Source organism: Undibacterium sp. GW821-FHT11H02, from assembly GCF_058808015.1.
Map to the genome: position 1 here is coordinate 381,410 of NZ_JBXARG010000001.1, position 55,889 is coordinate 437,298.

The 55,889-nt window shown below is 47.2% G+C and carries 65 protein-coding genes (1 of these 65 cut by a window edge); 28 read left to right on the forward strand and 37 right to left on the reverse strand.

The features are described 5' to 3' along the window. The 18 genes from AC1RR2_RS01675 to AC1RR2_RS01760 all read right to left on the reverse strand — a co-directional run. A partial coding sequence (locus AC1RR2_RS01675) for a tape measure protein (protein WP_493220561.1) occupies positions 1-4,168 on the reverse strand: 4,168 nt, incomplete at its 3' end. Then, entirely contained in the window at positions 4,169-4,435 is a 267-nt protein-coding gene (locus AC1RR2_RS01680; RefSeq protein WP_493220562.1) for a DUF1799 domain-containing protein, read from the reverse strand. Between the two features lie 95 nt (positions 4,436-4,530). Further along, positions 4,531-4,866, reverse strand: a complete 336-nt coding sequence (locus AC1RR2_RS01685; protein WP_493220563.1) for a hypothetical protein — start codon at positions 4,864-4,866, stop codon at positions 4,531-4,533. An 84-nt stretch (positions 4,867-4,950) separates the two neighbouring features. Continuing rightward, positions 4,951-5,913, reverse strand: coding sequence for a phage tail tube protein (locus tag AC1RR2_RS01690; protein ID WP_493220564.1), 963 nt, complete (start codon positions 5,911-5,913; stop codon positions 4,951-4,953). Between the two features lie 76 nt (positions 5,914-5,989). After that, complete coding sequence (locus AC1RR2_RS01695; protein WP_493220565.1) at positions 5,990-6,175, reverse strand: hypothetical protein; 186 nt, start codon at positions 6,173-6,175, stop codon at positions 5,990-5,992. 2 nt (positions 6,176-6,177) lie between these two features. Beyond that, on the reverse strand, positions 6,178-6,609 hold the full coding sequence (locus AC1RR2_RS01700) for a hypothetical protein (protein ID WP_493220566.1): 432 nt from the start codon (positions 6,607-6,609) through the stop codon (positions 6,178-6,180). Next, a complete protein-coding gene (locus AC1RR2_RS01705; protein ID WP_493220567.1) occupies positions 6,606-6,899 on the reverse strand; it encodes a head-tail joining protein in 294 nt (97 codons plus the stop codon). The genes AC1RR2_RS01700 and AC1RR2_RS01705 overlap by 4 nt, the downstream gene beginning before the upstream one ends. 19 nt (positions 6,900-6,918) lie before the next feature. Further along, positions 6,919-7,263 (reverse strand): DUF2190 family protein, encoded by a 345-nt coding sequence (locus AC1RR2_RS01710; protein WP_493220568.1) that lies wholly within the window; start codon positions 7,261-7,263, stop codon positions 6,919-6,921. 61 nt (positions 7,264-7,324) lie between these two features. Beyond that, a complete protein-coding gene (locus AC1RR2_RS01715; RefSeq protein ID WP_493220569.1) occupies positions 7,325-9,334 on the reverse strand; it encodes a prohead protease/major capsid protein fusion protein in 2,010 nt (669 codons plus the stop codon). A 53-nt stretch (positions 9,335-9,387) separates the two neighbouring features. Beyond that, the gene (locus AC1RR2_RS01720; protein ID WP_493220570.1) at positions 9,388-10,875 is read right to left on the reverse strand and encodes a phage portal protein; all 1,488 of its coding nucleotides are present in this window, start codon (positions 10,873-10,875) and stop codon (positions 9,388-9,390) included. After that, a complete protein-coding gene (locus tag AC1RR2_RS01725) occupies positions 10,875-11,087 on the reverse strand; it encodes a phage head-tail joining protein (RefSeq protein WP_493220571.1) in 213 nt (70 codons plus the stop codon). The genes AC1RR2_RS01720 and AC1RR2_RS01725 overlap by 1 nt, the downstream gene beginning before the upstream one ends. 123 nt (positions 11,088-11,210) lie before the next feature. After that, positions 11,211-11,498 carry a Mor transcription activator family protein gene (locus tag AC1RR2_RS01730; protein ID WP_493220572.1) on the reverse strand — a complete coding sequence of 96 codons (288 nt, stop codon included), beginning with the start codon at positions 11,496-11,498 and terminating at the stop codon, positions 11,211-11,213. After that, positions 11,492-13,444 (reverse strand): phage terminase large subunit family protein, encoded by a 1,953-nt coding sequence (locus AC1RR2_RS01735; protein WP_493220573.1) that lies wholly within the window; start codon positions 13,442-13,444, stop codon positions 11,492-11,494. The genes AC1RR2_RS01730 and AC1RR2_RS01735 overlap by 7 nt, the downstream gene beginning before the upstream one ends. Further along, positions 13,441-13,968: a hypothetical protein gene (locus tag AC1RR2_RS01740; protein WP_493220574.1), complete on the reverse strand. Its 528-nt coding sequence runs from the start codon at positions 13,966-13,968 to the stop codon at positions 13,441-13,443. Before AC1RR2_RS01740 ends, AC1RR2_RS01735 begins: the two co-directional genes overlap by 4 nt. A gap of 144 nt (positions 13,969-14,112) precedes the next feature. Then, on the reverse strand, positions 14,113-14,883 hold the full coding sequence (locus AC1RR2_RS01745) for a hypothetical protein (RefSeq protein WP_493220575.1): 771 nt from the start codon (positions 14,881-14,883) through the stop codon (positions 14,113-14,115). Between the two features lies 1 nt (position 14,884). Further along, positions 14,885-15,607: a hypothetical protein gene (locus tag AC1RR2_RS01750; RefSeq protein WP_493220576.1), complete on the reverse strand. Its 723-nt coding sequence runs from the start codon at positions 15,605-15,607 to the stop codon at positions 14,885-14,887. Beyond that, positions 15,561-16,349, reverse strand: a complete 789-nt coding sequence (locus tag AC1RR2_RS01755; protein WP_493220577.1) for a helix-turn-helix domain-containing protein — start codon at positions 16,347-16,349, stop codon at positions 15,561-15,563. The genes AC1RR2_RS01750 and AC1RR2_RS01755 overlap by 47 nt, the downstream gene beginning before the upstream one ends. 298 nt (positions 16,350-16,647) lie before the next feature. After that, positions 16,648-17,250, reverse strand: coding sequence for a toxin YdaT family protein (locus AC1RR2_RS01760; RefSeq protein ID WP_493220578.1), 603 nt, complete (start codon positions 17,248-17,250; stop codon positions 16,648-16,650). 109 nt (positions 17,251-17,359) lie between these two features. Here AC1RR2_RS01760 and AC1RR2_RS01765 point away from each other — a divergent pair, with 109 nt between their 5' ends. Next, complete coding sequence (locus tag AC1RR2_RS01765) at positions 17,360-17,584, forward strand: hypothetical protein (protein WP_493220579.1); 225 nt, start codon at positions 17,360-17,362, stop codon at positions 17,582-17,584. Here AC1RR2_RS01765 and AC1RR2_RS01770 read toward each other — a convergent pair. Beyond that, positions 17,548-18,012, reverse strand: coding sequence for a hypothetical protein (locus AC1RR2_RS01770; protein WP_493220580.1), 465 nt, complete (start codon positions 18,010-18,012; stop codon positions 17,548-17,550). The genes AC1RR2_RS01765 and AC1RR2_RS01770 overlap by 37 nt on opposite strands. A 244-nt stretch (positions 18,013-18,256) precedes the next feature. Beyond that, positions 18,257-18,448 carry a helix-turn-helix domain-containing protein gene (locus AC1RR2_RS01775; RefSeq protein ID WP_493220581.1) on the reverse strand — a complete coding sequence of 64 codons (192 nt, stop codon included), beginning with the start codon at positions 18,446-18,448 and terminating at the stop codon, positions 18,257-18,259. Here AC1RR2_RS01775 and AC1RR2_RS01780 point away from each other — a divergent pair. Together AC1RR2_RS01780 and AC1RR2_RS01785 are read left to right on the forward strand one after the other, a co-directional pair. Continuing rightward, positions 18,438-18,968, forward strand: coding sequence for a helix-turn-helix domain-containing protein (locus AC1RR2_RS01780; protein ID WP_493220582.1), 531 nt, complete (start codon positions 18,438-18,440; stop codon positions 18,966-18,968). The genes AC1RR2_RS01775 and AC1RR2_RS01780 overlap by 11 nt on opposite strands. Before the next feature lie 82 nt (positions 18,969-19,050). Further along, entirely contained in the window at positions 19,051-19,425 is a 375-nt protein-coding gene (locus AC1RR2_RS01785) for a helix-turn-helix domain-containing protein (RefSeq protein WP_493220583.1), read from the forward strand. A gap of 260 nt (positions 19,426-19,685) precedes the next feature. Here AC1RR2_RS01785 and AC1RR2_RS01790 read toward each other — a convergent pair whose 3' ends face one another. Then, positions 19,686-20,048 carry a hypothetical protein gene (locus AC1RR2_RS01790; protein ID WP_493220584.1) on the reverse strand — a complete coding sequence of 121 codons (363 nt, stop codon included), beginning with the start codon at positions 20,046-20,048 and terminating at the stop codon, positions 19,686-19,688. Positions 20,049-20,153: 105 nt separating this feature from the next. Next, a complete protein-coding gene (locus AC1RR2_RS01795) occupies positions 20,154-21,212 on the reverse strand; it encodes a hypothetical protein (protein WP_493220585.1) in 1,059 nt (352 codons plus the stop codon). 207 nt (positions 21,213-21,419) lie between these two features. On the opposite strand from AC1RR2_RS01795, the gene AC1RR2_RS01800 reads away from it, so the two are divergent. The 16 genes from AC1RR2_RS01800 to AC1RR2_RS01875 all read left to right on the forward strand — a co-directional run bounded on the left by AC1RR2_RS01800 (position 21,420) and on the right by AC1RR2_RS01875 (position 29,433). Next, the gene (locus tag AC1RR2_RS01800; RefSeq protein WP_493220586.1) at positions 21,420-21,884 is read left to right on the forward strand and encodes a hypothetical protein; all 465 of its coding nucleotides are present in this window, start codon (positions 21,420-21,422) and stop codon (positions 21,882-21,884) included. 187 nt (positions 21,885-22,071) lie between these two features. Further along, positions 22,072-22,320, forward strand: a complete 249-nt coding sequence (locus AC1RR2_RS01805) for a hypothetical protein (RefSeq protein WP_493220587.1) — start codon at positions 22,072-22,074, stop codon at positions 22,318-22,320. 285 nt (positions 22,321-22,605) lie between these two features. Next, positions 22,606-22,785, forward strand: coding sequence for a hypothetical protein (locus AC1RR2_RS01810; protein WP_493220588.1), 180 nt, complete (start codon positions 22,606-22,608; stop codon positions 22,783-22,785). A gap of 13 nt (positions 22,786-22,798) precedes the next feature. Then, complete coding sequence (locus tag AC1RR2_RS01815; RefSeq protein ID WP_493220589.1) at positions 22,799-22,993, forward strand: hypothetical protein; 195 nt, start codon at positions 22,799-22,801, stop codon at positions 22,991-22,993. 91 nt (positions 22,994-23,084) lie between these two features. Next, the gene (locus tag AC1RR2_RS01820) at positions 23,085-23,438 is read left to right on the forward strand and encodes a hypothetical protein (RefSeq protein WP_493220590.1); all 354 of its coding nucleotides are present in this window, start codon (positions 23,085-23,087) and stop codon (positions 23,436-23,438) included. 2 nt (positions 23,439-23,440) lie between these two features. Further along, positions 23,441-23,971, forward strand: a complete 531-nt coding sequence (locus AC1RR2_RS01825; RefSeq protein ID WP_493220591.1) for a hypothetical protein — start codon at positions 23,441-23,443, stop codon at positions 23,969-23,971. Next, a complete protein-coding gene (locus tag AC1RR2_RS01830) occupies positions 23,968-24,432 on the forward strand; it encodes a hypothetical protein (RefSeq protein WP_493220592.1) in 465 nt (154 codons plus the stop codon). Before AC1RR2_RS01825 ends, AC1RR2_RS01830 begins: the two co-directional genes overlap by 4 nt. Next, positions 24,429-25,103 carry a hypothetical protein gene (locus tag AC1RR2_RS01835; protein ID WP_493220593.1) on the forward strand — a complete coding sequence of 225 codons (675 nt, stop codon included), beginning with the start codon at positions 24,429-24,431 and terminating at the stop codon, positions 25,101-25,103. Before AC1RR2_RS01830 ends, AC1RR2_RS01835 begins: the two co-directional genes overlap by 4 nt. Then, on the forward strand, positions 25,100-25,264 hold the full coding sequence (locus AC1RR2_RS01840; RefSeq protein WP_493220594.1) for a hypothetical protein: 165 nt from the start codon (positions 25,100-25,102) through the stop codon (positions 25,262-25,264). Before AC1RR2_RS01835 ends, AC1RR2_RS01840 begins: the two co-directional genes overlap by 4 nt. A gap of 295 nt (positions 25,265-25,559) precedes the next feature. After that, positions 25,560-26,009, forward strand: coding sequence for an Lcl C-terminal domain-containing protein (locus AC1RR2_RS01845; protein ID WP_493220595.1), 450 nt, complete (start codon positions 25,560-25,562; stop codon positions 26,007-26,009). Between the two features lie 68 nt (positions 26,010-26,077). Further along, positions 26,078-26,542, forward strand: a complete 465-nt coding sequence (locus tag AC1RR2_RS01850) for an Lcl C-terminal domain-containing protein (RefSeq protein ID WP_493220596.1) — start codon at positions 26,078-26,080, stop codon at positions 26,540-26,542. A 58-nt stretch (positions 26,543-26,600) separates the two neighbouring features. Next, complete coding sequence (locus AC1RR2_RS01855; protein ID WP_493220597.1) at positions 26,601-26,975, forward strand: Lcl C-terminal domain-containing protein; 375 nt, start codon at positions 26,601-26,603, stop codon at positions 26,973-26,975. A 51-nt stretch (positions 26,976-27,026) separates the two neighbouring features. Next, positions 27,027-27,425 carry a four helix bundle protein gene (locus tag AC1RR2_RS01860; protein ID WP_493220598.1) on the forward strand — a complete coding sequence of 133 codons (399 nt, stop codon included), beginning with the start codon at positions 27,027-27,029 and terminating at the stop codon, positions 27,423-27,425. Between the two features lie 263 nt (positions 27,426-27,688). Then, positions 27,689-28,795, forward strand: coding sequence for an RNA-directed DNA polymerase (locus AC1RR2_RS01865; protein WP_493220599.1), 1,107 nt, complete (start codon positions 27,689-27,691; stop codon positions 28,793-28,795). Continuing rightward, entirely contained in the window at positions 28,792-29,157 is a 366-nt protein-coding gene (locus AC1RR2_RS01870; protein WP_493220600.1) for a hypothetical protein, read from the forward strand. Before AC1RR2_RS01865 ends, AC1RR2_RS01870 begins: the two co-directional genes overlap by 4 nt. A 3-nt stretch (positions 29,158-29,160) precedes the next feature. Beyond that, complete coding sequence (locus tag AC1RR2_RS01875; RefSeq protein WP_493220601.1) at positions 29,161-29,433, forward strand: helix-turn-helix transcriptional regulator; 273 nt, start codon at positions 29,161-29,163, stop codon at positions 29,431-29,433. On the opposite strand, the gene AC1RR2_RS01880 is transcribed toward AC1RR2_RS01875, so the two are convergent. Next, on the reverse strand, positions 29,387-30,679 hold the full coding sequence (locus tag AC1RR2_RS01880; RefSeq protein ID WP_493220602.1) for a tyrosine-type recombinase/integrase: 1,293 nt from the start codon (positions 30,677-30,679) through the stop codon (positions 29,387-29,389). The two genes, AC1RR2_RS01875 and AC1RR2_RS01880, sit on opposite strands and share 47 nt — an antisense overlap. A gap of 206 nt (positions 30,680-30,885) precedes the next feature. Between AC1RR2_RS01880 and mutS the strand changes: the two genes are divergently transcribed. Then, the gene (gene mutS / locus AC1RR2_RS01885; protein ID WP_493220603.1) at positions 30,886-33,525 is read left to right on the forward strand and encodes a DNA mismatch repair protein MutS; all 2,640 of its coding nucleotides are present in this window, start codon (positions 30,886-30,888) and stop codon (positions 33,523-33,525) included. A 105-nt stretch (positions 33,526-33,630) separates the two neighbouring features. Here mutS and AC1RR2_RS01890 read toward each other — a convergent pair whose 3' ends face one another. After that, positions 33,631-34,161 (reverse strand): FKBP-type peptidyl-prolyl cis-trans isomerase, encoded by a 531-nt coding sequence (locus AC1RR2_RS01890; RefSeq protein WP_493220604.1) that lies wholly within the window; start codon positions 34,159-34,161, stop codon positions 33,631-33,633. A gap of 119 nt (positions 34,162-34,280) precedes the next feature. Between AC1RR2_RS01890 and AC1RR2_RS01895 the strand changes: the two genes are divergently transcribed. Then, positions 34,281-35,417, forward strand: coding sequence for a JmjC domain-containing protein (locus AC1RR2_RS01895; protein ID WP_493220605.1), 1,137 nt, complete (start codon positions 34,281-34,283; stop codon positions 35,415-35,417). A 256-nt stretch (positions 35,418-35,673) separates the two neighbouring features. On the opposite strand, the gene AC1RR2_RS01900 is transcribed toward AC1RR2_RS01895, so the two are convergent. From AC1RR2_RS01900 to AC1RR2_RS01940, 9 genes are all read right to left on the reverse strand, one after another. Continuing rightward, on the reverse strand, positions 35,674-36,012 hold the full coding sequence (locus tag AC1RR2_RS01900) for a hypothetical protein (RefSeq protein ID WP_493220606.1): 339 nt from the start codon (positions 36,010-36,012) through the stop codon (positions 35,674-35,676). Positions 36,013-36,142: 130 nt separating this feature from the next. Beyond that, positions 36,143-37,333: an NlpB/DapX family lipoprotein gene (gene bamC / locus AC1RR2_RS01905; RefSeq protein WP_493220607.1), complete on the reverse strand. Its 1,191-nt coding sequence runs from the start codon at positions 37,331-37,333 to the stop codon at positions 36,143-36,145. A gap of 108 nt (positions 37,334-37,441) precedes the next feature. Further along, positions 37,442-38,353, reverse strand: a complete 912-nt coding sequence (gene dapA, locus AC1RR2_RS01910) for a 4-hydroxy-tetrahydrodipicolinate synthase (RefSeq protein WP_493220608.1) — start codon at positions 38,351-38,353, stop codon at positions 37,442-37,444. Positions 38,354-38,531: 178 nt separating this feature from the next. Further along, positions 38,532-39,074: a class I SAM-dependent methyltransferase gene (locus AC1RR2_RS01915; RefSeq protein WP_493220609.1), complete on the reverse strand. Its 543-nt coding sequence runs from the start codon at positions 39,072-39,074 to the stop codon at positions 38,532-38,534. 6 nt (positions 39,075-39,080) lie between these two features. Next, positions 39,081-39,740 (reverse strand): site-2 protease family protein, encoded by a 660-nt coding sequence (locus tag AC1RR2_RS01920; protein WP_493220610.1) that lies wholly within the window; start codon positions 39,738-39,740, stop codon positions 39,081-39,083. Between the two features lie 53 nt (positions 39,741-39,793). After that, positions 39,794-40,417, reverse strand: a complete 624-nt coding sequence (locus AC1RR2_RS01925; RefSeq protein WP_493220611.1) for an L-threonylcarbamoyladenylate synthase — start codon at positions 40,415-40,417, stop codon at positions 39,794-39,796. 65 nt (positions 40,418-40,482) lie between these two features. Beyond that, the gene (htpX, locus tag AC1RR2_RS01930; RefSeq protein WP_493220612.1) at positions 40,483-41,358 is read right to left on the reverse strand and encodes a protease HtpX; all 876 of its coding nucleotides are present in this window, start codon (positions 41,356-41,358) and stop codon (positions 40,483-40,485) included. A gap of 116 nt (positions 41,359-41,474) precedes the next feature. Continuing rightward, complete coding sequence (locus AC1RR2_RS01935) at positions 41,475-42,347, reverse strand: 3',5'-nucleoside bisphosphate phosphatase (RefSeq protein WP_493220613.1); 873 nt, start codon at positions 42,345-42,347, stop codon at positions 41,475-41,477. 87 nt (positions 42,348-42,434) lie between these two features. After that, positions 42,435-43,346 carry an NAD-dependent epimerase/dehydratase family protein gene (locus AC1RR2_RS01940; protein WP_493220614.1) on the reverse strand — a complete coding sequence of 304 codons (912 nt, stop codon included), beginning with the start codon at positions 43,344-43,346 and terminating at the stop codon, positions 42,435-42,437. Positions 43,347-43,388: 42 nt separating this feature from the next. Between AC1RR2_RS01940 and AC1RR2_RS01945 the strand changes: the two genes are divergently transcribed. The 5 genes from AC1RR2_RS01945 (at position 43,389) to ppnP (ending at position 48,643) form a co-directional block, all read left to right on the forward strand. Next, positions 43,389-44,417 carry a CDP-6-deoxy-delta-3,4-glucoseen reductase gene (locus AC1RR2_RS01945; protein WP_493220615.1) on the forward strand — a complete coding sequence of 343 codons (1,029 nt, stop codon included), beginning with the start codon at positions 43,389-43,391 and terminating at the stop codon, positions 44,415-44,417. A gap of 296 nt (positions 44,418-44,713) precedes the next feature. Beyond that, a complete protein-coding gene (locus tag AC1RR2_RS01950) occupies positions 44,714-45,931 on the forward strand; it encodes an acetylornithine transaminase (RefSeq protein ID WP_493220616.1) in 1,218 nt (405 codons plus the stop codon). Positions 45,932-45,958: 27 nt separating this feature from the next. Beyond that, entirely contained in the window at positions 45,959-46,876 is a 918-nt protein-coding gene (gene argF / locus AC1RR2_RS01955; RefSeq protein ID WP_493220617.1) for an ornithine carbamoyltransferase, read from the forward strand. 67 nt (positions 46,877-46,943) lie between these two features. Beyond that, complete coding sequence (locus AC1RR2_RS01960) at positions 46,944-48,173, forward strand: argininosuccinate synthase (RefSeq protein WP_493220618.1); 1,230 nt, start codon at positions 46,944-46,946, stop codon at positions 48,171-48,173. Between the two features lie 152 nt (positions 48,174-48,325). Beyond that, positions 48,326-48,643: a pyrimidine/purine nucleoside phosphorylase gene (gene ppnP, locus AC1RR2_RS01965; RefSeq protein WP_493220619.1), complete on the forward strand. Its 318-nt coding sequence runs from the start codon at positions 48,326-48,328 to the stop codon at positions 48,641-48,643. Here the strand turns inward: ppnP and AC1RR2_RS01970 are convergent. Genes AC1RR2_RS01970 through murB form a run of 3 tightly spaced genes read right to left on the reverse strand, consistent with a single transcriptional unit; the run spans position 48,585 to position 54,352 of the window. Next, complete coding sequence (locus AC1RR2_RS01970; RefSeq protein WP_493220620.1) at positions 48,585-49,229, reverse strand: 4'-phosphopantetheinyl transferase family protein; 645 nt, start codon at positions 49,227-49,229, stop codon at positions 48,585-48,587. The genes ppnP and AC1RR2_RS01970 overlap by 59 nt on opposite strands. Positions 49,230-49,250: 21 nt before the next feature. Continuing rightward, positions 49,251-53,252 carry a Pls/PosA family non-ribosomal peptide synthetase gene (locus AC1RR2_RS01975; protein ID WP_493220621.1) on the reverse strand — a complete coding sequence of 1,334 codons (4,002 nt, stop codon included), beginning with the start codon at positions 53,250-53,252 and terminating at the stop codon, positions 49,251-49,253. Positions 53,253-53,311: 59 nt separating this feature from the next. After that, complete coding sequence (murB, locus tag AC1RR2_RS01980; RefSeq protein ID WP_493220622.1) at positions 53,312-54,352, reverse strand: UDP-N-acetylmuramate dehydrogenase; 1,041 nt, start codon at positions 54,350-54,352, stop codon at positions 53,312-53,314. Between the two features lie 175 nt (positions 54,353-54,527). Between murB and AC1RR2_RS01985 the strand changes: the two genes are divergently transcribed. Both AC1RR2_RS01985 and AC1RR2_RS01990 read left to right on the forward strand, forming a co-directional pair. After that, on the forward strand, positions 54,528-55,019 hold the full coding sequence (locus AC1RR2_RS01985) for a YajQ family cyclic di-GMP-binding protein (RefSeq protein ID WP_493220623.1): 492 nt from the start codon (positions 54,528-54,530) through the stop codon (positions 55,017-55,019). A 17-nt stretch (positions 55,020-55,036) separates the two neighbouring features. Beyond that, complete coding sequence (locus tag AC1RR2_RS01990; protein ID WP_493220624.1) at positions 55,037-55,690, forward strand: retropepsin-like aspartic protease family protein; 654 nt, start codon at positions 55,037-55,039, stop codon at positions 55,688-55,690. A gap of 68 nt (positions 55,691-55,758) precedes the next feature. Here AC1RR2_RS01990 and aroG read toward each other — a convergent pair whose 3' ends face one another. Beyond that, positions 55,759-55,889, reverse strand: the 3' portion of a protein-coding gene (aroG, locus tag AC1RR2_RS01995; RefSeq protein WP_493220625.1) for a 3-deoxy-7-phosphoheptulonate synthase AroG. 928 nt of this gene lie beyond the right edge of the window; 131 of the gene's 1,059 nt are visible here — the last part of the coding sequence; its start codon lies beyond the right edge, outside the window; the stop codon is at positions 55,759-55,761.

A 55,889-nucleotide genomic window follows, 5' to 3' on the forward strand; every position in this document is an offset into this window, starting at 1 on the left:
CTTGGACTTGTTCAAACAGACCGTACACACTTTCGTCCAGTGCGGCCTTTTGGCGTGCCAGCGCTTGGGATGCCGTGTCAGTCAGTGCATTGAGTTCGTCTTGCAGTGAGGCGCGTTGTTGCGCGGCGGCCTCCTCAGCTGCTTTTTGCGCTTTGAGGGCTTGGATCTGATCAAAGATACCAACATTCAATTGATCGAGCGAGAAACGTTGCAATTGCAAACGCTGCTCATTCGTCATCATTAAATCATTTAATTCATTTTGCAGACTCTTACGCTCTGCGTCTATTGCGTTTTGAATTTCTGCAATTTTTTTATCTGCATCAATCTTCTCTTTGACTGCCGTAATAGAATCTGCCAAACCACGATTAACCTCGTACAGACCATTTTTATACAGCTCGTAAAGCTGCGTACTCGTCATGGTCAATTGGTTATATTCGTCTTGTAGTGACTTACGTTCGCTCTCGATATCTTGAGCGCGTTTTAAAGCTGCTGAATTATCCTCAATCGCGCCGGTGGCTTGATTTGCATAGTCAGCCACAGCTTTGAATTGTGGCGCGATCGCGATCAACTCTGCGTACATCTTGGCGCCAGATTCGCTGGATCGATCGAGCGATTGCACCAAATTTTTAAACTCTGGGATCGTGTCGATGGACGACTGGCCTAGGCGCGCCATTGTGGCTGATACGGAGTCTGCTACCGGCTTGATTTTTTCCGCATCGCTGAAGAAATTTTCGACAAAATATTGTGTGCCACTAGACAGCTTTTCAATACCACCAGCGAGCTCTGCTAAGCGTGCTGCGGCATTCGCACCATCCAATGTTTTGGCAAACGTTGAAAAACCCGCTGCTGTCATTACATCATTAACGCCTGCAAGCCCTGTTGCAAGACGAACCAAAGTAGCTGAGGCCGATTCGCCTTCCTTGCTAAATGTTGCAAGCCCTGGTGCGAGGCGGTTAGCGATGCCATCAAACACAGTGCCTAATGCTGCTTGCATTGCGGCTTTTGTTTCATCAGCAGTTTTTCCAACTGCGAAGCTAATCGTGTCGCTAGTTGATGTCACCGCCTCAGCACTTAGCCCTAAGACCTCAGCAAATCCTTTCGCCGCTGTTTGTATCGCTGTATAACCAGAGTTTAAGGAATCCAACATCGCACGGTCGCTGGACTGGCTTGCGGTATCAGTATATGAACGTCCGTTTGAAGCAATAGCGGCACTGGTAGCTAAGTTGTAATTCCAGACGCCTGAAGTATCAGAATTAAACCAGCCGCCATCCTTGGTCCAGTTGACGTTACGAGAAATATTGTTTGTGCCCAACGTACCGGTGACGTTTTGATCACCGATCACCCGGTCTTTGCCTGCTCCCAATTTTGCGACTACGGCAGCAGCAGCTAGATAAGGCGCGACCGTTGCCAATGCCGATCCAATTGATCCCAAGCTAGTCAAGATAGGCGCTGTCTCTGCCACCATGCCATTCATGACAGTGCCCATTTGTGACAGCCCTAAGGATTGCCCAATTGATCCTGTTGCAAAACTTGAGTACGCAGTCGACAACCCGCCTGTAAAAAGACTACTCAAACTGCCGAGGCTGGACGCGGCGCCCGCCACACCATTTGAGGCCGTGGCGGCTGATCCCATACCTAGCAATGATGCTCCGGTACTCATGGTGGCTTGAATCAAAATCTTAATGGCGTTAGTTTTAAAGAGGTTTTGAACACTGTTCCACAGCGACTTACCAAAACCTTTACCCGCTTCAAAACCGCGATAGAGTGAATCAGTCAATCCGTTGTAAATTTCACCGTAAAACTTAGTCCACTCTTGCTGCTCAGCCTTCAAAGATGCATTTGCCTTGTCAACCAATGCCTGCGAATTGACTTGGTCGATGAGCATATTTCTCTCGCCTTCAGCCATATTCGTTGCGCGTATTTCACGGATCTGTTTTTCTAATGCTAGCTCGATCTTTTTTTGCTCAATCAAAGTCGTGCGTTCGACATTGGAGCGTCCGATCAGGCTAAATTCCAATTCCGAAAGTGAATTAGCATCGTCCATCGCTTGCGCGTGGTCATCAAGGGACTTTTTGAAATTCTTATAGGCTTGGTCTTGCGCTTCAATGCCACTTACGATTTCCTTAGTCACATCACGAGTGCGACCAATTTGATCTTGCGCAAATTGTTTAAAGTCTGACGCGATGTCTTTTTGAATTTCTTTTTCCGCTTTCATTGCGGCACGATTTGCGGCACTGGTTAAGAGGATGGATTGACGTTCCTCATCACTCATTTTCTTATCGGCGAATTTCGCACGAATGAGTTTTTCCATCTCTGGCGTGAGCGCGCCCACTTCTTTGCGAGCTGCTTCAAGCGCTGCGGCCATCTGCTGTGCTTTTGTGCCGTTTTCGCCTAGCCACTTGTTCAACTTGTCATTGATCGTGATTGAATTGGCTTTTTCACCCTTAACTTTTTCTTCATTTATTTTTTGGGTTACTTCTTGAATGCGACGCAGTATCCGCGTACGCTCAATCATTTCACCATCACGGCTCAGTTCAGCTTTTGCATACTCACCACTTTTTGTGTTCAGATCGGATAGCGCTTGCGATAATTTATTAAGTTCTATCACCCCAGCTGCACCAGCACCCTTCGCCTGATCTAGCGTTAATCCTTTTTCCCGCAAAGAGATTAAGGTTTCATGTTTTTTGATTTGCTCATCTAGTCGCTGGACGATCGCATCCGATGACTCTAAGGTGGATGTTTTTGCCTGCTCATTAGTATCCTTGGCTACATTTCCCCAGGCCATCCACGCGGCCACACCGATACCCAAGATGGTTGTAATCAAACCAATTGGACCACCAATGAACCCAAGTGCCCTAGATAGCAAACCAGTACCCGCAGCAGCAGCGGTTGACGCCGCTCCAAGACCGTTTTGTGCTGCGGTTTGAGCTACCGTAGCCGCCGTAGCTTGCGCGGTCACTGCTGCTTGCTGGCGACCCAATACGGCTAATTCTGTCGTGATAGCTGCCCTTGCCTGCATGGCGACGGCAAGACTTACCTCACCTTGCCGAACGGCTGCCAGCGCTGCGCTTAATGCGCCTGCTGATGTCGCCGCTTGAATCTGTGCCTGGGCGGCCGTGATTGATGCGTTAGCGACCGCCAATTTAGCGACGGCATCTTCGCGAGCGCTTAGAATCGCGACCCGCGTCTCTGCGAGCTGTGCTACTTTGGCTGTAGTTTCTGCGACGCTTGCTTCAGCAGCTGCAATTGTCGCCGCTGTCTCCCTTCCTTTGGCTGCAGCCAACTCGGTACTGGCGACAATACTAGCTTTGGTATTGACGACCATATCGATGATCTTTTCGCTGATCTTGACTGCGGTGAAACCAGTTGCGGCGGCTGTGACGTAATTGAGGTTATTGGCTAGCGTGTTGATCGTCGTTGAAAGAATTTTAGCTGTGCCGTTATGCTCAGCTTGTACACCAACCATTTCTAAGACGCTGGTCTTTAAATTGGTCATTGCGCCAGAGATGGTCTGAACGTGTTTTGCTTCCTCGCGCAACTCTCCAAGCGCTTTTGGCAAGACCTCTGCCATTACTTGGCTAGTAATCTTACCTTCACTAGCCATCGTCTTGAGCGCACCAACGGGCACGCCTAAGCCATCTGCCAATGCCTTCATTAGGCGCGGCGAGGCTTCATTGACTGCGTTAAACTCTTCACCACGCAATGCACCAGCGGCAAACGCTTGACTCAACTGCAGTGTCGCTGACGCCGACTCCGCTTGAGTGGCTCCACTGACCCTTAGTGATAGCGTCACCGCTTCTGTAATTTCACCGACTTTTTGCTGAGCTACCCCCAACTCTCGCGTGCCATTGGCAATACGGGCGTAAAGTACCCCAGTACTTGCAAGATCTGATTGGGATGCTTTGGCTATTCGCGAGACATCAGCACGCGCTACAGCGTATTGTGTTTCGCTGCTGGTGGCCAATTTGAGTTGTGCGGTGTATTTGGTATATTCATCCGACAAGCGCGCAATCTCGTTAATACCGAGGCCGACACCTAAGACTGACAATGATTGTTTAGCGCGATCAGCGATAGCGCTTAACGAGCCGATTTTTCCTTCGACGCGCGATAGCTCACCCACCACTTGGGCACTACCATCTACTGACAATCGTATCTTTGCGTCTGCCATTTAGTTATCTTGCTCTCGCTGATCGTTGATCACTGCAATTTCCATTGCGTGGATTTCATTTGATAGTGCTTTGCGTCGCTTTTTCGGGATACCTTCCCAGTCCATGACGACGCTTACCGCTGGATAAGAAAGACCTGTGTAGCGCCCGTTAAAGTCTCTTTTCCACTGCGTTTGGACTTTTAACCAAAAATTAAAAGTCTCTAAACAGTCAGGCCAGAGCGCAAATGTCTCTTCAATGTCTGACTGATTTTCTAAATAGAGACCCAAGGCCGCCAGTGCTTCATCGATTTTTCTCTCAGGCTCTGGCTCATCCGGTGACGGTATGCGCAGCTGGCCTGAAGCGTGAAGCTTGGCGACCTCTGCTAGTTTTTTGTCTTAGCGCCGACTTCTTTTAAGTAACTGACCCACGCCACGTTTTGAATGCCAGGCAAGCTGAGCATCACTTCGAAGTTGTCTTGGCTAAAATCAACCGGTTCATTGTTGTCGTCCACTACGAGTGTTTGGTTTTCCCAGTTTTTTGTGACGCGCTTCATGACGTCAGAGGTCAACGCATTGTCATCTTTCATGATCGCGCTGATCTCTTCTTGGGGGAGGCGATCACAGATCAAGTTGAAGTTGAAGGACTTACCTTTTCCCTTGTTATTGACGTCGAATTTGACAGGGACTTTTACGGTATCTTCGATTACTAGTTTTGCCATTTGAATGCTCCAGCGCCATCGCGGCGTTAAGATTGTTAAAAATGGTGACGGCTGACCGTCACCGAAAATCAGTTTGAAAGAAAATTACTTGAAGACGATGCGCAGTTCGTCATTGCCAGACACTGGCGTTGCGCGCAGATCAAAACTAATCATGCGATTGCCGTTAAGTTCTGATTTTTTGTAGTTGATCAACTGCACCGCTGGCATAAACAGAATCACCGTGTTACCGGCTTCTGTACCGATAGTGAAACCGATACCTTGTGTGGTATTGGCTCTTACAGAGGCAGCCAAAGCGATCTCTTGAGCTGCGGTCAGTTTGAGCATCAATTTGCCAGTCACATCACGGTCTGTAATGTCGACAAATTCTTCATTTAACAATGCATTGAATGCGACCGCATTGCCTAATGAAAGCTCTAAGCCTGTCGACGAATACTCAGTACCGCCAGATAGTGCACCGGCTGCGTAGGTACAGCCCAGGGTAATATCGACCACATTCGTCATGGTCAAGGCTACTGGTTTCTTGAATGCGGTATAGACTGGAGTAATACCCGCCTCGGTCATTCCACCATCTTGAGCAATGAAATCAAACTTCATCGTAGCGCGCTCACCCACTTTTGCGCTAAGGCTCATCGTGCCCATTGAGCCCAATAATTTGTGGAGCACGCCATCATCAGCGTAATCCATCGTCGCTGTTTTGAGACCCGTTGATACTGGCGTATATTCAACACGTGCTGGCGAGGCCAAAACGGCTTCAGCCATAGCACAGGATTGCAGTAGAACACCAAAAGCGGGAGCAGTTCCTGCTGCACCGGAACCTGCCAATTCAACAGTAAATCCTGCTTTAACGTTAGCGGTACCGACTAACTGTTCACTACCACCGAAGTAGCCGCGAATTAGATTTCGATCGATATTTTTTGCATCTAATGGATCGACGCTTAGGTCAGATAGAAGCATGGCGTTATCCGCCCCCGTTGGGGAAGCGTCGGTGCCAGCTGTTGTTTCGATTTTGGCGGTCAACGCCGAATTGCGGATTTTGCGATTTGCCATTTGTATGCTCCAGCGCCGTCACGGCGTTAAGATTGTTAAAGGTTGCCCAGCGCTTCACAGCGTTAAGGCGTAAAACTTAGTCGACTACGGTGTTTTGTACTTGTTGCGGTGCTGCTATTTGTTCTGTAATTACTTTCGGGGCAGTTAGATCGACCCATTGTTGAAGCGGTATATCCCAAGTCCAAGATCCACCGCCCGGTGGCATACCTACGGGCTCGGCTGGGTTGCGCTCCGGATCGCTAATTCTGTTTGTTTTTGCCATGGTTACTCCAAATTAAAACTTGCTGTTGAATGCTCTACGACATAGGTCAAACGCACACCACCGGCTCTTGTTTCCTGTGCATCGAACCCAGGCTCAATTAACGGTTCACCGATATCATCGACTAAGCCATTTAACGTACGATTATTTCCAAGCCGCTCATAGACTGCTAGAAGCAACGGATCAATGGCTACATCACCAGTTTGTGTATCGCTACGCGCATAGCATTCAACAACGATGCGAGACATCCAATCAATCGGCGCACCGGCTATCGTGCTTTTTTCTGGCTTACTGCCTTCCCAAGTCACATTGATTGCCGTCGACTCATCCTCGCTGATCACCGATGTTCTGGAACGACTAATACTTGCGGAAACAGCGACAGGGGCCGATAACACAGATACAAAGGCATCGATAATTTGTGAAAAAGCCGTTGTCATGCCAATTCCAATACCAACTGCGTCAGACCCGATCCATCTGGGTGCGCTTCTGCAATTTTGTACGAAGTATCATTAATCGTGATCTGCTTTCCACGTGGTGACGTAGGCACTTGGCTTGACGCCACTTTCAAAGTCGGATGCACACCCGACATACCAACACCAGTAAGTGACTCGATATATTCTCTTTTAAAAATCCCCGGAATCGTCACACCATTGCAAAGTCCACTCGCATTTGCTAAATGCTTGAGGACGCTGCTATTGACACGTGATTCCAGGGCGGAGAAAATCATATCGTTTTAGATCAATGGATTAAGCTGCTACTGCGGTGCAAGCACCGAGTTTGATCTTGATTGTTGCCGATGGATTTGCAGCGTCTTCGACCGCAATACCTACGCACTGCTGCGACGTAGTCGTTTTGTTGACGCATTTGTTTGTTGCGTCCCAAAACACACGGTCACCAGTTGTGATTGCTAAAGCGCTTGTCTTGGCAATGGTGACCACCCCTTCGGTGATAAATTCACCAGTCACACCAGATGCGACATCGTTTGTCGCAACACCAAATAAGCTAACACCAAATAAGTAGCCAACGCCACTAGCAACCGCAGCCGCTGGGGCAAGAGCCAGCACATTGCCTTTTTGTACAAATGTTTTCATCGTAGTTCCTTCAAAATGATTGGATGTTTTGGGTGGCAATCACCACCCAAATTCCGATTAATTAAGCGCCGTTTGCTTTTAACAAGCCGCGGTAGTCAATCGCTTTTGTGGCGAAATCTAAACGGCACTTGTATGAGATACCGTCGATATCAAAACCAATATCGCTTTCGATGACTGGGCCTTCGGCACCATCTAAGTAGCAGTATTCGACTGTGTCGATTTGCGAACTATTGGCAGCCAAGTACCATGCAGTCGCGCTCACAGCATCGAGGATTGGCTCAACAATCGGCTCCAAAGCTGTACGACCACCGGCACGGAACTCGCTGACGTTACCTTGGGTTGCTGGCACGTAGTTTGCCGATGTGAGTTGGTATGCCGTTTGCTCTAAAGCCGCTGGCACGATCAAAAAGCTCGGTGTTAGATTCAATTCTTCTTGCTGCGCACCTTTTTGCAAGCGCATTGCTGTGCGGGCTGTTGTTAATGCGCTCAATTGCAATGCAGAACCAGCACCAGTGCTTAAATTAGCGTGGTTAGTATGGAATAGCGCGACACTATCGGACAAAGCTGCATTGGCTGTCAGCTGTGCGTAGACAGTGCGGTTTTCCAAGCGGCGTGAGCTATTACCGAAAGATTCGATCAAGCGGTCAAAACTGCGCAAATCATCATTGATGATGGCTTGACGTGACAGGCCAACGATGCGACCATAGGTCAACACTTGGTAAGTCTCAGCACCATCGCTCATGCTGCCGTATTTGAATTCACCATGTTCATTAGTCTTGAGCAAATCAGGTGCACCGGACAATTGCACGACGGAGATGTTTTTGAAATCTGGCGCATTTGGCGCTTTGCGTGCCCACAATTTATAAGTACCCACGTTTTCATCATATGCTGCACGTAGGCGCTTATTGGCAACATTGGCAAACAAGCTGCTGAAATCGCTGGTGCCGTGCATGCCTGCGGAACGGAATTGCAACATTTCGGTCGCGAGACGCAAACGATCCATGCCGCGTACGTTCATGCCGCGTGCTTGCAAATATTCACGACCAATTTCCAAGATGCTCATGCCACGATATTGACGACCATTGTCTGTCAATGCCGCACGTGGATCGACACGGTGCAATACCGCTTCTTCTATGCCACGCAAGCGTGTTTCGTGTTCGTCGGTCACAGTCTGCACTTGCACATTACGGTGACCACCTTGGGCGGCGTCGCGGCGTGCGATATCTTCCAAAATCGCTGCACGTGCTTGGTCAAGCGTATTGCCAGCGCGAATCAACTGTGCTGCCAATTGGGGTGTATTGTGGCGCGTGCACAATTCGGTGATCTCTGCACTGCGCTGCGTCGCTTCTGCCACTGCTGAATTTGCTTGCGCTGTTGCTGCCGCGTTGCTAGCAGCTGCTAGATCGGCGATACGCTGCGCCTCGATTTGTTCTGGTGTCATAGTATTTTCCTCATTTAATGTTTGGGCGGATGCCCGTGAAAACTCGCACGGCATGCCGCTTGAGGGTTGTTCGCGGGTGCTTGCATTTGCATCTGCGGGAACGGTTACAAAACTGATTTCGTGCGGCTGCCAGGCAACAGCGCGATAGAGCGGCATATTGACGCCATCGGTACGGTCAATTGCTCGGGTGATTTCATATCTTTGGACTGAATAGCCGAAGCTAATGGAACGAATAATTCCTGACTTAATATCTTCGACAATGCCTGCAACATCAGCACGTCCACTGAGACGCAGTGTTGCGAGTCCTTGGCCATCAACGATGCTAGCCTTCGTCGCGATACCTAAGATCGCAGACACACCACCGTAAACGCGATGCCCATCCAATACTTGCACTGTGCCAGCATCGAAACGGGACATATCTACCGCCTCTGATGTAACGACCAATTCTTCCTCATAGTTCGTCTCGTTATACCAGTCGTAACGTCTGACTCTCGTGCCAGTAGTCCAGACGACATCAACAGTGTTGTCATCGGCATTAAATGTGGAGGGGATCAATTCCGCAGCGCGGATCTGATCTGGCATGATATGTACCGCAACATTGGTATCTTTGTTTTTGGTTTGCTTTGTCATGATCACATTCTGCAAAAAAAAGTGTCTCATTTCTCGGAAAACTGAGACGATTTTTACGGGGTTGATTTTTTGTCGTTTGTGCTGGTATTTGCCGTTGGCAAATTACCCTTCTGCATAAACAACATCGTTTGTAAGATGCCTAATTCTTCTAAGGTATCGAAATCAGATTTGATCTCTGCGAACACTTCAGCGGGGTTATATCCACGCTGGCGCAGTTTTTCACTCAGGCTAGAAAGCCCAGCGCCAATCTCTGCTAAATCGGCTTTGACATCTTGCTCAGGGTTGACGTAATCCCACTTTGGCGGGCTGTAGTTGACAGTCGAGTCTCTACCTTTAATCGCACCGCTTAAGTGAATTGCTTCGACCATGGCGTTATGAATTGGGTCTAACAGCTTAGGGATAATCACTAGCCATTGCATTTGCTGGATAGCCCGACGCAAATCCAGCAGGCGAACACGGGCACTACTGAAATTGACTTCGTTCATATCACCAGTGAGCATTTCATAAGTGACGCCCATACCAGTAGCGATGATGTGTAATTGGTGTTTGACGTAGTCAACGTAGCCAGGTGCAGCCTTTGGCTCAACTAGTGTGAGATTGGTACCAGGAGGAACTTGCGTAATAGCCCCGCTAGATAACTCACCCAATTCACCTGTTTGGCGTGCATGATCAACGCCGTTGTAGGTATCGCCTAGACCTGCGGGGTTCGCCATCGAGGCAACATCACCGCTGGCAATGACACCGAGTCTGGTTTCTAGATTTTTACGCGCCAATTCGGCGTCTTCGTACAACTGCAGATCGCGAACCCGAGCAATTACTGGTGCAAGGCGGGAAAACCCGCGACCTTGACCTGGGCGAGTCGGTGAAAATAGGTGAATAATGTTTTTCGCGTCAATACGTGAACTTGCATTGCGGCTGCCGATGATATGGTTCATATCTCCGGGGTGTTGGTCCCATAGCCAATACGCGACGATGACGCCAAGCACGTTGTATTCAATGCCGTTGACGATTTGATTGCCTTTGTGCTGCATCGTCTTACTACTATCGAGCCAATCAATTTCCAGTAACTGCAATTGCAATGGAATAGGCAACCCGTCACTGGCATAACGTGGACGTAAGCGAATGAGAACTTCGCCATCTTGTTCCATCGCGCGATAGGCCGCTGCTTGGATACCGTAGTAATCTAAGCGGCCATCTGCATCACAGACTTTTGTCCATGCTGTGAATAATTTGTTGATTGTGTCTGCATCACGCCCAGTAGCGCGTGGTGTAATGCCGGTACCGATTGTTGCGGATACGAGTGCATCTAAACCCGCACTCACATACGGGACGTTTTGAACAAGTGACCGCGCCTTGGCGCGTATTTGTGTCGCATCTGCTGCATGATCAGCATTCGCACTGGCACCAGCACGGCGTGGACGCCAAGAGTCACGAGGGCTTGCAGCTTCATAAGCGCGCTGTAAGTTTTGGCGTGCGAAATGGCGCTTAATTCCTGCTTGCGGATCAATCCAACCGATGAGGCGATCGATGACATTCGCCATTAGCCACCTCTTGATGTCGTGAAGTTGTATTTGAACGACCCCACACGCCGATTAGACGAGGAATTTGCGATGACATTGGCGACATGCTTGCGAGCCGCTAGCAATTCGCTGGTAGAGCGATATTTGACGCGGCGACCGTCGATCTCTACTTCGAGTTCTGAGGTCGCTATTGCGGAGTCAAGGTTGTCGAGATCAGTTTGGGAAAGAGCCATGCAGTCATACTAAGCATTTCACTGTCTCATTTCTCGGAAAAGTGAGACGATTTTTTTGGACTCTAAAATTTATCTAATTTTCTTTATTTATAAACTATTTTTTATGGGGTAAACCCTAGTTATTCATTTACCTGATGTCTTGATTAATCGGTAGACTGTGGCGCGACTAATTCCTAGTCGACGGCCTATTTCGGTAGCGTTGCGCCCGTTAAATAGGCTCATGACCTCTTGCACCTGCTGCTGTCTTTTTGTCTGTGAGCGTTGGGGAATATAGGTTTCCATCCCTGAAAATTCTTTTCTGGTGGCGTCTTTGAGCTTGGCGACCTTGCCTGATATTTCAGGGAACTCGGTTTCGATGTAATCAAAAATCAAATCGACAAGATCGGGGTGTTCGCCGTTGTTATCTACCATGATCTCCCCGCACTTCTGCCCATTGATTTTGGAACTGACTTGCTGTTCATCGGTTTTCGCCATTCATCTCTCTCGGTGTTTTGATCAATTTCCAATGTATCTTCAGTGGATTTCGTTTCTTGGAACAGGTCGCGCGTTTTTGGATCGATGACATCGCGCACCATTTGCCATTGATTTGCTGTTTTTTTATTGAGCCCGAGGTAGTAAGCCGCCGCGAGGTTGTAGACCATCAAATCACCAGCTTCATTGCGATCTGATTTTTTCTTGTCCCAAATACTGACCTTACGTCCGCGCTTGTAGACATTGATGCGGTATTCGGCTGTCAGTTGTTCGTAGTACTCCGGTGGAAGATCCGAGGAAAAGTGGGTTGCACCGGGGCCAGTCGAGTTTTTGTAACGAGCAGCCATGTAGTCTTTTGCCGTATCGGTACCGATCAACCAGAGTTTTGCACCACGAATTTCAGTTTTACCTAACCAGTTCACATCGACCAAGGTAGGTTTGCCGCTGATGATCGGCTTATTTGGTGATGACGCGCCCTTAATCGAAAAAATGTGGCGATGTTGACGCAAGCGGGTGAAGTTATAAACGTCTTGTGTATTGGCACCACCTGAATCGATGAACGCAGCAGAGATACCGATCATGTTGCCAGAGGCGTGACGGTATCTTGTCTTGAGAAATTCATCGGCACGATCCCATGTTGCTTGGTCTGATGGTGAGCCAAAGATGACTTGGTAATCGATTACCCAGTTTTCCATTTCTTCACCCCAGGCGACCGCTTTCATTTCTAGTCGATCTGGTTGCGTATCAAAGGCTGCTGTAACGATGAGGCCACCAGCTGGAATACTTCCCAGCTTGTATGGCTCTGCCCTTGCTTGCAATTCTGACGCTTGCGTTTGTTCTTTTGCCCGTTCCCAACAACGTGCGAGACGTGTGTTGTAAAACGCGATCATTTTTTCTTCGCTGCCTTCGTTAAGTTTTTCTTTGGCTTTTTGGTACTCACGATAAAGCGCAATCCATGGCATCCAGCCGTAAGGCAGGAACATAGCGTTGATAGTAAAACTCTCCGTCTCGCCGTCATTCTCTTGCGGATCGGTCCAAAGACCTGCGGAAAACATGCGGTTTTTGTCGGACTCTGTCATAAAGACGCCACACTCAATACACGGATAAAGAGCGTTTTGCCCATCTTCGGAAACTTGCAAGCGTTCAAACTCTAGTGGCTGAGCATGCCCACAGTGGACGCATTCAGCCAAGGCGACACGCTTAGTGCCTTTGTTGAATAGTGCTTCGATAATCGATTCGCCGACGATAGTAGGTGAACTCGGGTAGTACGATTTTCTATTTCGTTCAAACGTGGTTTGACGAGCCTCTGCCAGCGCCACTGGGTCCCCTTCACCATTGACGTTCGTCACCGCGCGATCAACTTCATCAAACAGAACCCTACGTGCTGGCACCTCTGCCAAGTTGGCAGCTGCACCAGCGGTAACGATGAACAGCGAGCCGCCAATGAAATCTTTGGTATCAAGTGTATTGACTGAATCGCGGGATCTCGGGGCCGATACACGCTCGGTCAACTCCGGTACCGCCGCGATAGTCTTGGCAATACGTGAGCTGGTGCGCTTTGCCAGCTTACCCGTTGGCAAAATCCATAAAAAGTTTGCCGGTGATTGGTGGACACTGCAGGCAAACCAGTTAAGACCGACTTGAGTTTTCAACATCTGCGATGCACCCATCAAAGCGACACGCTTGCACGGGTGATTATCGGATAGCGCCAGCATGACTTCACGCGCATGCGGCGTGCGACTGGTGCGATATTTGCCGTACTCGTTGGCGCCTGAATCTTTTGGGATGATCATGTACTCATCTGACCATTCATGCACAGTCATGTTTGGATCTGGCTGCAATCCTCTGGCAAATGCAGCATCAACGATGATGAATGCTGGCGTCATTCGAAAGTTTCCTCTTCAACGACATCGAGCTTTGCCTTTAGACGTGCCGCCATACTTTCCAACAATGCCCGGTGCTCGCGCTCGATCACTGTTTCACATTCATCAGTTGTGGTCAGTGATGCCACGTCAGCAGCAAGACGCTTTGCGCAGTTTGTTAGCCCATCGCGCAGCGCCCGAGCGACTTCAAAGAAAGCTGCATCGACGTCAGACTTCACCAGATACTTGCCGCGCATCTCAGCTTCTTTCATTTCTGCGATGCTGGCCTCTGCCGACTCCCTACGCGCGCGCGCAGCCATATATTCGCTATTTTCACCCACACCTGACCCGACCAATGGCCCGCAGCTGTCTCCTTTTTTTCCACCAGCTCTTGGCCTCGTGCCCTCACTGTATAAATGTGTGGCGTACTTAGAATCGACTTTGCCATCTGTGACTGGAATTTCACAACGCTTTACCGCCTCATAGCCCTGCTGGCGACTGATACCAATTGATTCAGCCCATTTTGCGATTGTTGTTAAGTTCGACATTGTCAGGATATTTCTCTATGGTTTTCTAATTGTTGTCAGGTAAGTTGTCAGGAAATAGTTTTGCCATCCACTAGCGTTTTGTCAGGGTTCGAATCACCCTTGGTTTGGCTTGCTCTGGAAGTACCTTGATAGGGGGTGGCATGGTCAGAACAGGCTCGATTGTCGTCTCGGGATCGCGGTCTGCAGGGTTTCGCGCAGCGCCTGATCGAATATCGACGGCATGCGTTGGCTTGCGACACGCTCAGCTACCTCGAAAAACTTGAATCGTGGTTCGTAGCTTACTTCGCGTGTGTAGATGAATATTGGCTTGATCGCACTACCCTTCGCAAATTGCTTCTTGAGGTAGATGCCTGGTACTAGCTTGCCGACCTTGCTAACGATTGCAAAGTACGTCACACCTTGTCGCGCTACTGTGCGCTTTGATGCTGCGCTATTTGATCGTTTTGAATCGTAACCACCACCACGCTGCACTTGGAGCTGAGAAAGTATCTGTACGATCTGACTACGCTTGACGTTGCCGTATTGATCCAACTGTGCACCAGCAGCTGGCTGAGCATAGTAACCACGAGGCATCTTGCCTTGCGATTGCAGCGCCTTTTCCATGGATTTCAAGGAACGTGATCCGCCGAAAATTTGCGGTTTGAGATACCGATCGGCTGGTGTACCCTTACTCGTTGCATCCTTCAACCAGACCATGGCTTCGAGGTTCTGCTTAGTCGCTGGCTTCACAAACAAACTATTCAACGTGTATGGCGTTGGACGATCAAAGACACGCGACATCTCAGCCTTCAATTCATCACGAACGACTTTAGCAGTCCTAGTCAAAGCAACAGCAGCAGCAAACTGGGCTTGCGGTCCTATATCTCGGATCGTTGCTTGAACGTCTTTTAAATTAGTGGATAATTGCATTCTCATATCAGTGCAACCTCAAAACTTCTTTTGCCGCTTTCAATGTGTACATCGGCACATTGCGATCACCACGCGCAACACGATCAACTGCATCCTTTGCCCATCGCAAGTGATCGATCTTAGACTCAGGCGTTTTAGCAACAACCGCGATCTGCTTCTCAATTTCAGCCCTACCTTTTGCACAAATCTCAGTCGACTTCATATCCACTCCAATAGCAACACGAACTTCAGGTATAGGTTGCCATTCCCCCAGACTGAATTGATCTGCCAATACACGAGCCCAACGATTCTTCAAAATCGAATAGGATAGCTCACGAAATTGCTTTGGCCCTAACTGACGCCACGCCCAGAACACTGCAGGATGAGACCACTGATTAGGCTTACCACACTCACGCGCCGTGCCTTGCTCCAGTGCTTCATAGAACGCTATTTCAGCATCCAATGATGGTCGACATAATGACTTGAACGTGGGAAGCGTTGGTGGATAGTCTATGTCGCGCTGTAATTCCATACCGCGACGAATCTCTCGTGGCGTGAAGCCAAGCAATCCTTTACACCACATCGTAATCAGCGATTCTGGCTCAGTATCCAACCACAGGTTGATGTACCGCGATCCATGCGTCAAATGCATTTCGTCGTGCAACTTCACCACCAATTCACGCAGACGATCAGGTATTAACGCCTCAGTTAAGGTCGATGATTCGACCACTTCCCATTCGGCCATTTCCATTTTGATTGCTACCAGATGCTGATCCATTTGCTTGCCCTTTCATCTTGCTTACCCACTCTTCACGCTTACTCGCCTTGCTGCTACTAGCCGATTTACTTCGTTGCCCACTCCAATCCCGCTCATTGCGACACCAGTTGCGCCATGTTGCCAACCAATCTGACCTTGCTTCACCCTTACTTCGCCAATGATCAGCAAATCGTTCTGCTAGCAACTTGATACGTTCTTTCTGCCAATCCGGAAACTCATTCAAGGTCCAGTCTTCCCAATCAAGCGGCAAGATCCACTCTTCTGGAAATGTTGTCTTTTTTACTTTCGTTCGCTGTTTTTTTGGATATACCTGATTAAGTGATGATTCAAATGATGATTCATTGATGTTTCTGGGTGCGAAATCTGCGGGGGTGGGGTGCGAATTCTGCGGGGGTGGGGGTGCAGAATCTGCGGGGGTGGGGTGCGAATTCTGCGGGGGTGCAGAATCTGCGGGGGTGCGAAAATTGCAGGGGTTAATACGATAAAGTGTGCTGCGACCATTACGAAATTCACGCGCCAAAATACCAGCCTCTTCCATATCTGAAATATGTGATTGCACTGTCCGCTCGCCCATACTGCATCGCTCAGCGATATTTGAAATTGATGGATAGCACTCACCTTGATCGTTCGCGTTATCGCACAAAGCCAATAACACCATCTTTCGCCCTGTCGGCAATCCTGACTTCCATGCCAATGCCGATAACCCAATGCTCATGCAGACCTCACAATGTCGAGACCATCACTAGTCAGTTGATACATCCCCCTCACCTTCTCCACCAAACCATGCCTAAACAGCGTCACGCACGTATTATGCAAGCGACGATCACTAAGATCATCACCATCAAGACAAGACAAAAGGGAAGATGCGTAAGCGCGATAACCGCGACACTTACTCAGATAAACAAGAATCCGAAAACGAGCGCTTTCGGGATCGATATAGATAATGAGTGGCTTGCTGCCACTCTTGTTGGAAGCCTCGCTTACCTCTGAAAAAGAAGCAATCGTCTGACCAATCATCGCTTACCACTCACCACACGCAAAGCCTGACCAACCCGACTACGCACAGCAATAGCACGCCTCACCAACTTCTGAAAGCGCGTCATCGTATGAATAGCCTCACCCACTTCTTGGTGCGCGTTCAATAGATTTTTTTCGTCCATACCAGAGCTCAACTGCACAACTGCTTGCAGTGCCTCATGCGTCTCTTTCATCATTCCAGGCAAATGACGATTCACTTCCAACTCTTCCTCTATCGACGAATCAGATGCCGACGCCACCACGCCCACGCAACAAAACATCTCGCTAATACAAGCAACCCGCAGATCAAGAGGCAAGGCCGCCAATACACTGTTCATGAAATTAGCAGGCAACAAATTGCGATCAGTCGTCACATCATCCAACCAGCGATAGATGCGGGCGCTATTGACCTTCATTCGCTCATACGCATCTTTGATATGTGGATCAAAGCGGATGCCGGTTGCCATATCAAATCCAAGTGCTTCATGCGCCTCAACGATATAAGCAGCCGCGGTTTCACGGCTGTACTCATTTTGTTTTCGCCATTTCTCGACATAGTTTTTCAAAATCGAAATACTCGTATGTGGACTGTTCTGCATGACTCTTCCTTTATCACAACATATTCTTACAACAAGAAACAAAAAACGGAGATTCCAACCATGTACAATCAAAGTCCCACAACGTCGATTCTCACGAAAGGAATCTCCTATGACTCAACCGAAAAAAACCATCACGCTTGGCGAATTACGCCACGAGCTAAACAGACTACTCAGCTATCCAGACGACACAGAAATCATCTTTGGGCAAGGCGACTTAAGTTTTTACCGCTTCAAAACTTGGCTCTACAGAGCGGACGACAAAACACCAAAAACAATCGATCTAGAATTCAACGAGCTTTACAAAGTGACAGTCGATCCAGACGACAATGCATAAGCACGTTCCGCTTTCACCATCTCTGGCAAGACGCTTCGAATCGTTTTGCCAGCGGCATACGCATCCAACGCCAATCCAAGAGAACCCAATGGGCGAGACATATAGCTAGCGATCCAGCCTTGTGGACCTACTGGAACAAATCCAGGTGCGTACTCGCGCAAAGACCACCCCTTATGCTCAAAGCAAACAACCAAGGTGCAGCCATCACGCGGGTAATCATCGCCTTGGTAAATACGCATATCAGTTGGTTTTTGATGTTTACTGACCGACTGATCACTAACAAAACTACCCTCCGGACAAATCTGCACAGTGGCTTGGCGACTCAATTCAAAACAGCGCAACAAAGTCGCCTCAATGGCATTGGCTTTCGCTGCGAGCGCGTCAATTTCGGAATGATCCATCTTCAAAGTCACGATGTTTTGAGCCATGTTATTCAACCCTTCTATTCAAATTTAATATGGACTACCACCGCCTACTACTTGCCGCAGAAGTCCGACGGCTTGCTTTTCAAATGTTTCATGCTGCTGGGCTCGAGTTTCCAAAAAATGCGGATGAATACCCAAAATATGTTCGTGAAGCACTTGAAGAAATTATTGCTACTGCTGACTGCGTTGATTTCATCTATTCAGAGTTGCATTTCATCAGCAAAAATCATGACCAAAAGAAGCCGAATTAACATTGCGAAGTACAAATTCGCTTATGTAGATCAACAATGTTCATATAAGTCGAACTCAAGCAACGCGTCTGTCCGTTCAAAATGCGGTGCACTGTAGGCTGCGACACGTTGATTTGTTTCGCGAGATCAATTTCACTAAGTTTTGACTTCGCTTTTATTGACTTTAAGAGTTCTGAAATGTTATCCATGACCACAGATTATACGCAATTGAATAATTCATGCAATACGCAAACGGATAATAATTTGCTTGGCTTTTATTCGCGCGCGTATAGTTCGCGAATGGATATCGCCTCACGCCTCGACCAAGCCATGCATAAAGCTGGATACAAAACGCAAAACGCACTTGCTGATGCGTCTGGTGTGCCACAACCAACGATTGCACGCATCTTGAAAGGAAACGGGAAGCGTGGTCCGGAGAGTGAAACAGTCAAGAAGCTTGCTGCAGCCTGTGGCGTCACATTTTCATGGCTCATGGAAGGCAAGGAAGAAGTCAGTTACACCGCACCAATCAACATCAACCCTGCTGCAACAAAACAACAGTTGTCCGATTACGACAAACTAAGTTTGTCCTACATCACATCGACAGAATCAGAGCTACTCACCTACTTCAGGCAGAGCACAAACGAATCGCGTGAGATCATTCTACGAACTGCCGAGAGAAGCCCAAAAGATCAAAAAAAACTCAAGAGCTCAATAAAATCAGTGTAGGATTAAATCTCAAATACGGGATTTTATTGCAAGAACGGAATTTTATTGAGATCGATGACGCGCTTTGATACAGTCAAGCGATATGACAATCGCAAAACGTATCAACATCGCCATGAAATTGGCGGGCATTCGCACCCAGGCAGATTTAACACGCGCCAGCGGGGTGCCAACGTCAACACTAGCCAGAATACTCTCTGGCGAATCACAACCAAATCCCGCCAACCTTGCCGCTATTGCAAACGCATGTGGACGGAGCATCGACTGGATCGTGAACGGTACAAACATTGAAGATATAAGCAAGCCAGAAGTCTCTTTGGTATATGTCACACTAGAAGAGATGAAGGTCCTCACCGAATATCGAGAATCAACCGATATGGGGAAGACCTTTATCAAAATTGCCGCAAAAAATGCAGAAAAACGGTCACTTATCAGTCCGAACACCGACCACGAGTTGTAAGTAAGGATGCTTAGCAGGGAATAGCTCAGCACAATCACGCGCCATACCCATAACCATCTTCCAACCATTTGCATCAATACGCTTACGAAGCTCACGGAGCTCCTGTATTTCTTCTTCTTCGGTTGATTTCATCTGAATCCTCTTTATTACTAAATAAATTGGTTAAGCTTTTACTTACATGTAATTTACACGTAAGCATCACGTAAATTTAGACGTAAAAAAACCCGCATCACGCGGGCTATTACTTCGGCTTCTCAGTTTTAACTTGTTTTTGGCGCGTTACATTTTTTAGCTATCGCCGCCTGCTGGATCGCATCATACTGACCTTTAAGCGTAGCGTATTCAGCTTCTTGCTGCTTTGTTCCACCTAACGCAAACAATGCCGGCCAAAACAAGAGAGCACCAACACCCGCTATCTTCTTGTCATTCGATGCGGCTTCGTCAAGACGACCACCAAGCTGCTCCACACGAGAACGAATGCGCTCCGTTTCCATTTGCAACTGACCGCAATCATAGCTTTGATATGCTAAAGGGGAATGGTAAGTGGAACCAATATCTTTGCTAGCGGTAGCGCAGCCAGAGAGAACAACCACCAATGACACAAAAAGTGCGATTTTACGCATAGAAATTCCTTATAGTTATGAATGTATTTTGAATCTGTTTTGATTCAAGTACTATAAAGCAACTTCTATGCCCCTCTCACTCCATAACCAACAAAAGACACATTTCTAGTTTGATTCGCCTTCCTTCTTAGGCAGTGACTTTGCGCCAATTCCATTGATTGCCAAAATGCGCGACCCATGGAATTTCCCATTTAATTTTCTACCTTCCATTGTTAATTTCAATGGCTCCCTGCTTATTAAGTGCTTTTGCAAGAAGTCGATCGCGCGCAAATCAAATGAGTCGTCAACATAGGTCGCAATTAGTTCTTCTTCGCCTACACGTGCACGAACTTTTGTCGAAGCGTCATCGGTCGTATCAATTGCTAAAATTCTCGCAGTGGCTGTAAATTTTGTTTGGTTTGATCGGCCCCGCTCAGTTGAAATAATTCCTTGGATTTCTTCAGATGTTAGTGTTAGTCCATTAATAGATACCTTTTCGGCGTTCGAAGTCTTTTTCAGCATTTCCGAATGCGTATTATTTGCATCCGTCCGAATGGTTTTTAATTGTGGGTATCTTATGATCGCCTTCTCAATTAGCTCTAAGGATTTTGAATTTGCATCAACAAGCATTTCAATCTGCACTTTATTCAATTCCGCAATTTTTAATTGCGCCTCAGAAGTTATTTCGAGTTTTTCCACGTCTTTTGCCCGCACATCAATTTTCTCGTTTGCCTCGAGATAATGCTGATACGAATAATGCCCTGTAAAGCACAATCCCGCGACTATTAGGGCAATTAAAACTTGACGTCCGCTCATTTTAACAATCGATGCCTGCATGATGTTTTGAAAGATATCTGACCAATCTGATTTTCCATCTGTCGATCCCTCGTGAATCGTTAGAATGTACTCAAATTGCGCGCGCTGTTCGGCAGTTAGTTTTCGAATATTTGAGTCATTATATATTGTAGTTGCAGCGGCCCGATATAACCCAGATTGCAGGTTGAGTAGGGCTTGCATCATGCTGGGCGTAACACTTGTATGGTAACGCCCTCCAACTACATTTAGTGAATATATCGGCCAGCCTTTGAATTCAACGTCTAGTGTATCGTTTTCTTCGCTCTGTAGTAGTAAATCAAGTAGTTCAACAGCTGTTCGCGTATCGGATATAACAATTGGATGATGCATTAAGTTTCCTCTTTGAAAAAAAATTAACCAGAAGGCGATGACTGCATTAAACGTGCCATATGACAAACATCATGAGCCAATTGCCTCCTCTTAGATAAAAGTGCAACCAAACTATAACCAAAAAAAACAACAAAATTATTCATTCGTGTATTGACTTGAATTATTCATTTGCGTATATTTGCACCATCAACCCGATGGAGACAATAAATGCTTTCGGAATACCTACAAATCAGACGGCACGCGATTGCGTCGATCTTAAGCAGCACAACACCAATCGATCCGAAAAGCGACCTTGCAGCACAACACCGCACCCGCACACACAATGCAATCGTCATTGCAGGCGCGATCACCGGCATTATCGGCAACATTGACAGCGACTTATCGCATGGATTTGCTGAGGCACTAGGAATTGGCTTTTCTCCGATGCATTCAACACCTCAAGCCAATGACCAAAATGCGTCTAATCTGCCTATGCATTTGCAATATCGCAAAGCAAAGTTAGAGAGCGCAAAAGCAGAATTAGCTATGCTTGAAGAGCGCCTTTCCAAAAATGCACCAATCGACGAAATCACCAATGCGACAAGAGAAACCCAACAGGCACGCGCTAACTGTCTATCTATACAGATAGCACAAATTAAAAGCCGTCAAACAAATCCACAGGTGTCAGCATGAAAGCACCAACAAAACCAATCTGTGCTAATTGCGCACATTTCCAAGGCAATCTCAAATATCCTCGCTGCCGTGCGATTAAGTTTCAAAACTTAGTGACTGGCGCAAAGAGCGATGCCGACTGCCATCCAGAGCGCACGAGCGGCACTAAATGCGGTCCTGAAGGCAAATTGTTTGTGAGGGCAGCAGCATGAATCAGCCAACCACATCACGCCACTGGCTGATCGCGAGCTGCGCGATAGCAATACTAATAGCCCTCGGATACATGGGCGAAGATTCGTACAACGACCAAGCCATAAGTGCGTCTATCGTTGACGAAATTAAAAATTCGGAACAACCCGCGATGCTAAATCACAAGCGTGAAATGGCAGCGACAGACGCACGCGCTCGCAAAATGACCGGCTACTACAACATCAAATTAGCAGAGGCGCGCCCGTGAGAAACCTACTATCAGCGCGGTTCACTATCGCCCTAGCGCTCTACCGCAAAGAGCGCAAATTCGGCAAACAAAAGTACCAAGCAATGCGATTGGCATTACAGGCATTTATCCCGAAGTAATCAAGCTAGATCAACTAGCAAAAACACGTAATCAGCCTTGGTGCCGGGCGTTATTCACCAGGTGTTTTTGTAGCAGCCAAAGTAAAAAAATCTCGCATGTTTCAAGCAACGAATTGAAAAACTGAGGCTGATTACGTGTTTTACCACCACTTCTAAGGAGAAGACTATGTTTGGAATTTTAGAATCACTCACTAAAGCAGCATGCGTCGTAGTAACAGCACCAGTGTCATTAGTTGCCGACGTTGTGACCATGGGCGGTGCCTTAAATGACCGCGATGAACCATACACCGCAACCGCATTGAAAGACTGCCTCAAGAATCTGCAGGATGCAGCAAAGCCTGACTAGCTGCGAAAACGCCATGAGTAGCAAGCAAATACAACCAGACCAAGCAGCTATCCAGATCGCCTACCAGCTATCTGGCAAGCCAGCCACACTGGAGAAAATGCTAGCCACCCCAGCGCAACGCGCAGCCCTCATGGCGCGAGCAAGAAAACACATGCGGGAACGCATGAAGTTTGATTTAAAAAAGTTACAAGCCAACGATCAGGATTAATGATGCAGCAAGAGCTAAAGCCAGGTGACAAAGTCACGTTTGAGTGCCAAATATTGGGGCATCCAAAAGGAACCATTACACGCCTCAAACGATGCCTAACCAATGGGCAAATGCACGCGGAAATAAAACTCTTGCCGCCCTATCCGGACGAATGTGTAGTACTAGAGCCAACCAACAAGCTGATCGCAATCTGATGAACGCCCTACTCTTATTTGTCAGCACTTTCATTCTGGTATTTGCACTTGGCTTGCAAAGCCTACTAGCAAATAACAAGCACTACGTGGGCGCATTTTTAAATAGCTTTGTGATTGGCATTGCCCAAATCGGCGCACTGCAAGTCATCAAAGCCCAAACGATGACGGATTACGCAGCGTATGTCGTTGGCGGCCCCATCGCCATCATTTGCAGCATGTTTGTCTTTAATCGTTTTATTCGAAGGAATTGATCATGGCACGTTTTGGATCAAGACAAAAACGCAGCGCACGCAAAGCTAAAGTCTGGCGACGCGAGTGCGATAGCAACGTCAGTAATGTGGGCGGTTTATTCCTACTGGATGCCAACTTCAAGCGCGATTCAGAAAAACCGCTAGACGACGAACAATTGCAGAAAATCGCAATATACGCACGAGTCGGGCTAGATCGCATCTTGCAAGCACCAGACGCCAATAGCGACGACTATGCGCAGATTGCGGTCGCTGTGAATACCGGCTTAGTCCTGACCGAAATGAACATCGGCGCAGAAAACAGCGAGCTATTCATCGCAGCACAAGAAGCCATCACCAAACTCTACGAACGCGGCACCCGCACTGGCATCTGGCGCTTTGACGGCACCAGCGCAGAGATCGTGAAAAACGCCACCCATATCTACGAAGCACAGTCAGAAAACGTCTATATCGATGAGATCCGCAAAGCTTATCAGACAGTGGTTGAGCGCGTGAAAGACGGAAATATCTACCAGATCGAAAGGATAACAACATGAAAATGGCAAAAGCATCCGAAAAGGATATTCAAGCAGCTGGACGCGTGATGCAAATTTTTGATCAAATTGATCGTGGGGACTACCCCGCAAATCGTGGCGATGATGACGCGCCAGATGAATTCAACCCAGACAATTTCAACCATCTTCGCCACTTTTATGACTTGATCAAATCGAGCCTAGACAATACCCCAAACTGGCATGGTCGCGTCATAGGTGGCATGTGCTACGTGATCCTTTGGGACAAAAACGAGATCGTCAATCCAGAGGCAGACGTGCTTGAGCTGCACCCGAAAATCGCCAAAGCATTGACAGATACAAAGCGCTACGACTACGTGGTGGAAAACATGGTTGTAATGTCAGAAACTGGAAGCCGCGCTTTTGTTGGACGCGAAGAGATTGAGCCATACATTGATTCCGCGCTAGCAGCACAGGCACCAACAAACGAAGCGGTGACAACATGAAACAGCGCCCTATCCTATTCAACGGCGCTATGGTGCGCGCAGTGTTGGACGGCAGTAAAACTCAGACACGCCGCCTATTCAAGGTGCACGGCTGGACGACGGAACAAATGTCTAAATATGAATTTGTCGATGTTTTGCAGGCTTCTGAGACTGGCGAACTAACACTCAGGCAGCCTGCCGCCGAAGCGTATGCAGGCTTCAAATTGTCGCCCGATGCTGAATACCCCGCATACTTTAAGTGTCCGTTCGGAACGATCGGTGACCAGTTGTGGGTGCGGGAAAACTTCCAGCCAATATTTGCCGATGATGTAGAGCGCCACGAAACGGACTTCGAAACGGGCAAAGGCTTTGCAGTCAAATACCCAGCAACAGATGAAATCATTGAATGGGTTGATGGCAACGACAAAATAACTTCTCGATGCACACCATCGATTCACATGCCCCGCTGGGCAAGCCGCATCACACTTGAAATCACCAATATTCGCGTGGAGCGTCTGCAGGATATCAGCGAGGAAGATGCGAAGGCTGAAGGCTGCGAGGTCTTGCCTGAATGCAAAGAGCCCACAGCAATCAATCTGTATCTCGCCCTATGGGAATCAATCAACGGTATCGGCAGCTGGGATTTAAATCCATGGGTATGGGTAATCGAATTTAAGCGGGTGACGGCATGAAGCAAAAAACGAAGATTGCGCTAAATGCATTTGGTTGTGGCTCATGCTACTCAACACTCATAACTTCAATTTTCCACGGCAATGTTGCAATCGGTTTGGTGGTGTTGGCGCTTTTGATTGTGCAAGTAACATTTTTGATTGAGACATACAGCAATGACTGACTTAGATAAAGAACTGTTGCAGCTTGCGGCAAAGGCGGCAGGACTAGAAATAAGCCGATGGAAAGTGATCGTCAGGGCAGCAGCAGAAATTGGAAAAGCAATGTAATGGAAAGCAAAGAAATCAGCGATGCACTTTATGAACTTATTCAAGCATCCGCTGAGATGCAAAGACAAATTGCTTTACACGTAGTTGATCAACTCAAAACAAGCATCAGGAAGTCTGTTTCACGAATAGTAGTTTCAGAAGTACTTAAGCAAGTTTTTGAATCACACACACAAACATACCGGAGCCATCATGGAAACAATCGAAGCAAAACAAGAAGTCGCAGCAGCACCAGCCACAATCAAATTAGCCGACTTACCAAAAATCGGCACAGCATTTGCAGGCGGCATCTATGCCGGCATTATCGGCGGTACCGATAGCCAGCCCGACTACGCACTGATCCACGCCACAGTCGATTTTGAATTATTCAACATCAAATGGGCTGATGCCATCACACGTGCACAAGAGCCAATCAATGGCCTCGCAGATTGGTCATTACCTGATCGCCGCGAAGCACGTCTATTGACGATCAATACACCTGACAGTTTTGACGTTGACGACTGGTACTGGACTTCAGAGCAGCACGCGGACGACAGCGTCTGTGCATGGATGCAGTTCTTCGACAACGGCGACCAGAACAACTACCACAAGTCGTATGAGTGCAGAGCCCGTGCAGTCCGCAGATTATTAATCATTCAGTAATTCAATCATTTCAACCCACCATCGGGCGCAGCCCGAATGAATTTTTTTGTCATTTTTCGGAGCTAAGCATGTCAATCACCATAGACCAAATCAAAGAAGAACACGACAAAGTCGCACAAATGATTGCGACTTTTGAAGCGAATCAAAAGATCGCATCAGCCTACCCAATCACCCTCAATTTGCCACAGCTTAATGCGGGTGAAAAGTACGTGGGTGCAATCATCAGCGCAGACGGTACCAAGCGTGACCATATCATTCTGCTGCCTGACACCAAGGTTGATATCAACTGGAAAGATGCTATGGCGTGGGCAAAATCTATCGGTGGCGACCTGCCAAACCGCTGCGAATCTGCCTTGCTCTTTGCGACGATGAAAGACCAATTCGAGCCGCAGTGGCACTGGACAAATGAGCAGCACGCGGACGACAGCGACTATGCGTGGATGCAGAGCTTCGACAACGGCTACCAGAACGGCGGCCACAAGTCGAGTGAGTCCAGAGCCCGTGCAGTCCGCAGATTATCAGTTATTGAATAATTTAATCATTTCCTAACCTACCGCGGGCGAAGCCCGATTCGATTTTTTTGGAGTTTTCATGTCAAAAGCACTTTTTATGCAGCAAAACTTGCAGCCAGGTGAAGTCTACGCTGGCATCGTTCTCGGTCAAAACGGCGCAGGCGATCACCACTTGTTTTTACTTCCAGCAAAAACAGAACCACTCACATGGGACAAAGCCGTCGCTTGGGCTGAGAGCGTAGGCGGGTCACTGCCAACACGCCAAGAGCAAGCGATCCTTTACGGCAACCTCAAGCACGAATTCGAGCCACGCTGGCATTGGTCTTGCGAGCAGCACGCGGACTACAGCGACTATGCATGGATGCAGAACTTCGGCAACGGCAGCCAGTACAACGACCGCAAGTCGGATGAGTGCAGAGCCCGTGCAGTCCGCAGATTATTAATCATTGAGTAATTTAGTTATTTGATCGCAGCACCGGGCGAAGCCCGTAACGATTTTTTTAGCATGGCTATCCATACGCACTTACCGATTTACAAAGAAGCCTACGAGCTGTTGTCTCTGACGACGATTTTTACTAAGAATATGCCGAAAGACATTCGGAACAGTATTGGTGGTGAAATTCGACATCTATGCCTTCAGAGCGTGATTCTGATTGCGCGCGCCAATGCAGCGATTGACAAGTCCCTGCATCTAGCCTCGCTGCTTGAGCATATTCACACCGCAGAGATTTTATTTCGCTTGTCCAAAGACCAGCGCTATATGTCAACCGGTCAATATGCTAAAGCGATCGCAATCACTGATTCAATCGGCAAGCAAGCGAATGGATGGAAGAAACAAGCCGCCGCAGTAGCTGCGCCCGTTACAGAACCGTCAAGGCAGTTATGTCAGAGCGTTTTATTTTAATCTGGTCATGCCGCTTGGTTGCCACGTGCAGCCAACCGCCAAGCACACCACAGATACTGCCCGCCCATGCTGGCAAGTCTGGTGCAGTTTGCATCGTGATCGGCTCACGCCTTCGCCATGCCGACATAGATAGCATGAAATTACGCAGCACGCGGACAACAGCGACTATGCATGGATGCAGAACTTCAACAACGGCAACCAGAACAACAACCACAAGTCGAATGAGTACAGAGCCCGTGCAGTCCGCAGATAAGAACGATACTATGAGCAGCCACGCTAACTTTTCTTTTGAAGCCCTTGTGCAAGCGTATTTTGATTGCCGCAAGCACAAGCGCAACACCCCAAGCGCCCTCGCATTCGAGCAAAACTTAGAGCGCAATCTGATTGCACTCAACGAAGATTTAGCTGATGGCAGCTATCAGCCCGGCAAATCAATTTGCTTCGTCGTCACACGCCCAAAAGCCCGTGAAGTATGGGCCGCAGATTTCCGCGATCGCATTGTGCACCACCTGCTTTACAACCACATTGCACCGCGATTCTATGCCAGCATTATCCAAGACAGCTGCGCATGCATACCGGGGCGCGGGACACTCTACGCAGCCAATCGTTTAGAACACAAAATCCGCAGCGCTACGCAGAACTGGTCAAAGCCCTGCTTTTATCTTAAATGCGACTTAGCGAATTTCTTCGTCAGTATCGATAAGAGCATTTTGCAAGTACAGTTGGCCAAACGCATCACAGAACCATTCTGGCAGCAGCTAACCAACACGATTCTATGGCACGACCCGCGCACCAACTTTGAGCTGCGCGGCGCACAAGCACTGCAAAGCAAAGTGCCCGCACATAAGCAACTAATGAACCAGCCACAAAACAAAGGCCTACCGATTGGCAACCTATCGAGCCAGTTCTTTGCCAACGTCTACTTAGACGCACTGGACCAGTACGCCAAGCACCAGATCAAAGCTAAACACTATATCCGCTACGTTGACGACTTCCTGATCTTGCACGAATCAGCAGATTGGCTAAACGATACCCACGCCAAGATCAAAGCATGGCTACCAGCCAATCTCAATGCCAGGTTAAACGACAGCAAAACGATCTTGCAACCAGTGAGCCGCGGCGTGGATTTTGTTGGCCAAGTTATAAAACCATGGCACAACACCACACGCAAACACACAGTCAATGTCGCGATTGACCGCTGCAAACGTATCAACAAAGACGATTTTTACACGACTGCAAATAGCTATTTTGGTCTACTTGGGCAAGCAAACAGTAGCCATACACAACGCGCAAAGCTATCAAAGATAGCTTTGCTGCGCGGGCATTCAGTCAACAAAGAATTAACTAAGATCTATAGGAAATCAGCATGATGGACATAGAACAAATAATCAAAGGCTTTGAGCGCACACATATCACGATGGATCTGCGCCGCTACGCCGACAATACCTACATGGCTGATTTAACCGCCGATAAGTTCAATACCTATCGGACTGGATGGCTGGATGGGCAAGAAGCAATAGCGTCGGAGAGAGTGTATAAGATGCGCACCTACTGCCTTGCCTATACACATAATAAATGCGACTCATGCCAGCATCACACCAACTGGAAGAATCTAAACGAAATGCCAAATGTACAAAGACTGCATCTGCAAGAAGGCATGGAACGTATTAATTCAGACAAATGCCGCATGACCAATATGGGCGCTTATATTTCAGCACCAGAGGGAAAATAAGAGATGAACATTCAAGTAAAAAAAATCTATGTCGGGCTCGAAGAAGTCTCTGCCCTGATTGACCTTGGCACTTCAACCATCCAAAAACTGGTCACAAACGATGAGTTTCCAGCCCCGCGCATGCTGACTGGCCGTCGTGTTGCTTGGCTACTACGTGAAGTCGAAGACTGGGCAGAACAACGCCCAGTATCAGACCTACCACCACCGCCAAACACGGGAGCCAAGAAGCCTAAGTCGAAGCCGCCAGTTGCTCCAGGTGAGCTGCAAGCAGCGTGAGCCACTCGCGTTTTTCATTGTCATAGGTATGCCGGTTATAGGTGCTCTTGATCCCTTCCGGCATGTGGCCCAGCAGCGCTTCTGCAACTTCTTCGCGGCACCCCAAACGAGCAAGCAGTGTCCGCGCAGACCGCCTCAAATCATGCGGCGCCCATCGATCCATATCCAACACAGGCCGCTTGTCGCTTTCTAGCCTCTTCACATCTGGCCAGCGAATCCATACCTCAACCTGTATCACTTTTTGCTCAATAGGCTTATCAGGCCGACCGCGCTGAGGGAACAAATAGCCCGGTCCATAAGCAGCACAACGACGACGAATAATTTCTTCTGCACGCCCAACCAACGGCACGCGCTGATCAGTGGCTTTTTCATGCCGCGCATTTTTTATTTTTGCCTTTGGAATAACCCACCAAAGGCCATCAGCTTCTTCAAATATTTCACTTGAGTGGATTGCGCAAATTTCCGCACCGCGTGTACACGTCCACAAATACAGAGTAAGCGTATCAGCGCCCAACTTCGAATAATTTGGCAACCAGCGAATCACCTTGACCAACTCTTCATCTGATAAAAACCGCTTTGCCGTGCCGACGTTCTTCCCGCGAATCACTTTACCCTTGCTCTTGATTTTCCGATTCATGACCAGCCGCCACCAATTAGGCGTATCAGAAGGCAGACGCCCCGCATCGAGCGCGTAATCATATGCAGCGCCAAGCTCACGACGAATTACTGCACACTGCACAGGGATTTCCAAGTAAGACTCTAAAAACTCAAATGCTTGGGTGCGCGTCAGCTTCGCGGCTTGGATATCAGCAATATCATCAAGCATCGTGCTGAACATACGTCGAATTTCTTTTGCACCTTTTGGTGCGCGGTTGCGATCGATATGCCCGCGCAAATAATCATCACACAACTTGCGCACAGTGTACTCAGACGACGTCTTTTCGATGCGAAGTTGCTCAAGCTCTTTCTTTTCTTGCGCCCTAGCCGCGTGACGCTCTTTCGACGGATCTTTACCCAGCGCCCGAATGTCCCGCAACTGCGACCACTCATCAATAGCAGTTGAAATCGGCATCGATGGCCACTGCCCTATTTTGATTTGGCGCATCTTACTATCGACCGGACTTTTAAACCGATAGATCCACGACTTGCCAGCACTACTAGCGACAAGCCGTAGACCCAAACAGTCCTCTATGATAATGTGCTCGCCTATCGGCAGCAGCTTCGCTTTACGGGCATCGAATGACATAATGGCGGCGTAGGTTTTTAACCCGAAAAAGTAACTGCACCATTCTAGCGTAGGTTTTCAAAATCAGACAATGAAAAACTACGCCGTTTTGCAAGTGTAGATATGTTTTGATGAGTGATGGTAGGTTTCGCAAAAATAACAAGTCACATAAGTTTACTTATTACAATCAAACACTTAAACACAAATATTATAGTAATCAATCACTTATGAAACAGACAGAATCACAACACACCCCAATGATGAAGCAGTACCTTGGTATCAAAGCGGATTATCCCGATACTCTTGTGTTCTATCGCATGGGCGATTTTTATGAATTGTTTTTTGAAGATGCTGAAAAAGTTTCACGTATTTTAGGAATTACCTTAACACAGCGTGGCACTTCCAACGGTGCGCCAATTAAGATGGCAGGTGTTCCTTTTCATTCGATAGAACCCTACCTAGCTAAGCTGGTCAAGATCGGTGAATCCGCTGCGATTTGCGAACAGATTGGTGATCCTGCGACGAGCAAAGGTCCGGTCGAACGCAAAGTCATGCGCGTGATCACACCGGGGACATTGACCGATACTGACCTGTTACCAGAAAAAGCAGAACGCCCTCTTTTAGCGATGTGCCTGTTAAGCCAGCGCAAGACGGTCAACATCGGCTTAGCATGGTTATCATTAGCCAGTGGCGCTTTGAAATTAATGGAATTTAGCACCGATGAAAAATCCCTGCAAGCTCGTCTGCAACAAGAATTAGAACGTATCTCACCGGCTGAAGTTTTGGTTTCCGCTGGTGGCTTAATGCTGGAAGAATTTCGTCACGAATTACCGGGCAAATTTTCTGAAGTACCTGACTGGCATTTCGACCTCAAGCAAGGTCAAAAATCCTTGCAAGACCAGCTCGCAACTTCCACATTGACAGGCTTTGGCGTAGAGAATTTTGGCGCGGCTTTAGGTGCTGCTGGTGCACTTTTACGTTATGCAGAATCAACGCAAGGTCGCGGTTTAAAACACGTTAACTCGCTCAGCGTAGAGTCTGAAAACGAGTTTATTGGACTCGATACCGCCACCCGGCGCAATCTGGAATTAACCGAGACTTTGCGCGGTCAAGAATCACCGACTTTATTTTCACTACTTGATCATTGTCGTACTGCGATGGGATCTCGCTTATTGCGTCACTGGTTGCATCACGCCCGCCGTGAACAACAAATCGCCCGCAGTCGTCATCAGGCGATCGACGCATTATTGCAAGCCGATGCGACTACAGGCTTATCGAACACCTTGACCTCGATTCCTGACATAGAACGCATTACCACGCGTATCGCATTGCTCTCAGCACGCCCGCGCGATCTTGCGGCTTTACGCGATGGTGTTCAGCATCTAGGCACCGTTCGTACTTATGTGTCGATGTGCTTGAAAAATAATGAACCACAATTATTGGCGCAATCTCTGACTAATCTGGCGACGCCAAGTGAATGCTTAGATTTACTAGAACGTTCGCTGATGCCACAGCCTGCGACTATGGTGCGTGATGGTGGCGTGATCGCGAATGGTTTTGATGCAGAACTCGACGAGTTACGTTCGCTTTCAGAAAATGCCGGTCAATTTTTAATTGATTTGGAAACCTCAGAACGCGCCCGCACTGGCATTGCCAATTTGCGCGTTGAATACAATAAAGTGCATGGCTTCTACATTGAAGTCACCAACGGCCAGGCCGATAAAGTTCCCGACAACTACCGTCGTCGCCAAACGCTAAAAAATGCCGAACGCTATATCACGCCAGAGCTGAAAGCCTTTGAAGACAAAGCCTTGTCGGCGCAAGAACGTGCGCTCGTGCGTGAAAAAGTTTTATACGAAAAATTACTGCAAGATTTACTGCCCCACATACAAACCTTACAGACCATTGCTCATGCAATTGCTCAATTAGATGCCCTGGTGAGTCTAGCTGATCACGCGATGAAAAATAACTGGTGCGCACCGCAGTTAGTCAGCGAACCAACTTTAGATATTCTGCAAGGTCGCCATCCTGTGGTTGAAAATCAAATCGAACGCTTTATTGCGAATGATTGCCAGCTATCTTCCGAGCGCAAGTTACTACTGATTACGGGCCCGAACATGGGTGGTAAATCGACCTTCATGCGCCAAACTGCGCTGATCACTTTACTCGCTTATATCGGTAGTTACGTGCCAGCGACACAGGCGACAATAGGGCCGATTGATCGCATTTTCACACGTATCGGTGCAGCCGATGATTTGGCCGGTGGACGTTCTACTTTTATGGTGGAGATGACAGAATCCGCGGCGATTTTGCATGGTGCGACAGAAAATTCTTTAGTGTTGATGGATGAGGTTGGTCGCGGCACCTCGACCTTTGATGGCCTGGCATTAGCGTGGGCGATCGCGCGTCATTTAATCATGACATCAAAAAGTTACACCTTATTCGCAACTCATTATTTTGAATTGACGCAATTACCAGATATTCACCCTAGCGCAGAAAACGTACATCTGTCGGCGATTGAGCACAAAGAAAATATCGTGTTTTTACATGCGGTTCAAGCTGGCCCAGCATCGCAAAGTTATGGCTTACAAGTGGCGCAGTTGGCGGGTATTCCACAAGCGGTTATTCGTGCAGCGCGCAAACATTTAGCGGATTTAGAAGCGCAGTCTTTGCAAAGCACATCCCAGTTTGATTTATTTGCTAGTAACGTCAACACTGCGAGCGAGGAACCCGCTTTCGAGGCACAATCAACAGCGCAAGACTCCGCACTGCTAACCGCCATTGACGATATAGACCCTGATGTCATGTCGCCACGTGAAGCCCTAGATGCTCTGTATAGATTGAAAGCGATTGCTAAAGAAGTTTGATCTGTCTTATGAAAAAAAGCTTCTGTACCCAAATCGACAATTCACGATTTGACTACAGAAGCTCTTACAATTCCCTTGCGAATAGTGCGGGGTCTTAACTCAAGCTCAATGCAAAGGATAAGTACGGTATTCGCCGTCTTCATCATCTTCGTCATCATGATGACCATGCGCACCATGTACATGACCGTGCGCCACTTCTTCTTCTGTCGCTTCACGTACTTCAATCACATGTAATGTAAAACGTAAAGCGATGCCCGCTAATGGGTGATTGCCATCCAAAACCACTTTATCTTCAGCTATTTCGGTCACCGTGAAAATGACACTTTCTCCATCTTCGCTTTCCTCTGGCGTACCTTCGAACTGCATACCGACTTCGATGGGTGATGGCAGGCGCTTGCGATCTTCAATTTTCACCAATTCTGCATCGTATTCACCAAACGCGTCTTCAGGTTCAACCTGTATCGTTTCGTTGAATCCGACCTCTTTTCCATCCAAAGCTTCTTCTATCTTTGGCAAAGTGTTCTCGTAGCCACCGTGGAGATATACCATCGGTTCTTGTCCTTGTTCGATCAGATTGCCGAGCGTGTCAGACAAACTGTATTCGACCGTCACCACGGTATTTTTGGCAATTTTCATACTATTTCCTTAAAAATTTCAGTTCTTTTGTGCAGCAAGGTGCATTATACCCTCGTCAAGCATGCGACTATGATTTATCCTGCCTGAACTTTTTATTTCTCCTCTAGCAAAGCAGCACTATGAAAAAATCTCCCGCTCTCGCCCTACTTGGTGGCATTTCTCCTGAAGAATTTTTCGCCGAATACTGGCAAAAGAAACCACTTCTCATACGCCAGGCAATTCCAGGATTTAAAGCCTTATTTAGTCCAGAAGAATTATTCGAAATGGCTGGTCGAGATGATGTGGAATCAAGATTGATTTGTTTTTTTAATCAGCATTGGGAAATGAAAAATGGCCCTATAGACAAAATTCCCGTCAAAGAAAAAAAGGACTGGACCTTACTCGTGCAAGGCGTCAATTTGCACCACGCCAAAGCCGACGAATTATTGCGCCAATTCCGCTTTGCGCCAGACGCCCGTTTGGATGACTTAATGATCAGCTATGCCCGCGAAGGCGGTGGTGTTGGCCCACATTTTGATTCTTACGATGTGTTTTTATTACAGGCTCATGGCCAACGTCGTTGGCAGATCAGTGCGCAAAAAGATTTGAGCTTAATCGAAGGCATGCCTTTGAAAATTTTGCGTAACTTTAAATGTGAGCAGGAGTTCATTCTAGAACCCGGTGACATGCTCTATCTGCCGCCGCACTATGCTCATGATGGGGTTGCATTAGGCGAATGCATGACCTACTCAATAGGTTTCCGCTCACCGTCTTACCAAGAGCTTGGTGAAAGTTTCCTACAATTTATGGCGGATACCATAGAATTACCGGGTCGCTATGCCGACCCAGATCTTCAAGTAAGTAAAGCACCTGCAGAGCTAAGCGTAGCGATGTTGGAAAAAGTCGCAAATGAATTAGCTAAAATCACCTTCAATAAAGAAGATATGGCAATTTTTCTAGGTGAGTACTTAACCGAGCCCAAAGCTAGTGTATTTTTTGACTCACCGGAGAAGCCTCTAAGCCCGAAGAAATTCAGTCTGGCGGCTCTGAAACAAGGTGTATGCCTGTCCTTGAAAACACAAATGCTATATCAAGGTAAACATGTATTTATTAATGGCGAGTCTTTCAGTGCGGGCAAGGTCGATAAGCCTACATTGACCAAATTAGCGAATCAACGCTCATTGAGCGCTGACGACATTGCCAGCGCTTCAGATGACGTATTGGAAGCTTTCTGCATTTGGTACGAGGATGGTTGGTTAGAATTGGCGAAGAAATGAATGTTTTACTACATTAACGGGTCGAGTCTTCTTACCTTAAAAATCTTGTTTGATGCACAAACAACAGCAAAATAGGAAATTGCAGCTTAATTTAGGTGATTAGTTCATTTTTTTCAAAAAAAATGCTTGCAGGTATATTCGATTGACAGAAAAATCATTATAATTCGCGGTTAGGAAAGTTTCGAAGGACTTGCAAGATCTCTTTGATTTTTGTACCGACGGCCTAACCTATTGAGCGATAATTACCGGTAATTATTCATCGCAAGTTTGTTGTTTTTTTAGATCTATTTATTGAAAGTAAAAACATGAAAAAATCACTTTTGCTCGTTTCCTTGTTGGCAGTAGCTTTGGTAGCATGCGGTAAAAAAGAAGAAGCTCCAGCAGCTTCTACACCAGCAGTTGAAGCAGCTCCAGCATCTGTAGCAGCTCCAGCATCTGCACCAGCAGTTGAAGCAGCTCCAGCATCTGCAACAGCAGCTCCAGCTTCTGCACCAGCAGCTGAAGCAGCTCCAGCAGCAGCTTCTGCAGCAGCATCTAAGTAATTTTTATTACTTTTAAGAAAAACCGGTCTTTGACCGGTTTTTTTTCGCCCCAATTTTTGTAGCTACAATTTCGCGACCTCTCCACATATGGCGCAAACTGAATTCGGTGATTTCAAAAACAAAAGGCAAAAAAAACGGACCATGTGGTCCGTTTTTTTACAATTAAAACAACTTCACATCAACTTACTTGAGCTGCTCATTCAATACTGTGAGTATCTTATTTGCCACAGGACTAGAGGAAACCTTACCATCGTCACCATGCACCGTGACACGACTAGTCTCACCAGCATCACGCACCAAGATACGGAACTTCTCACCATCTTTCGCAGCATCACTAGAGCCCCATGAGAACAGTCGAGCAAAGAAGCCCTGACTAGCACCCTTAGTCTTTGCATCAATATCCTGATCAATGTAACGGACGAAATACAGACCTTTAGAACGATCCCTGTCTTCAATCGTAAAACCGATACGGTCTAACGCCAAACCAACACGACGCCATGAGCGATCGAATCCCTCATCTGTTTCCAAGTAACTCAAGTCATTCAAAGTTAACAATTTCGAACGAGGTGCTCCACTTGGTGCAGTAGCCGGAGATGTCGCAGCGATCGCCGTTTTCACCTTTGCTTCATCCGATCCCAAACGTAACATCAAACGCGACAAGAATTCTGCTTCTAATCCTGCATCATTCGCACGTGAAGTCCACGCCGCATTATCTTTTTGCAAACCAGTTAATACTTCTTGCGCGCCACGATGACTGATATAAACCTCAACATCACCATTAGCGGCACGCTCGACACGAGTGCGGAACTTATCGCGCTCACCGGTAGAATACAGGCCATCAAATACCTTACCTATGGTAGAACGGATAATATCCTGCGGGATTTTGCCGCGATTCTCGGCCCAATCTGTCTCCATCACACCGGTAGCTTCGTTTTCAACATTGATCAGAAAACCCTGCTCTTGCCAAAAATCCTTCAATTGAGGCCATAAAACTTCTGGTGCAAATTTCACCACCAAATAGCGTTGCGTACCATTGCGCTCAATTCGCATGTCTTTTAACTGACTTGGTGCCACCGCACCGTTTGCCGTTGCCACAGCGCCGCCTGCTCGTTTCGCAGCATAAGAAGATGCAGTTGCGCTACCCTGCTCAGCATCAGGAATCGCAAAACGACTATCACGGCGAATTTGGGTTAAATCGGGAGGTACATCGAGGGAAGTGGTTTTTGCCTTGCTTGCGCTTCTGTAATCAATACGATTTGAATCGGAGATATTACCCACGAAACTACAGCCAGCACTCAATCCCGCAGCGCCAATTACACCAGCCAATGCCAAAGCACGAACCATCTTTTTATTAGCAACAACGCTTTTTGCCATGTGAAAATCCCTACAAATTGTAATCAATTAAATATGCATGAAAGCACGAGCGCTACTCTCCAACCATGAACTAGCCATTAACTAGCCAAGTGCACTCGTCAAAAATTCTTATTGCAATACACCAGCTTCACGTAAAGCGGAACGAACAATATCATGATATTGGCTAGAAAGGCTAACCAAAGGCAAACGAATTCCCGTTGGCATCATGCCCATTTCTGCCAGAGCCCATTTGACAGGCACTGGATTTGGCTCAACGAATAACTTGGCATGTAAGGGAATCAGACGATTATTAATCTCAACTGCTTTGGCAATTTCACCTTTCATGGCAGAAGCACACAACTCATGCATAGCACGCGGTGCAACGTTGGCGGTGACGGAAATATTGCCTTTACCACCACAAAACATCAAAGCCATCGCGGTTGGATCATCACCCGAATACACGGCAAATGATTTCGGCACCATACGCAATAATTCAAGATCGCGACCTACATTACCACTGGCTTCTTTGATACCAATAATGCCCGGAACTTGCGCTAGCCGGGCAATAGTCTCATTCGACATATCGGCCACAGTACGGCCAGGTACGTTATACAAAATAATGGGAATATCAACGGATTCAGCAATTTTCTTGAAATGCTGATACATACCCTCTTGGGTAGGACGATTATAGTAAGGCACCACTTGCAAAGATGCATCGGCGCCAGCTTCTTTGGCAAACTTGGTCAATGCGATCGCTTCCACTGTGGAATTGCCGCCAGAACCCGCAATAATCGGTACGCGTTTATTGGTGTGCTCTACTGCGATACGAATTAATTCACAATGTTCTTCGACACTGACAGTTGGCGACTCGCCAGTGGTACCGACAATCACGATACCGTCTGTGCCTTCGGCGATGTGCCAGTCTATCAACTTGCGCAGCGTTGGAATATCGAGGCTGCCATCGGCATGCATAGGGGTCACAATCGCGACCAAACTTCCTTGTATCGTTGTCATCTTAGCGCGTGGAAAAAGTAAAGCCATTATTGTAGCGGATGTTACCTGCTATGGGAGAGAATCGAAGGTGGATTCGAGAAGAATCCTATACAAAATTCATCTAGACAGAAACTTGGCCGACTACAAACCTGGCAGGTGGAAAAATAAGTTGAAATATCAAACAAAATTATTGGTACTCGCAGAAAAATCGATGATTACTCATGCTTTATTCGCGCAAGCGTCGAATGCAGATCCTTTGAACGATTGCCTCCGTCGTCAGGTTGACATAAGTGTGTTCAAAAGCGAGACATTGCTGCCGCCAACCCACCGTTTCTGTGCAGACGAAGTGTTTCAGCAATTCATTCTCTTGCAGTAAAAAATCTGGATTACGTGGCCTCCCGTATTTCTCATTTCCGATCGCAAAAGTTTCATATATCAAAACACCTTGATCGGCTAGGGAAGACAAAATCCACGGCATTAAGGGGCGATGTAAATAATTGGTCACGATAATGCCAGCGAACCGCTCTGCCGCAAATGGCCACTTAAAACCTTCCTGCTCAAGATCGATGTTGAAACAAGTCGCGCCTAACTTCTCCAACGTGGCCAAAGAATCGACATCACGATCAAGCGCAAAAACATCGTAACCTGCACCGAGCAGCAAACGCGTATGTCGCCCTGCTCCACAGGCTAAGTCGAGTATTGGGCCCGTGGATTTCGAAATTTCTACAAGAAAGCGCTGCACCCACACTGAAGGATTACTGTTACTCATAAAAATTTACTTTAGCAGCAAAGTGAACGGGGTCAATACGAATTCCAAAATTAACTGAGCGATATTCATCAATGGGTACATCCAGAACTGCAAAATTTTGAAATAAACCAGTGCCATGACAATGAAAAAACCATAAGGCTCAATTTGGGCGAATTGATAGGCCTGCCTATGAGGCAGCAAACTTGTCAGGATACGTCCACCGTCCAGAGGAGGAATTGGAAACAAATTGAACGCAAACATCACCAGATTCGTCAACAATCCCGCTTGCGCCATACGATAGAAGAACTCGTGTTCGATTTTAAACGCGACTAACAATACCGCCAAAATCATCCATAAGAAAGCCATCAGAAAATTCGCTCCAGGCCCAGCTAACGACACCCAAGCCATATCGCGCTTAGGTTTACGCAAAGCGCCGAAATTGACTGGCACAGGCTTGGCATAACCAAACAAAAACTGACCTTCTGTTGCTATATATAAGACGATAGGAATAATAATCGTGCCAAACAAATCAATATGCACAATAGGATTCAAACTCATGCGTCCTTGACTATAGGCCGTCGTATCACCAAAATATTTTGCGGCATAAGCATGGGCTGCTTCATGCAAAGTAATCGCCAAAATGACCGGAATCGCATATACCGCGATGGTTTGTATCAATGCGTCCATGAGTTCAATTTATCCTTAGTTTTTATTCTTACAGCAAGCATCGCAACGACGCTTTATAAACCAAACAAAGCCGCGTCTCCACGTCCCAGACGAATCAACTCTGGCGTCTCTTGCGTCATATCGATGACCGTAGTTGGAATCAAACTACATGCACCGCCATCAATCACCAAATCGATTTGCTTTTCTAAGCGTGCACGGACTAATTCAGGATCAGTTAATGGTTCATCTTCATCTGGCAATATGAGGGTAGTTCCTAACAAAGGCTGCTTTAATTCTTCTAACAATGCGTGGGTAATTGGATTTTCTGGCACACGTAAACCTATAGTTTTACGCGATGGATGACTCAAACGGCGAGGCACTTCTTTAGTCGCTTCTAAAATAAAAGTATAGGCTCCTGGCGTTGCCGCCTTCAGCATACGAAACTGACGATTATCCACCTTGGCGTACTGCGCGATTTCAGATAAATCGCGACACAACAGGGTCAAATGATGTTTCTCGTCTACGCCACGGATACGACGCAAGCGAGCTACCGCATCCTTATCGTCGAGATGACATACCAAGGCATAACAAGAATCGGTCGGTAAAGCGACGATGCCGCCTTGATCAATAATTTGTACTGCTTGCTTGATCAATCGTAATTGCGGATTATCGGGGTGAATTTGAAAAAATTGGCTCATAAATAAAGTGGGCAAATGTGACAACGGAGGCTGAGCCTCCGTTGATGATCTTACTAATAGTCAGTTTATCTCAATTGTTGAAGAGCGGCGATACGCTGCGCCATAGGTGGATGGGTGGAAAATAATTCAGCCCAACCTGGTTTATCACTAATGCCAACCGCCGCCATCGATTGTGGCAATTCGCCAGGAGCCATACCACCCAAGCGGGCTAAGGCATTAATCATAGGCTGGCGATCACCCAATAATTTCGCTGCGCCAGCATCGGCACGGAATTCACGTTGACGAGAGAACCAGGCAACTATCAAAGAGGCACCAATACCAAACAAAATCTGAAACACAAATGATGCAATATGAAAACCAATTCCTGGAGTATGATTTTCATCATTTTTTGACAAGAAGCTATCAACTGCGTAGGCAGCAATACGCGACAAGAATACGACAAAGGTATTGACCACACCCTGAATCAAAGTCATGGTAACCATGTCGCCGTTTGCAATATGAGCGACTTCATGTCCCAATACTGCTTCAACTTCTTCCTTCGTCATGCTTTCCAATAAGCCGGTTGACACAGCAACAAGAGCAGAATTTTTAAATGCACCAGTGGCAAAGGCGTTTGCCTCACCGTTATATACGGCAACTTCCGGCATCGCGATACCAGCACGCTCAGACAAAGTTTTAACCGTACTGACTAACCAAAATTCTGTAGATGAAGATGGATTATCGATCACACGGGCGCCAGTCGACCACTTTGCCATAGGCTTACTGATCAGCAAAGAAAAAATAGAGCCCGTAAAACCAACTACCAGTGAAAACACAGCTAAGGCGCCCAGATTCAAACCTTTTGCCGTCAAATAATTATTCACACCCAACGTGGACAAAATGACGGTCATTACCAACATGACGGCAATATTGGTCGCTAAAAATAAGACGATACGTTTCATATTCAATTCTCCAAAACCTAAGCAAAAACACGGACTACTAGGGACTATGCATGATGCAATATGGGTGTCTTCACCCTAATTTCAAGTGCCATTCACATTGCAGAATCATGTCTAAATCACTTGATCCAGCTATGCCAGACCGGTGTTAAATTCTTTGCCAATGCAGGCAATTGCCCGAGGTCGGGCAAATTCTCATCAGGCGCATGAAAATCCGAACCGCGTGAAGCCATAAATCCATAGCGATTGGCGATTTTGGCGTACTCATCGTATTGATCGACGGTATGACTACCAGTCACCACTTCTATCGCCTCTCCACCGAGACTTTTAAATTCATTAAAGAAAGCGTCGAAAGCCAAAGGCGTTAAATCATAACGTCCGGGATGCGCAACCACCGCAATTCCCCCAGCTCCCCGAATCCAACCGACAGCTTCAGACAAACTCGCCCAACGATGGGGCACAAAACCCGGTTTCCCGTCCGCCAAATAAGATTTAAAGACTGCCGAAACATCTTCGCATACGCCAATCTCGACTAAGTAACGCGCAAAGTGAGAGCGAGAGATCAGGTCAGGGTTTCCCACATATTTTAATGCGCCCGCATAGCAATTCGGAATCCCGACTCGAGCCAAATCTGCAGCCATATCTTCGGCACGGCGCTGACGCCCAGATCGGGTTTGAACCAAACCCGCCAACAAATCGGGGTTAGTTTCATCTATATTCAGGCCAACGATATGGATGGTCTTATTCGCCCAAGTAACAGAAATCTCCAATCCAGTCACATATACCATACCCAAATCGCTTGCAGCTTCACGTGCTGCGGTAATGCCGCCAACTTCATCGTGATCCGTTAATGCCCAAACATCGACGCCTTGGGCATGCGCGCGTTGCGCGACCGCAGCTGGCGTTAAGACACCATCAGAAACCGTAGAGTGGCAATGCAGATCAACATTGAGGCCTAAACGTGGATCGATACTTAAGACTTGGGCAGACATGATAAGACCAGATTCAAACGATAAGAGTAAACATTGTACTCCTGCCCAGCATGCTTTGCCGCATTGCGGCAATTATGTCGTTAAAGTCTAGTCTGAAATTTGCTTTAAGGCGTCTGCAACAGTCGGAAACATCAATCTTGCTCCCAATTCGACTTTAATCCTTTGATTTAGCAGACGTCGCGACTCTGACATAAAGGACAACAGCATAGCTGACACTTGCTTTTCTAACTCGACACGCGGCAAGCGTGGTGCGCGCGGCAAGTGAAAGCGATCGGCAACCTGGTCAAAATAATCGGCCATTTTCAAATCACTATCATCCACCGCATGATAAACACGATTCGGGCGCGCCCGAAACATTGCCAATTTGATCAAGCGGGCAAGGTCTTCTGCGTGTATATGATTGGTATAGACGTCATCCGCTTCTATTAAGGCGGGTGTCGCCTTACGTAAACGTTCAATTGGCAAACGATCTGCTGCATAAATCCCAGGCACACGCAAAATGGATAATTGCCCCCCTCGTCTCTTCGCCCAGGCTCGCAATAACGTTTCCGCCGAGACCCGCCGTTTAGCTCTCGCGTTATTCGGATTTAGGGATTGGGTTTCATCAAACTGCGCACCACGACAATCCCCATACACGCCGGTCGTGCTGATATAAACAAGATGGGCCTTCTCAGGTAAAATAGCGGCTAAATGCTGCGTTCTGACATCAATTTCACCGTCACTACGTGGCGGCGCCAGGTGCACAATAAAGTTTGCAAGTCCCGCCAATCGTTTGACAGTATCGGCTTGATCCAAATCAGCGAACACAGGAACTGCACCCGCAGCGCGCAGCTTTGCAAAGCGCTCAGAAGCAGCTCCTTGACTAGTTACAGCAAACACCCGAAAGCGATCAACCAGATGGGGTAGCAGACGCATGCCGACATCGCCACAACCAATAATCAGGCATCGAGGCTTTGCAAATTTGGTATGAATAACTAATTCAGAAATGCTTTGCCGCATAGGTTTTTTATTTTATTTAAGTTTTTAAAATTCAGGAATCGTATGACGTTTCAAGTAACAATCTCACCGAGCGGTCGCCAATTTAATTGCGATAGTGATGAAACCGTATTAGCGGCAGCCTTACGCGCGGGACTCATTTTGCCATACGGCTGCAAGAATGGTGCATGCGGATCATGCAAGGGCAAAGTCAGCACAGGTCAAGTTGTGCACGGCAATCATCAGCAAAAAGCCCTTAGCGACGAAGAAGAAGCGCAAGGCGGCGCTTTATTCTGCTGCGCAAAACCGCAAACCGATCTCACTATCGAAGCCCGCGAAATGTTGGCGGACGATGACTATCCAATCAAGAAACTTCCTAGTCGTATCGCTAAATTGGAAAAATTATCCGATGACGTGATGCTAATTGAGTTGCAATTACCTGCCAACGAAAAACTCAATTACCGTGCTGGACAATATATCGAATTTCTTTTAAGAGATGGAAAACGCCGTAGCTATAGTCTAGCGAACGCTCCCCATATCGAAGGCCCTCTGAGCTTGCATATCCGTCATATGCCAGGTGGCTATTTCACAGATCAGGTTTTTTCTACTGTCAAAGAACGCGACATCATGCGTTTTGAAGGACCACAAGGTAGTTTTTATCTGCGTGAAGACTCAGATAAACCTATGATTTTGCTAGCATCTGGTACGGGTTTTGCGCCAATCAAGGCCATCGTTGAGCATTTAATCCATATCGAGTCTAAACGCCCTGTCCATTTATATTGGGGTGGCCGTCGACCACAAGACCTCTATATGGATGCTTTGTGTAAAAAATGGACTCATGAGCTAGTGGGTTTTCAGTACACACCAGTAATTTCCGATGCAATGATTGAAGACAATTGGAAAGGTCGCACCGGTTTCGTTCATCAAGCGGTAGTCGATGATTACGCAGATTTATCGTCGTATCAAGTTTATGCTTGCGGCGCCCCGATTGTAGTGGAGTCAGCAAAACGCGATTTTGTGGCTAAGTCTCGATTAGCGGCAGATGATTTTTTTGCGGACTCGTTCACATCCGAAGCAGATTTATCAAAAAATTAATTTATTTAAATCGATGAAATTATTTTTCATTTTTTTTGATTTTTTTCAGTATTGCAGTGCGCAAAACTGCAAAAAAACCGTTACACTACGCGCATGATAAATTTTACCGACATGTCTTCCCCAAATATCGCTCGACGTCGCAGTTCGCACACCGAGCCTGGGAAGTCTTGCGCGTAAGAAAAGCAAGTTCACGATAAAACCACAGGCTCTCTCCTGTGGTTTTTTTTTGCGCTAAAGTACTTTTGTCCTTCTGCTGTATTTATATTTATTCGCGTTTATCTTTGAGGAGTTTTGAAATGGAATTTAGTCAGTACAACGTCAACGCCCTGATGTACATCACACCACGCCCAGAATTGGTGTTTACGGAAGGGCTAGGCATGTGGATGACTGACCATAATGGCAAACGCTATCTCGACTATTTGCAAGGCTGGGCCGTCAATTGCCTCGGTCACTCGCCAAAATGCATAGAAGACGCGATCGTCGCGCAAGCAGGCAAATTGCTAAATCCTTCACCTGCCTTCTATAACGAAAATATGATCAAGCTGGCCGATCAACTCACGCAACATTCCTGCTTTGATCGCGTATTTTTTGCCAATAGCGGTGCCGAAGCCAATGAAGGTGCGATTAAATTAGCGCGTAAATGGGGGCAGAAAAATAAGAATGGCGCATTTGAAATCATCACTTTCGATCACGGATTTCATGGCCGCACTTTAGCGACCATGTCCGCATCCGGTAAGCCGGGCTGGGATACGATTTTCGCTCCTCAGGTAACAGGCTTTCCAAAAGCCGATTTAAATGACATTACCTCCGTTGAAAAACTCATCAACGATAAAACAGTGGCAGTCATGCTTGAACCGGTGCAAGGTGAAGGTGGCGTAATTCCAGCTAGTCGCGAATTCATGCAAGCTTTGCGCGCATTGACCAAGCAACACAATATTCTATTGATCGTCGATGAAGTCCAAACTGGCATGGGACGCACCGGGGAATTATTCGCTTACCAGCTTTCTGGAATCGAACCAGACATCATGACATTGGGTAAAGGCATAGGTGGTGGTGTCCCGCTCGCAGCCTTGCTGGCCAAAGAAGAAGTTTCTTGCTTTGTACCTGGCGATCAAGGCGGCACCTACAACGGCGCGCCCTTAATGACTGCGGTCGGTATCGCAGTATTAAACGCCTTAACTGCACCAGGCTTCCTCGATGAAGTGAAAGCGAAATCGACATACTTAAGTGAGGCACTCAACACCCTTTCCGAAAAATTTGGAATGGAAGGCGAACGCGGTGAAGGCTTACTGCGCGCGCTCAAGCTAGGCAGTGATATTGGTCCGCGCCTTGTTGAAGTCGCACGTGACGTAGAACCAATCGGTTTGCTAATCAACTCTCCACGCCCTAATTTACTCCGTTTCATGCCAGCACTTAACGTCAGCTACGAAGAAATCGACACCATGATTTCTATGTTGAGCCAAGTCATCCAACAGGTGATAGACGAAAAAGCCGCTGAAGCAAAGAAGCAATAACTCGACGTATTGGCAGAAATATTAAACATGGCTATCAAACACTATTTACAGGTCTCTGACCTGACGCTTGACGAATACGACTATCTGATGCAAAGAGCTCGCATCATCAAAGACCGCTTTAAGAAATACGAGCCCTATCATCCACTTTTGGACAGAACGCTGGTCATGGTGTTTGAAAAAAATTCCACCCGTACGCGTTTGAGTTTTGAAGCGGGCATGCATCAATTGGGAGGGGCGGCAATTTATCTGAACACTCGCGATAGCCAACTTGGTCGTGGCGAGCCGGTTGAAGATGCTGGTCAGGTTATGTCACGCATGTGCGACATCATTATGATCCGTACCTTTGAACAAGAGATGATAGAGAAATTTGCCGCAAATTCGCGCGTACCTGTCATCAATGGTTTAACCAATCAGCATCACCCTTGCCAAGTCTTTGCCGACGTGTTCACCTTCATTGAACATCGTGGCTCTATCGCAGGTAAAAAGGTCGCTTGGATCGGTGACGCTAACAATATGCTGTATTCCTGGATGCAGGCAGCGAAGGTCTTCGGCTTTCATCTGCACATTTCCACGCCTAAAGGCTATGACATTGATCCCGCGTGTGTGACAGTTGAACCTGCACATTACACGGTATTTGACAATCCATCTGATGCCTGTGTTGGTGTCGATGCCGTGAATACGGATGTCTGGACTAGCATGGGTTACGAGGCAGAAAATCAAGCACGTTTAAAAGCCTTTGATGGCTGGATCGTGGACGAAGCCAAGATGGCGCGCGCCAATCCTGATGCGATTTTCATGCACTGCTTGCCAGCACATCGCGGTGAGGAAGTGTCAGCAGGCGTTATCGATGGACCGCGATCCGTAGTCTGGGATGAAGCAGAAAATCGTTTGCATGTTCAAAAAGCCTTACTCGAATATTTGGTCATCGGCAAAGTCGATAATTAACAGTTCAGCCTAATCATTAAGATTTGAAAATTTCATCTACATACCATTAGCAAATAGAAAGCACATCATGAGCGACGTAAAAAAAGTAGTTTTAGCATATTCCGGTGGTTTAGATACTTCCGTGATTTTGAAATGGTTGCAAGACAACTATAAGTGCGAGATCGTCACCTTCACCGCCGACTTAGGTCAAGGCGAAGAACTCGAGCCAGCACGTGCCAAAGCTTTAAAATTTGGCATCAAGCCAGAGAACATTTTCATTGATGACGTACGTGAAGAATTCGTACGCGATTTCGTTTTCCCTATGTTCCGCGCGAACACGGTATATGAAGGTGAATATTTATTGGGCACCTCAATTGCGCGTCCATTGATCGCAAAACGCCTGATCGAAATCGCCAAACTAACTGGCGCTGACACCATCTCTCACGGTGCGACTGGTAAAGGCAATGATCAAGTACGTTTCGAGCTCGGTGCCTACGCCTTGATGCCGAACGTCAAAGTGATCGCGCCATGGCGTGAGTGGGATTTATTGTCGCGCGAAAAATTGATGAAGTATGCCGAAGATGCTGGCATAGAAATCGATCAAAAACACAAAAATGGTGGCGCCCCCTACTCTATGGATGCCAACCTTTTGCACATCAGTTTTGAAGGCCGTCATTTGGAAAACCCAAGTGCGGAAGCAGAAGAATCCATGTGGCGTTGGACTGTCAGTCCAGAAGCAGCACCAGACCAGGCTGAATACCTCGACATCGAATACGAAAAAGGCGATATCGTGGCATTGAATGGCGTGCGTATGTCGCCAGCCACTGTATTAACAGAACTCAACCGCCTCGGCGGCAAACACGGCATTGGTCGTTTAGATTTGGTGGAAAATCGTTTCGTTGGTATGAAGTCACGCGGTTGCTACGAAACACCAGGCGGCACAATCATGTTGCGCGCACACCGTGCGATCGAATCCATCACTTTAGATCGTGAAGTCGCACATTTGAAAGATGATTTGATGCCACGTTATGCCAGCTTAATCTACAACGGTTACTGGTGGTCTCCAGAGCGTTTGGCATTACAAACTTTGATCGATCACACACAACAAAATGTGAATGGCTGGGTACGCGTCAAGCTGTACAAAGGCAATGTGATTACAGTGTCTCGCGATTCAAAAACCGACTCTTTATTCGACATGAATATCGCGACTTTCGATGAAGATGGTGGCGCTTACAATCAAGCTGATGCGGGTGGCTTCATTAAGCTCAATGCCCTACGTATGCGCATTGCGGCGAATGCGAAATTAAAACGCGGTTAATTGATAGAATCCGTTGCAAAAGCAATTCTAATAATTGTAGGGCGGGTGCAACCCGCGCGGTTCAAAGGTCGATTTCGCGCACACCACGTTTTGGCGGCGCGGGTTGCACCCACCCTACTTTCTGATCTAAATATTCCAATAATTTAGCAAAAATGAGCACACAATTCGATCAAGTTAGCATCATTAAAAAAGCCAATGTTTATTTCGACGGCAAATGTATTTCTCACACGGTTTTATTTGCCGATGGTAGTAAGAAAACTATAGGCGTGATTTTTCCATCGTCCTTAGTGTTCAATACTGACGCAGCAGAAATCATGGAAATCAATGCGGGTCTATGTCGTATTCGCTTAGCTGGAAATAGCGACTGGCAAAGCTATGGCGCTGGACAAGAATTTCATGTGCCAGCAAATTCTAGTTTTGAAATTGAGACTTCAGAATTATTGGATTATGTTTGTCACTTTGTAGCATAGCAAGTGCGGCTATGTAAGTCGGCGCCCAACTTACATAGTCAACTTCACAGCGAATTGAAGACAACTGCCGCGCTAGTTCTTCACTCCATTCTTGCAAGCCCATCCCCAGACATTTCAAACGCGCTTCATGGCAAGCCCAAGCACGTAAAAAACGCTGGAATTGTTGATCAAGAGGCTTAGCAGCGATGTCTTGTGTCCTTGCTTTTCCAAGATACAACATCGCAGTGTCTTTCCACGCAAAGGTATCTGAAATTTTAACGACGTCGAGTCCAACCGGATGATGGCAACAAATGGCCGCTAGCGCATACCCTTCTTCATGCGCAATCGATAAATAGATAATCCTTTCAGAGATGCTATTACTGATTACCACACGCGGTGCTTGCCCCTGCTCCGATTGCAAATGAATATCTCTCTGAGTAGCACCCCATGCGGCAGCGATGACTTCGATCAATGCCTGCCGGATTTGCAAGCGCGCATCATCGCGATTGCTGCCCGGCTCGATAACAACACCAATCACCACCAGATCGTTTTGCCGTAACTGCTCGCACGCAAACTCGAATTGATCTGGTAGGTGACAAATCAACATAGCAAAGGCATTTTTAAATAGTTAAGCGATCGACGCTGGGCAACCGCGCCAACTGGAATTGGCTGGAATAAATTCGCCTTTCATCACCAAGGTCAAAGCACCCAGTTTTGCATCGTCGCCAACTACGGCGCTGTAAAGCACAAAGCTACGCGGACCAAGGTAAACACGTTCACCGATCAGCACGTGATCAACCTTCATTACACGGTCTTCAAACAAATGGGTTTGCGGGCAAGCAGCGGCATTAATTTCACTATAAGCACCAATAGTCACACAATCAAATTCAGTGATATCGGTGGTATCCAAATACACACCCTTACCAATTTTTGCGCCTAATAAATTAAAGGCCAATGGCAGCCAAGGTGTCCCTTTCAGGTAACGCATGAAATTGGGTACCGCTATCCCTTCGTACAAATTGGTAATCGCTTCGGATGACCAGACAAACCAGGTCCACATAGGATGGCTGCTTTTCTTGTAACGACCTATGAATATCCATTTCGCCAGGAAAATAAAAACAAAACATCCAGCCCCATACAGCAAACCAGAAATCACGAGGTAATACAGTACGTCCACCCAGCGTTCTTCCGCTGCCAGTGGCATCAGATCGAGCACAATCGTGTAACCGATAGCAATCACCAACGCATGCGGTGCGATGATGCGGAAAGCCTCAATTAAGCCACGGGCAAAACGTCGCCATAAGGAGGGTTTGAAGGTCAGATTTTCAGCGAAACCTCTGACTTCTTCACGCGCCGGCAAATTCATGGCAGGCGAACCTATCCAGGTATCGCCACTGCGCATTACGCCATTCGCTGGAGCACTGGTATGGACACCGATCAAGACGTTCTCGGGGATCACGGTGCCATCAGGAATATACGCGCCATTCCCAACAAAACTACGACGCGAAACTTCGGTCGCTTGCACCGACATCCAGCCTTGATCTATCTCTTCATCACCTAACATGACCGCATCGGCAATAAAACATTCATCACCTAAAGTCAGCATGTCGGGTACCACACCCAGTGCCGTCGAGACCTCAGCCCCCTTGCCGACTTTGGCTCCCAACATGCGATACCAAAATGGTGAATAAATCGTGGCATACACGCCATGCAAGACATTTAAACTCGATTCCTGAATTTGATTCACCAACCACTTACTACAGTAGACATTGCTATGCACGGCGTAACGCCCTGGCGTCAACTTTGGCAATAAGCCCCAGCGTATACCAGCAGACAAAATTGCCGTGCAAATAATCAAGACCGCCGTCGCAGGAAAAGCAAAAATAAAATATTCACTCAGTTGACGTATCACTTCCGCGTTTTGCGTACTCGGTAAAAGTTCTAAAGTATCCAGCCAGTCGATCAAAATGAAAGTAGGAAAAACGGGTAAGAAAAACAGTGCGGAAATACTCAAACTACCGAATATAAAAAATAGGGCTTCACCCAGTTTTCTCATATCACTAACGGGTGGACGTTGCGGCAATGCCTGGGAATCAAATAAGCCATTATCGCGCGCAGGAGATCCTTCCCACATTCTTTGCGTAGGAATACTTTGCCCATCTACCAAGGAAGATTGTCCTGCTAAATGTGCTTGCGTTTCCATTTTGGTGTCGCCTTCTATCACCGCATACGACCCCACGTAGGCATGTGCGCCGATATCGATGCATCCCACGTGCAAATAGCCTTTTTCGACTCGTGCGTTTTCAAAATTGCAGGCGTTTCCTATACTGACACCAGTATCGATAGACAACAAATCAGGTACGCGTAAAGTAATCGAACCGATTAAAACATCATCCCCAATTTTTGCACCTAATGCTCTGAGCCACCAGGTGTAAATCGATGATCCACTCAGCATATAAGCAGGCGCAGCTTCGATAATTCTGTCGACTAGCCACCAGCGAAAATAAGTCACGCCCCACAAAGGATATTTGCCGGGCTTCATGCGTCCGAGAATGAGCCATTTCGCCGCAATCGCCAAGAAGAACTCTGAAATCGTCACCAGCAAGAAACAAGCTAGAGATAATGCAACTGCACGTGGAATCGAATCTCCGCAATCACCAGTAAAAAAATGATACGCAAAAAAAGGCGTCAACCACTGCAACATACGGAAGGCAACCAAGCACGGAATCATCGTCGCCTGCGCAAGACCACATACCCAACGTTTCAGCGATGATGGTGGAGTCCATGATGCTGCGGCTTGCGTTTGATCTGTTGCTTTGATCAGACCTTCTTGCATCACTGTGGCAATTTGCCCTAAGCGCCGCTGTTGATAAATATCGCTGATTTTAAAGTACGCAAAACGTGGATCGAGGCGCAAAGATGACACCAGGCGTGCTGCCATTAAAGAATGTCCGCCGAGATCAGTAAAAAAGTCTGAGTCACGACGAATTGCCTGTCCGGGAAATAAGCGAGTCAAAGCCTCAAACAGGCAAGATTCCGCTTCGGTTTCAGCAATATCACTTTCAGATGACAATGTTTGTAGCGCTAACTCTTGTGCCTTTAAAGTTTTCCTATCAATTTTGCCAGAGCTTAGGCGTGGCATCTCATCCAGAAATTCATAACGCGTTGGCACCATGTAGGCGGGCAAACTTTGGGTTAATGCTAGCCGTAAGTTGCTGGCGTTGACTGCCACTAAATCCGCACCCGTTTCACGAACGATAAAGGCAATCAATTGATCTATGCCCTGCTCCGAACGCAAAATCACCGCAACCGTACCAACCCCGTTTTGCCTCGCTAATACTGCTTCGATTTCACCTAATTCAACTCGAAAGCCACGTATTTTTACCTGATCATCAGCGCGTCCCAGGCATTGCACGGTGCCGTCTTCGCCTATCTTAGCCAAATCACCTGTTCGATAGATACGATCGTTAAGTGAATTGTTTGCCCAAGGGTTTTCTAGAAATTTTTCTGCAGTTAAATCAGGGCGACCAAGATACCCCGCCGCAACACCCGGGCCAAAAATACAAAGCTCACCCGTTTCACCACGTTCTAACAAGCGCAAACCTTTTTCAACCTCAGGATCAATCACTAACAAACCATAATTCGGCAATGGAATACCTATCGTCACAGGCTCACCAGCACGCAATGGCGCCAGACTGGCAGATACTGTCGCTTCGGTCGGCCCATAAGTATTAAACATTTGACGACCGTTGACGGCCCAGCGATCTACTAAACTAGCCGGACACATCTCACCACCAAGATTGATCAGACGCAGGCAAGGCACGTCTATGCTAAATAGAGCCAACAAGGTAGGAACCGCGTGCAATACCGTAATCTGATTACTGATCAAAGCACGTGGCAAGGCATCGGGATCAAGCGCGACTTCTTTTGGTGCTATCCATAAAGTTGCACCAACTAAATAACTGATCCAAATTTCTTCAAATGACATGTCAAATGCCACCGAAAAACCTTGATAGACACGATCATTACCTGTAATTCCTAAGACGCTATTCTCACTGCGTAAGTAGTGGCAAATACTGCCTTGATTAATGAGTATGCCTTTTGGCTTACCTGTTGAGCCCGAGGTATAGATCACATAGGCAGGATCATTCACATCGACTACACCGCGCCTGAGCAATTGAGTATCTACAACACATGACAAATTTGCTGCCGTAAAAATAGCAGTTGCTAAGTGTCCAAGTTGCGGCAGAAATTCATCTGCCGTTAACAACCCTACCGCCTGCGCATCGTCCAGACAAACTGCTATCCTATCCACAGGCACTTCTGCGTCAAATGGCAGCCAAGCAGCACCGCTTTTCGCGATTCCGGCTTGCATGACTAATAGCTCTATCCCGCGCGGCAGCCACAATCCCAGTATGTCACCGGGCTTCACACCTGCTTGAATAAGATGATGAGCAACCAGATCGGCACGTGCCCCCAATTCCGCGTAGCTAAGCTGTTCATGGTCGCTAAAAAGTGCGATCTTTTCTGGCCTTGTCTGGATAGTCGCTTCCAGCAAATCTGCTAAACATTCTGCTTTGATTAATTCGGGCTGTACATTACCGTACAAAATATTGCTGTCAGATTTCATTCATTTTTTCTTGGATGGTTAAAGTCTGCGTCATCCACTATATTTTTCTGATTGAAGGTTTATACAAATACAGGTTCGACTTCGAGTCCGACTCCAAATTTTTTAAAGACATCAGCTTGAATTTCTTGCGCCAAAGCTCTGACATCTGCACCGGTCGCACCGCCCAAATTAACCAGTACCAGCGCCTGCTTTTCGTAAACACCGACGGCGTTCCGACGACGAGCTTTCCAGCCACATTGCTCAATCAACCAACCTGCTGCCAACTTAAAATCACCATTGATTTGTGGATAGCTAACGCAATGTGGATGTTGTTGCAGTAGGTGATTGCGTAATTCAGCCGACACAATCGGATTCTTGAAAAAACTCCCTGCGTTACCGATCACGGCAGGATCTGGCAATTTACTCTGACGTATCGCAATAATCGCAGCGCTGACGTCTAACGGCGTTGGTTCAGCAAGATTGCGATCTTGCAGATACTTCGCCACATCGCCATAAGCCAAGCGTGGCTGCCACTTTTTAGGCAAGGCAAAACTGACATCGATAATCACATAACGATCTTGCTCACCACGCTTGAAAATGCTATCGCGGTAGCCAAAGGCACAATCTTGTTTTTGGAAAGTTTTTAGCTCGCCAGTGACAAAATCAAAGGCGGTCAGGTTATGAAAACAGTCTTGCATTTCCACACCATAAGCGCCTATGTTTTGTATAGGCGAAGCGCCGACGGTGCCAGGAATTAAGGAGAGATTTTCAAGGCCGCCATAGCCTTGCGCTAATGTCCATTGCACGAAGGCATGCCAGTTTTCACCCGCACCAGCACGAACAATAAAGTAATCCTCCGTCTCGCCCGATAATTCACGTCCCATGATCGCCATGTGCAAAACCAGATGGGGCAAATAATCCGACAAAATGACATTGCTCCCGCCCCCAAGCACGAAACGAGGCAGGCTCGCAAGCTCAGCGTCTGCTTGAGTTTGCGACCAGACTGTTTGTAACTGCGATAGCTTTTCAATACGTAGAAATCGATGTGCTTGCGCGTTGATGCCAAAGCTATTCAAGCTTTGCAGTGAGACATCTTGCTGTAGTGTAAATTCAGGTTTCATAGAGACAAGATTATAGTCGGGAATAGGCTATTTCCCTGCTGTTTCGCCTGAAATTGCCTGTAAAGTTAGCCTAAGTTTTTGTTAAAATAGCGCCACCGCAGAAAAATTCCGCTATTTCCAGATTTTTCACTTGCTCCTGCATTATTACTTCAAATTTTTTCTATTAGGAAATCCCATGCCATCATTCGATACCGTCTCCGAAGCCAATATGGAAGAAGTCAAGAACGCGATTGCACAAACCAATAAGGTTGTGACGAATCGCTTTGATCTGAAAGGCACTAGCGCCAAAGTTGAGCTCAAAGACAAAGAACGCGAAATCACGATCTTTGGCGACTCTGATTTCCACCTTGACCAAATCATGATCGAAGTTACCCAAACTATGGGCAAACGCGGCGTCGATGTACGCTTCCTTGACATTGGTGATGTGCAAAAAATAGGCGGTGACAAAGTAAAAAAAGTCATCAAGGTCAAGAACGGCATACAGACGGAAGATGCAAAAAAAATCGTGAAAGTCATCAAAGATAGCAAGATGAAGGTACAAGCCAGTATTCAAGGTGATGCTGTGCGGGTGACCGGCGCTAAGCGCGATGACTTGCAAGCTGCAATGGCGATGTTGCGCAAGGAAATCAAAGATTTACCGCTGGAGTTTAATAATTTCCGCGATTAATGCAGGACCAGACCAGCATGTTCTTTCCCGGCCTTAAGCGATTCGTCCTGTTTGCTACTTTGTTCGGCATCAGCCTGACTTCATGGGCCGCTGACATTAGTCTAGTCGCTTTAAGCAATGGAAAAGCCATGCTGGTGGTCGATGGCAAAGCGCCGAAAATGTACGCCATCGGTAGCACCATCGACAGCACGATCAAGCTGATTGCCACCACCAGCAATAGTGCAACCATAGAATTCGAAGGCAAGCGACAAATCTTGTATCTCGGTCACGGTGGCATGCGCAGTAATAACGAATCCAAATACGCCAGCCTTACCTTACACGCCAACGAACTCGGGCATTTTTTCACGCAGGGTCAAATCAATGGTGGTAGTAGCTTGCGTATGATTGTTGATACGGGTGCCAGCTTTGTCGCGATCCCAGCATCAGAAGCGATACGCCTGGGAATTGATTATCGTAAAGGTATACGAGCCCGTTCCAACACAGCGAATGGCATAGTTCCGATTTACCTAGTTAAACTCGACTCGCTCAAAGTCGGCGACATAGAACTATTTCAAGTGGAAGCATCGATACACGAAGGTGACCTGAATATTTGTTTACTCGGCATGTCGTTTTTAAAACGGCTGAGTATGGTACGCGAAGGGCAGCAAATGGTACTTACTAAGAAAATGTAACTTAATAGACGGCATGCCCCCTATAAAAAAGAGTCGAGCCTATAAGAGATCCGACTCTTTTTCTATATTTATGCCAGCACTGTACGACGTTGTTTTACCGCGTCAGCCAATCCTTGCAAAACTTTTTCACTATCCGTCCAATCAATACAGCCATCGGTAATCGACTGCCCATAGACCAGCTCCTTGCCAGCCACTAAAT

Excerpts from the sequence above, each read along its gene's own strand:
- AC1RR2_RS01850 (WP_493220596.1), top strand. The coding sequence starts at position 26,078 with ATGTCAATCACCATAGACCAAATCAAAGAAGAACACGACAAAGTCGCA.
- AC1RR2_RS01920 (WP_493220610.1), bottom strand. The coding sequence starts at position 39,740 with ATGGACGCATTGATACAAACCATCGCGGTATATGCGATTCCGGTCATT.
- mutS (WP_493220603.1), top strand. The coding sequence starts at position 30,886 with ATGAAACAGACAGAATCACAACACACCCCAATGATGAAGCAGTACCTT.
- AC1RR2_RS01825 (WP_493220591.1), top strand. The coding sequence starts at position 23,441 with ATGGCACGTTTTGGATCAAGACAAAAACGCAGCGCACGCAAAGCTAAA.
- AC1RR2_RS01925 (WP_493220611.1), bottom strand. The coding sequence starts at position 40,417 with ATGAGCCAATTTTTTCAAATTCACCCCGATAATCCGCAATTACGATTG.
- argF (WP_493220617.1), top strand. The coding sequence starts at position 45,959 with ATGGCTATCAAACACTATTTACAGGTCTCTGACCTGACGCTTGACGAA.
- AC1RR2_RS01945 (WP_493220615.1), top strand. The coding sequence starts at position 43,389 with ATGACGTTTCAAGTAACAATCTCACCGAGCGGTCGCCAATTTAATTGC.
- AC1RR2_RS01785 (WP_493220583.1), top strand. The coding sequence starts at position 19,051 with ATGACAATCGCAAAACGTATCAACATCGCCATGAAATTGGCGGGCATT.
- AC1RR2_RS01840 (WP_493220594.1), top strand. The coding sequence starts at position 25,100 with ATGAAGCAAAAAACGAAGATTGCGCTAAATGCATTTGGTTGTGGCTCA.
- AC1RR2_RS01830 (WP_493220592.1), top strand. The coding sequence starts at position 23,968 with ATGAAAATGGCAAAAGCATCCGAAAAGGATATTCAAGCAGCTGGACGC.
- AC1RR2_RS01935 (WP_493220613.1), bottom strand. The coding sequence starts at position 42,347 with ATGTCTGCCCAAGTCTTAAGTATCGATCCACGTTTAGGCCTCAATGTT.
- AC1RR2_RS01855 (WP_493220597.1), top strand. The coding sequence starts at position 26,601 with ATGTCAAAAGCACTTTTTATGCAGCAAAACTTGCAGCCAGGTGAAGTC.
- AC1RR2_RS01780 (WP_493220582.1), top strand. The coding sequence starts at position 18,438 with ATGTTATCCATGACCACAGATTATACGCAATTGAATAATTCATGCAAT.
- AC1RR2_RS01895 (WP_493220605.1), top strand. The coding sequence starts at position 34,281 with ATGAAAAAATCTCCCGCTCTCGCCCTACTTGGTGGCATTTCTCCTGAA.
- AC1RR2_RS01820 (WP_493220590.1), top strand. The coding sequence starts at position 23,085 with ATGCCTAACCAATGGGCAAATGCACGCGGAAATAAAACTCTTGCCGCC.
- AC1RR2_RS01755 (WP_493220577.1), bottom strand. The coding sequence starts at position 16,349 with ATGAGCATTGGGTTATCGGCATTGGCATGGAAGTCAGGATTGCCGACA.
- AC1RR2_RS01835 (WP_493220593.1), top strand. The coding sequence starts at position 24,429 with ATGAAACAGCGCCCTATCCTATTCAACGGCGCTATGGTGCGCGCAGTG.
- AC1RR2_RS01950 (WP_493220616.1), top strand. The coding sequence starts at position 44,714 with ATGGAATTTAGTCAGTACAACGTCAACGCCCTGATGTACATCACACCA.
- dapA (WP_493220608.1), bottom strand. The coding sequence starts at position 38,353 with ATGGCTTTACTTTTTCCACGCGCTAAGATGACAACGATACAAGGAAGT.
- AC1RR2_RS01725 (WP_493220571.1), bottom strand. The coding sequence starts at position 11,087 with ATGGCTCTTTCCCAAACTGATCTCGACAACCTTGACTCCGCAATAGCG.
- murB (WP_493220622.1), bottom strand. The coding sequence starts at position 54,352 with ATGAAACCTGAATTTACACTACAGCAAGATGTCTCACTGCAAAGCTTG.
- AC1RR2_RS01775 (WP_493220581.1), bottom strand. The coding sequence starts at position 18,448 with ATGGATAACATTTCAGAACTCTTAAAGTCAATAAAAGCGAAGTCAAAA.
- AC1RR2_RS01795 (WP_493220585.1), bottom strand. The coding sequence starts at position 21,212 with ATGCATCATCCAATTGTTATATCCGATACGCGAACAGCTGTTGAACTA.
- AC1RR2_RS01805 (WP_493220587.1), top strand. The coding sequence starts at position 22,072 with ATGAATCAGCCAACCACATCACGCCACTGGCTGATCGCGAGCTGCGCG.
- htpX (WP_493220612.1), bottom strand. The coding sequence starts at position 41,358 with ATGAAACGTATCGTCTTATTTTTAGCGACCAATATTGCCGTCATGTTG.
- AC1RR2_RS01800 (WP_493220586.1), top strand. The coding sequence starts at position 21,420 with ATGCTTTCGGAATACCTACAAATCAGACGGCACGCGATTGCGTCGATC.
- AC1RR2_RS01710 (WP_493220568.1), bottom strand. The coding sequence starts at position 7,263 with ATGAAAACATTTGTACAAAAAGGCAATGTGCTGGCTCTTGCCCCAGCG.
- AC1RR2_RS01745 (WP_493220575.1), bottom strand. The coding sequence starts at position 14,883 with ATGAGAATGCAATTATCCACTAATTTAAAAGACGTTCAAGCAACGATC.
- AC1RR2_RS01815 (WP_493220589.1), top strand. The coding sequence starts at position 22,799 with ATGAGTAGCAAGCAAATACAACCAGACCAAGCAGCTATCCAGATCGCC.
- AC1RR2_RS01870 (WP_493220600.1), top strand. The coding sequence starts at position 28,792 with ATGATGGACATAGAACAAATAATCAAAGGCTTTGAGCGCACACATATC.
- AC1RR2_RS01705 (WP_493220567.1), bottom strand. The coding sequence starts at position 6,899 with ATGATTTTCTCCGCCCTGGAATCACGTGTCAATAGCAGCGTCCTCAAG.
- AC1RR2_RS01915 (WP_493220609.1), bottom strand. The coding sequence starts at position 39,074 with ATGAGTAACAGTAATCCTTCAGTGTGGGTGCAGCGCTTTCTTGTAGAA.
- AC1RR2_RS01990 (WP_493220624.1), top strand. The coding sequence starts at position 55,037 with ATGTTCTTTCCCGGCCTTAAGCGATTCGTCCTGTTTGCTACTTTGTTC.
- AC1RR2_RS01700 (WP_493220566.1), bottom strand. The coding sequence starts at position 6,609 with ATGACAACGGCTTTTTCACAAATTATCGATGCCTTTGTATCTGTGTTA.
- AC1RR2_RS01845 (WP_493220595.1), top strand. The coding sequence starts at position 25,560 with ATGGAAACAATCGAAGCAAAACAAGAAGTCGCAGCAGCACCAGCCACA.
- AC1RR2_RS01750 (WP_493220576.1), bottom strand. The coding sequence starts at position 15,607 with ATGGAAATGGCCGAATGGGAAGTGGTCGAATCATCGACCTTAACTGAG.
- AC1RR2_RS01760 (WP_493220578.1), bottom strand. The coding sequence starts at position 17,250 with ATGCAGAACAGTCCACATACGAGTATTTCGATTTTGAAAAACTATGTC.
- ppnP (WP_493220619.1), top strand. The coding sequence starts at position 48,326 with ATGAGCACACAATTCGATCAAGTTAGCATCATTAAAAAAGCCAATGTT.
- AC1RR2_RS01880 (WP_493220602.1), bottom strand. The coding sequence starts at position 30,679 with ATGTCATTCGATGCCCGTAAAGCGAAGCTGCTGCCGATAGGCGAGCAC.
- AC1RR2_RS01865 (WP_493220599.1), top strand. The coding sequence starts at position 27,689 with ATGAGCAGCCACGCTAACTTTTCTTTTGAAGCCCTTGTGCAAGCGTAT.
- AC1RR2_RS01970 (WP_493220620.1), bottom strand. The coding sequence starts at position 49,229 with ATGTTGATTTGTCACCTACCAGATCAATTCGAGTTTGCGTGCGAGCAG.
- AC1RR2_RS01770 (WP_493220580.1), bottom strand. The coding sequence starts at position 18,012 with ATGGCTCAAAACATCGTGACTTTGAAGATGGATCATTCCGAAATTGAC.
- AC1RR2_RS01690 (WP_493220564.1), bottom strand. The coding sequence starts at position 5,913 with ATGGCAAATCGCAAAATCCGCAATTCGGCGTTGACCGCCAAAATCGAA.
- AC1RR2_RS01875 (WP_493220601.1), top strand. The coding sequence starts at position 29,161 with ATGAACATTCAAGTAAAAAAAATCTATGTCGGGCTCGAAGAAGTCTCT.
- AC1RR2_RS01975 (WP_493220621.1), bottom strand. The coding sequence starts at position 53,252 with ATGAAATCTGACAGCAATATTTTGTACGGTAATGTACAGCCCGAATTA.
- AC1RR2_RS01740 (WP_493220574.1), bottom strand. The coding sequence starts at position 13,968 with ATGTCGAACTTAACAACAATCGCAAAATGGGCTGAATCAATTGGTATC.
- AC1RR2_RS01720 (WP_493220570.1), bottom strand. The coding sequence starts at position 10,875 with ATGGCGAATGTCATCGATCGCCTCATCGGTTGGATTGATCCGCAAGCA.
- AC1RR2_RS01890 (WP_493220604.1), bottom strand. The coding sequence starts at position 34,161 with ATGAAAATTGCCAAAAATACCGTGGTGACGGTCGAATACAGTTTGTCT.
- AC1RR2_RS01860 (WP_493220598.1), top strand. The coding sequence starts at position 27,027 with ATGGCTATCCATACGCACTTACCGATTTACAAAGAAGCCTACGAGCTG.
- AC1RR2_RS01735 (WP_493220573.1), bottom strand. The coding sequence starts at position 13,444 with ATGACGCCAGCATTCATCATCGTTGATGCTGCATTTGCCAGAGGATTG.
- AC1RR2_RS01685 (WP_493220563.1), bottom strand. The coding sequence starts at position 4,866 with ATGGCAAAACTAGTAATCGAAGATACCGTAAAAGTCCCTGTCAAATTC.
- AC1RR2_RS01960 (WP_493220618.1), top strand. The coding sequence starts at position 46,944 with ATGAGCGACGTAAAAAAAGTAGTTTTAGCATATTCCGGTGGTTTAGAT.
- AC1RR2_RS01730 (WP_493220572.1), bottom strand. The coding sequence starts at position 11,498 with ATGGTAGATAACAACGGCGAACACCCCGATCTTGTCGATTTGATTTTT.
- AC1RR2_RS01810 (WP_493220588.1), top strand. The coding sequence starts at position 22,606 with ATGTTTGGAATTTTAGAATCACTCACTAAAGCAGCATGCGTCGTAGTA.
- AC1RR2_RS01790 (WP_493220584.1), bottom strand. The coding sequence starts at position 20,048 with ATGCGTAAAATCGCACTTTTTGTGTCATTGGTGGTTGTTCTCTCTGGC.
- AC1RR2_RS01765 (WP_493220579.1), top strand. The coding sequence starts at position 17,360 with ATGACTCAACCGAAAAAAACCATCACGCTTGGCGAATTACGCCACGAG.
- AC1RR2_RS01715 (WP_493220569.1), bottom strand. The coding sequence starts at position 9,334 with ATGACAAAGCAAACCAAAAACAAAGATACCAATGTTGCGGTACATATC.
- AC1RR2_RS01985 (WP_493220623.1), top strand. The coding sequence starts at position 54,528 with ATGCCATCATTCGATACCGTCTCCGAAGCCAATATGGAAGAAGTCAAG.
- AC1RR2_RS01695 (WP_493220565.1), bottom strand. The coding sequence starts at position 6,175 with ATGGCAAAAACAAACAGAATTAGCGATCCGGAGCGCAACCCAGCCGAG.
- bamC (WP_493220607.1), bottom strand. The coding sequence starts at position 37,333 with ATGGCAAAAAGCGTTGTTGCTAATAAAAAGATGGTTCGTGCTTTGGCA.
- AC1RR2_RS01940 (WP_493220614.1), bottom strand. The coding sequence starts at position 43,346 with ATGCGGCAAAGCATTTCTGAATTAGTTATTCATACCAAATTTGCAAAG.